We start from the raw sequence: 46,354 nt of genomic DNA, 5'->3' as shown, positions 1-46,354 counted from the left end.
GCCTTGTGTCGCGATAGGGCCGCAAAGCGGCCCCAGATTCTTCAGGCCAACTCTTCGGCCTGATCCTCACGCACAACCTTCCTCACCTCATCCAGCCGGCTGATGAACTTCCAGTCCGCCTCGTCGATGTAGATGCCGTTCGGCCCGCTGCCACCTTCCAGGTCGATCGCCACGTGCGCCGATACCTGTGGCTTCACACTCGCCAGAATCGGTACGAAGCCCAGCTGCAAGCTGGTCTCCAGCAGTGCCGCCTGGTTGCGCTCGTCGATATCCGCTGCTTCGTCCAGGTAGTACGGCAGGCGAATGCGCCCGGCCAGGTCACGGTCCATCAGGTGCAGCAACAAGTACATGTTGGTCAGCGCCTTGATGGTCATGGTGGTGCCGTTGGACGCGGCGCCGTCGATGTCGGCGTGGATCACCGGCTGGCCATTGACCTTGGTGATCTCGAAGGCCAGTTCGAACAGGTCCTTGAGGCCCAGCTGGTTGTGGTTGGCCGCCACCAGCCGTGCCAGGTACTCCTTGGCCTCTTCGTTCTTGTGGTCCTGGTCGGAGTTCTGCGTCAGGTCGAACACCGACAGTGTTTCGCCTTCCTCGTACTGGCCGGCGCTGTGGATGATCTGGTCGATGTGCTTGAGCGCTTCCTTGTTCGGTGCCAGCACCACGCGGAAGCTCTGCAGGTTGGACACCTGGCGTTTGTTGATCTCGCGGTTGAACAGCGCCAGTTGGTGCTCGAGGCTGTCGTAGTCGCTACGGATGTTGCGCAGGGTCCGGGCGATGTCGGTGACTGCGGCGCGGCGCGCCTTGGCCAAGGTCAGGGCCTCATCGGTGCGGTGCGCGTAGGCGTTGACCAGCAGTTGCAGGCGGCGCTCCATGTCGTCTTCGCTGTCGAACTTGGCCACGCCCTTGAGGCGCACCTGGGCGTACAGCGCCTCGATCTGGTTGTCCACCCGCTGCAAGCCCTGCCAGCTGTCCTGGTAGTCGTTGAGCATCGGCAGCAGGTTGTCCATCGAGTCGTCGACCGCTTCCATGAACGGCGTGCCGTAAGGCAGGTCGGCTGGCAGCAGCTGGCGGCGGCGCAGGGCGTCTTCAAGGGTGCGCTGCTTGGACTCCAGGTCGCCGAGCTGGCGGCCGACCAGTTGCAGCTTGGCCGACAGTTGCTGGACGCGCTCGGTGAAGGCATCGCTGGAGCGTTTGAGCTCGTCCTGGGCCGCTTCCAGTTGTGACAAGTGCTCCAGTTTCTCGGGTTCTTCGGCCGCCAGCGTTTCGCTGCGACGGAAGTCTTCCAGCGCCTTCTGCGCATCCAGTACGGCCTGGTACAAGGTTTCCGTCTGCGCCTTGGAGGCGGAGCGGTCGGCGGCCACGGCCTGCTGGGTCTTGAGCTGCTTGAGCTCGCGCTCCAGGCGGTCCTTCTGGTCGCGCAGGGCGGCGCGGTCGGCCAGCGCCTGCAGGGCCGGTGGGTCGATGTGCGAGATATCGATGGAAAGGCCCGGAGCCTCGAAGCGCTCGCCTTTGAAGCCATCGAGCACCGCTTCCAGCGACTTCACCCACAGGTCGCTGTCGTCCAGTTCGATGCCGCGCTCGCCCAGCGGCAGGCTGAACAGCGCGCCGTTGAACAGGCGCATCAGGCGGTCGACGTCCTGCTGCGAGAACTCCTCGCGCAGGCGGGCATAGCTGTTGTTGTCGGCGTGGTCGAGCTGCTGCTTGACCTGCTTGACGCGTTTTTCCAGGTCGCGTACGCGCTCGTCCAGGTCTTCGGCAGAGAACTGCCGCGACTGGGCCAGGGCGCCCGCCAGTTCGTCGTGGGCATCTTTGGCGGCCAGCAACTGCTGCTCCAGGACCTTGACGTCATCGACCAGGGCGAAGCGGCGCTTGAGTACCGACAGCTCGCCGAGCCAGCGCTGGATGCCGGTGATCTCGCGCTCCAGCCGCATCAGTTCTTGGGTGCCTCCGCGTTGGTCGTTCTGCAGCCGGTCCTGTTCGCCACGGTAGTGCTCGGACTGGATGACCAGCTCTTCCTTGCGCGCCATGGCGTATTCCTGCCAGGTGCCCAGCAGGTTGTCGAGCAGGGGCGAGAGGCGGTGCAGCTTGCCGCGCAGAATGTCGCGCTGGGCAACGCCACCGGCGAGGGCTTCGACCAGCGGGCCGGCGGCGACCAGGGCGTTGTAGTCCTGCTCCATGCGGCGCACGTCGCGGAAGGCTTCTTCGCAGGCCGCGATGTAGTCGACGCTGCCCGAGCGCAGGCTGTGCTCGAAGGCGTCGAGGAACAGCTGCTTGAGCTTGGCTGCGGTGATCTCGCGCATGTGCAGCAGGTTGATGAACAACGCGCGGAAGGTTTTCAGGCTTTGCTCGCTGGTCGAGCGCAGCGGGATCATGGTCAGGTCCAGCGGCACCGAGGTGTGGCCGCCGACCAGCAGCCGACGCAGCTCGTCGGGCTTGAGCTCGTAGGCCTTCAGGCCCAGGCGCTCGAGGTTGGTGAACAGCTCTTTCTGACGCAGGCAGGTGTCGTTCTTCTGGTAATGGGCCAGGTCCAGTTCGCCCTTGTAGGCGAAGAACTGGTGGCCGAAACCGCCGCCCGGGCCGCGGCCGACCACGCCGATCACGTGCGGGCCGTGGGGCAGGTTCAGTTCGCAGAGGATGTACGAGGTGTCGCTGGCGAAGTAGAAGCGACGCGACTGCTCCAGGCTGTACTTGCCGAAGCTCATGTCGGACATGCGCGCCAGGATCGGGAACTGCAGGGCGTTGATCGAGGCCGATTTACCCAGGTTGTTGGCGCCGTATACCGACAGCGGGTGCTCCAGCGGGAACAGGCCAAGGCTGTAGCCGGCGGTGTTGAGCAAAGCGAAGCGGCGGATGCCGTAGCGTTCCTGGCTCATGCGTCAATCTCCTGTTGCTCTTCGCGGATGGCCCGGGCCAGGGCGTCCTCTTCGCTCTCGTCGCCTTCGAATGGCGACAGGTCGAGCGGGTCGTCGGTGCGGTTGAGTTGCTCCGGGCTTTCTTCCTCGGCCAGTACCGGGGTCGGCAAAGGCAGGTCGCTGTGCAGGGTGGCGGCCAGGTCGCGGTCCTGCTGCACCGACAGGCAGACGTCGAGGAAGCGGTGCATCGGCGGCAGGAAGCGGTAGATACCACCTTCCTCGAAGGCGAAGCCGAGCTGGGTCATGCGCCGCAGGATTTTTTCTTCCAGCTCTTCGACGGTTTGCACTTCGGCCTGCAGGAACAGGTCGCGGTACTTTTCCAGCAGCGATGGCAGTTCGTCGCGGCCAATGCTGCCGCCGTCGAGCACGGCCATGGGGTCGCGGCCCTGGTCGGCCAGGTGCTCGACCAGGATGAAGGTGAACAGCGACAGGCGCTGGGCGGTCTTGTTGACCTGCGCGGCGGCAAGCTCGGGCACGAAGTAATAGAAACCACGGGTGTCGCACACCAATTCGAAGCCCAGGGCCTTGAACAGGGTGCGGTACTGGTCCTGGAAGTTCGACAGTTGAGCGTACAGCTCGGGGTCACGGCGGCTGACGTGGAAACCTTTGAACAGCTCGCGGAAGATCGGTGCGAGCTGGGACAGTTCGGAAAGATCAAGATGCATTGGCTGGGCTCGCGTTGGATTCGGCAGTCGTTCTGGCGACGTCTTCACGGCTGGACGTCAGGGCGAACGAGCGCAGGCTGACCAGGTGTTCGTGGGTGGTGTAGTCGCGGCGTTCGAGGCGCTCGCGCTGGAAGCGCTTCTCGCGCGACAGGCGCGAGAACCAGTACAGCAGTTCGTCGGTGGCGCCGTCGGGCTCCTGCTCCAGCAGCCAGACCATCAGGTCGGGCAGCGGCAGGGCCTGCTCGCAGCGTTCGAGCATTTCCTTGACCGTGCGTGGCGCGCGCGGCAACGGGTCTTTGTCGGTCTTGTGCGCCTTGGGGAAGCGCGCAGGCTTGGGCTCGAAACGGGCCAAAGCGTAGACATAGGCCTCGACCTGGCTGGCGCTGCCGAGGAAGGTGCTCTGCGGCCGGGTGAACATCGGCATGGCCGCTTGCGGCACGGCATCGATGCCCTTGCGGCGGATCACCGACAGCGCCAGGGCGGCGCCACGGGTCACGGCGTTGTGCCGGCGCGCTTCTTCGCGCAGTGGCAGCAGCAGTTCCCGGGCGTGGCGCAGGGTCAGCTGGGCGCTGGTCTGCATTTCCAGGATGCGCGCGTGGGTACGCAGCAGCATGTCGTCGTCGACCAGGTGGCCCAGGCGCGCCTGCTCGCCCAGCAGGCGCAGGAGCACGGTTTCGACCTTGCGCACGCCCTGTTCGAAGGCGCCGTCGGCGTTGACCAGCTGGATCATCGGCTCGACGTACTCGTCCCAGGTTGCGAGGACTTCAGCGTAGCGCTGGCGCAGCGGGATCTGGCGGTTGCTGGTCTTGGCCCGCTCGGCCACGGCCACCAGGGCCTGCTCGTCGTTGTCGAGCTTCTTCAGCACATCGCGCACGCGCATGTCGAGCAGGCGCAACTGGCGCGCCAGGTCGTCGCTGTCGCGGTTGTCGAAAGCATCCTGGATGTGCCCGGCAAGGCGTTCCAGGTGGCGCAGGTAGGCTTCGATCTCCAGGCACAGGCCCAAGCGGTGTTCGCGGCGTAGGTAGGCGAGGAAGTCGTGGATCTGGGCGTTGAGCTCGAAGCGGTTCGGGCTCTTGGCCACCGGCACCAGGATATCCAGGCGGATCCACACGTCGAGCAGCTGGGTGATGTCCTGCGGGGTACTCTCGACCTGCTGGCGGGCCACATGCTGACGCAGTTCGACCAGGCTCAGGGTGCCCTGGTCGAAACGTTCGCACAGCGGCTCGATCAGGGCCCAGTGTTCGGCTAGGGCGCGCAGGACGCGCTTGGGTTCGATCATGGCTTCGACTCGTTGCCAAGAAAAAGGGGGCGATTGTACTGCATACGGGGGGGAGGATTTCACCCCTTGGTCTGTAATGAGAAATGGCCTTTGTTTATTTGTGTGTATGGCGGGAGGGCTTTGGCGCCTGGGAGACCGAGCGCCGCCCGGGCGGCGCTTGGTCTCCCAGGCGCTGCAAAAACCCCGCCGTACGCGTTACAATGCCCGATTGATATAACCCCCCCGGATACCCGCCTCGTGCTGACCGAACCCCGTCGCCGCGCCTACCTTTCCGCCATGCAAGTGGTGCACTGGCTGCCGCGCGCCGAACTGCCGTTCGCCGCACCGTCGCGCCCGGAACTGTTGTTGCCGGTGGCGCCGGTCGAAGACCTCGACTTCGACGTCAAGCCAGCGCCCGCCGCCAACGAAGCCCCTGCCGCCCCCCAGGCGCGCAGCGGCGAACGCCCGAAAATCGAGATTCCGCGCCCAGGCAGCAGCCCCAAGCCTGCCGCCAAGCCCGTCGAAGCCGAAGAGCCAGCCCCCGCACCGCGCCCGGTGCCGGTGCCGCCACCGCGCTTCTCGTTGCAACTGCTGCGCGCCGGCAGCTGCCTGCTGCTGGTGGAACTGGCCACCGGCCAGCCGTTCCAGAGCCGCGACCCGTCCTACTTGTTGCTCAAGGACATGCTGCGCGCCGCCGGCCTGCCCGATGCCCCACAGATCATCGGTGAGCCGGTGCGCTGGCCGCTGCTGGTGCGCGGCAACATGGACCAAGGCCCGGACGCTGCACGCGATTTCGTCCAGGGGTTCATCCAGGCCCGCCTGGAAGAGGCACCCTGCACCTGCTTGTGGTTGATCGGCCTGCCCGCGCTGCGCTTTGCCGGCAATACCGACGCGCACACCTACTACCAAACACTGAAGCTTGAGGGCCTGGGCGATGCCTGGGCCTTGCCGGGCCTTGAACTGTTGATGGACGAGCCGCAGCGCAAGGCGGACGTCTGGCAAGCCATGCGCCAGCTGATGGCGCGCTGGAAGAGCGTTGAATGAGTGACTCGATCAGTTTCCGCCCGATGACCGAGGCGGATCTGGATGCCGTGCTTAAGATCGAATATGCCGCGTTCAGCCATCCCTGGACCCGCGGAATCTTTCAGGATGCGCTCAAGTCCTACGAAGTGTGGCTGATGTTCGACGGCCAGCAGCAGGTCGGCCATGGCGTGATCAATGTGATCATCGACGAGGCGCACCTGCTCAACATTACCGTCAAACCCGAGAACCAAGGTTTCGGCCTGGGCCTGCGTCTGCTTGAGCACCTGATGGCGCGGGCCTACCAGCTCAATGGCCGCGAATGCTTCCTGGAAGTGCGCGCCAGCAACCAGTCGGCCTATCGGTTGTACGAGCGCTACGGGTTCAACGAAATCGGCCGCCGCCGTGACTACTACCCGATGGCCGGCGGCCGTGAAGATGCCCTGGTGATGGCCTGCACCCTGTTCGAGGAGTGACCCCTCGAGTGCAGGCCTTGTCACACAGGTACAACCTGATGAGGCAAGACCATGCACGACCTGCAGGAACTGATCGACAACAATGCACGCTGGGCCGATGCCATCACCCAGCGTGACCCCGATTTCTTCGCCAAACTGGCCCGTCAGCAAACCCCCGAGTTCCTCTGGATCGGTTGCTCCGACGCCCGCGTGCCGGCCAATGAAATCGTCGGCATGCTGCCTGGCGACCTGTTCGTCCACCGCAATGTCGCCAACGTGGTGCTGCACACCGACCTGAACTGCCTGTCGGTGATCCAGTACGCCGTCGAAGTGCTCAAGGTCAAACACATCCTGGTCACCGGCCACTACGGTTGCGGCGGCGTGCGCGCTGCCATGCAGGACCGCCAGCTCGGCCTGATCGACGGCTGGCTGCGTTCGATCCGCGACCTGTACTACGAAAAGCGCGGCGAACTGGCCAAGCTGGAAACCGAAGAGGCGCAGGTCGATCGCCTGTGCGAGCTGAACGTCATCCAGCAGGTCGCCAACGTGGCCCACACCAGCATCGTGCAGAACGCCTGGCATCGCGGGCAGGAGCTGTCGGTGCATGGTTGCATCTATGGCATCAAGGACGGGCGTTGGAAGAGCCTGGACACCACCATCAGCGGCTTTGCCCAACTGCCACCGCAGTATCGGTTGCGGGCGTTGGAGTAGGCGGTGTGTTGCCCTGCGTTTCTGCTTACATAACTTGAAACAGGGTGTTCGATCTCGTTGAGCAGGGGAGTGGGGATGACAGGCGCGAAGTGGCTGCTGATGGCGATGGGCATGTGGGTGGTTAGTGTCGCGCACGCCGATGACCGTGACCTGTGGATGTTCGCCCAATGGGCCGGCGATCATCAAACACGCCCCTTCCGCGAAATGCTGGTGGATGCCCGGCTGTATGGGGTGGTGCCGATCCATCAACTGCTTCGCTCGGCCTCTGACTGGAAGCTGTGCCGGGCATCCCCCTTCGCCGTGCCACCTGCCAGCCAATGGCCTGCGGTGCGCTCGACGCTGGCATTGCTCAACACCCTCGACGACCAGGGCATCCTACGCCAGTTCGAAGTGGTCTCGGCCTACCGCGACCCCAGCCTCAACCGATGTGCGGGCGGTGCCGTGGGTAGCGCCCATACCCGCGCATTCGCCGTCGATATCCTGTTGCCGGCCTGGGCCGACCCCAACCCACTGTGCAGTTTCTGGCAACAACACGGCCATGCCTGGAACATGGGCCTGGGCCGTTATCCGTCAGGTCGCATCCACATCGACACCGCCGGCTATCGCACCTGGGGTGGCGATGGCAGTGCGGGCTCGTCGTTTTGCACCAGGCCCAGGTGAACCAGGCACGCCTCGCATTCATCGATCACCCACTCGGCAAAACGCTGGCGCTTGCCGCCATCGTCCAGCGGCTGCGGGCTGAGCAGGTGATAGGCAGAGCCGTCGCGCAAGAAGCCGAAGGGGGCCTGCAGTTGGTCACTGTCGAGCTCGTCGCGCACCATCAGCGCTGAGCCCATGGCCAGGCCCAGGCCTGCACTGGCGGCCTGGATCGACAGGTAGAAATGCTCATAGTCGCTGCGCTCGGTGTGCCTGGCCCGTTGCGTGCTCAGGCGCAGCCAGGTGGGCCAGGCGCTGGGCCGCGTGCGGCTGTGCAGCAGGCGTTGACCATCCAGGCTGGTGACGGCGCCGGGGCGGCACACTGGGCCGATCCATTCGTCGCAGATCTTGCGGTGATGGAGTTGGCGGTCCCAAAGGAAGTCATCGCGGCGCAGCGCCAGGTCGACGCCGCTGCGCGTAAAGTCCACTGGCCCACCGGCGGCTACCAGATGCAGCTGCAGGTCGGGGTGGGCGGCGTTGAAGCGGGGCAGGCGCGGGATCAGCCAGCGCATGGCGATGGTGGGCTCGCAGGAGAGTACCAGCACATTGTCGCTGGCCTGCTGTTGCAGGCGCTGCACGGCGCCTTCGAGCTGTTCGAACATGGCCTGGGTGGTGCCCTGCAGGGCGCGGCCGGCGGCAGTGAGGAAAATGGCCCGGTTGCGGCGCTCGAACAATTCGACGCCAAGGCTTGCTTCGAGCAGGCGTACCTGACGGCTGACCGCGCCATGGGTGACGTGCAGGCGCTCGGCGGCGCGCACGAAGCTTTCGGTTTCGGCGGCGATGTCGAAGTAGCGCAAAGCGTTGAGGGGCGGCAGTTTCATGCTGTGCTGTCTGTGAGAAAAACTAGCGGATAACCGCCACTATAAATCGATTTTTCCCAGTTAATAAGCCCAGGATAATCGGCGCGTCTGTGCATTTCCATCGCCTATCGAGACCCGCCAATGACCGAACTCATCGCCGTAGCCCTGTTCACCGTCCTCGCCGTCATCAGCCCTGGCGCTGACTTCGCCATGGTCACCCGCAGCAGTTATGCACAGGGCCGCAAGGCCGGGCTGGCGGCTGCGGTGGGGATTGCATTGGGCGTACAGGTGCATGTGCTGTACACCGTACTGGGCATTGCGGTGATCATCAGCCAGAGCCCGACGCTGTTCCTGTGCATGAAGGTGGTGGGCGCGGGTTACCTGGTCTACCTGGGCTACAAATCGCTGACCAACACCGCGCGCATCAGCCTGGACGGTATCGACCGGCACACTGGCGCCAGCCTTGCGGCCGCGCTGCGCACCGGCTTCCTCACCAATGCCTTGAACCCCAAGACCATGCTCTTCGTCATCAGCGCCTATACACAAGTGGTGCAGCCGGGCAGCCCGTTGGCACTGGACTTCGCCTACGGCGCGTTCATGTCTTTTGCCCACTGGCTGTGGTTCAGTCTGGTGGCCGTGTTTTTCTCCAGCACGGCGTTGCGCAAGGCGATGATCGAGCGACAGCGGCTGGTGGACCGGGTGATCGGGCTGGCATTGATCGGCCTGGGCTTGGCGGTGGCAGTCACAGGTGTGCGTTGATGTGACGATTGCAAGTTGGGGTGCTGGCCATATAGGCCGCGCCCAAACAGCTCAGGCTGTGCTTTTTCGCAGGCAAAGAAAAAGGGCTTACCTTTCGGTAAGCCCTTTATCATGTTTGGTGGCTACACAGGGACTTGAACCCCGGACCCCAGCATTATGAATGCTATGCTCTAACCAACTGAGCTATGTAGCCAATGGCGCGCATTATTCCCTTGTGATGCCCCTCTGTCAACACTCATTTCAAAAAAATTTGCACGCTTTCAAAAACTTAGCCGCCAGGGCAGGCCTCAGCGCACGATCAGCCAGTGGCCGAGCACGCCCTGCAGCTGCAATTGCTGGGTGCTGGCCAGTGCGGCAAGGCTTTCGGCAGGGCGGTCGAGGCTGAAGTCGCCGCTCACGCGTCGATGGGCGGCCTGCTCGTCGAGCATCCACAGGCGTTGCCCCTGGTACCCCGCCAGGCGCTCCAACACCTGCCCCAGCGGCATGTCGGTGGCTCGCAGGCGGCCGTTGCGCCAACTGTCGGCGGTCTTCATGTCGGCTTTTTGTACAGGGTCGATCCGTGTGGCATCGAATGTCACCCGTTCGCCGGCAGAGACCAGGCGCTGTTCGCCACCCTGGACCACCATCGCCTTGCCACTGAGCACCACCAGTTCGTTGTGGTCGGCAAAGCGGGCAATTTGCAGGCGGGTACCGAATACCTGGATGCGCGCATCGCCCACGTCCACTTCCATGGCGCGGCCATCGAGCAGTACTTCGAGGTAGACCTGGCCTTGTACCAGGTGCAACTGGCGGGTACGCCCGCGCAGGTCGACGTTCATCGCGCTGGCGCTGTCCAGGTGCACGGTCGAGCCGTCGGCCAGGCGCAGGCTGCGGCGTTCGCCAACGTCGGTGTGCATTTCGCTGCCCAGGCGTTGCATCAGCGGCCAGTACAGGTAGGCCAAGGCGCCCAGCACCAGTAGAAACACCAGCGCCAGCCATTTGCCCAGGTGGCTGCGGCGCGCCGTTAGCTGCCGGGGTTGCGGGCGAGCCGGTGCGGGTTGCAGCTGTTGCCAGAAGGTTTCCAGCTCAGCGTAAGCCTGGGCGTTTTGCGGCTCCTGGCACCAGGCGGCGAACACCTGGCGTTCGCCTTCGTCACACCCGGGCTGACGCAAACGGGAGAACCACTCCAGGGCTTCCTGCTGCGGGTCGGGCTGGGATTGTTTGGCGGGCATCGGGCTCATGGGATCGGTCTGCTCACGATAGGGGCCGTTTCGCCCAACGATGACAGGGGAATGAGTCGAGGATGCTAAATATATTGAGAACCATTTACAAGTACGTCTCGACGGAGGGATAAAAAAGGTAGCTATGTATCTATTTGTTTCCTGATAATCGGATCCCAAATCTGCGGACGGAGATTCAGGCACATGGCCACCAGTAGCACCTCCACGGCTTCCACCAGCGCAGCGGCGAACCCTGCCAACCCCCTGGTGATGCGCATCATCGGTTTCTGCGCCCTGGCGCACCTGATCAATGACCTGATCCAGTCGGTGCTGCCAGCCATCTACCCGATGCTCAAAGCCAACTACGACCTGAGCTTCGCCCAGATCGGCATGATCACCCTGACCTTCCAGATCACTGCCTCGCTGCTGCAGCCTTGGGTGGGCTTCTTTACCGACCGTCGGCCTGCGCCGAACCTGCTGCCGCTGGGCACCTTGTGCACACTGGTGGGCATCGTCATGCTGGCCTTTGTCGGCAGTTTCCCGATGATCCTGCTGGCCTCGGCGCTGGTCGGCATCGGCTCGTCCACCTTCCACCCAGAGACTTCGCGCATTGCACGGTTGGCCTCGGGTGGGCGCTTTGGCCTGGCCCAGTCGACCTTCCAGGTGGGCGGTAACACCGGCTCGGCGCTGGGGCCGCTGTTGGCGGCGGCCATCGTCATCCCGTTCGGGCAGACGCACGTCGCCTGGTTCGGCCTGGCGGGGCTGTTCTTCTTCGCCGTGACCCTGATGCTGCGGGGCTGGTACAAGGAGCACCTGAACCAGGCCAAGGCGCGCAAGGCCGTGCAGGCCACCCATGGCATCTCGCGCAAGCGGGTGATCGCGGCGCTGATCGTGCTGGGCCTGCTGGTATTCTCGAAGTACTTCTACATGGCCAGCTTCACCAGCTACTTCACCTTCTACCTGATCGAGAAGTTCGACGTTTCGGTGGCCAGCTCGCAATTGCACCTGTTCCTGTTCCTGGGCGCGGTGGCGGCGGGTACGTTCTTTGGCGGGCCGATCGGTGACCGTATCGGGCGCAAGGCGGTGATCTGGTTCTCCATCCTGGGGGTCACCCCCTTCACCCTCGCGCTGCCGTATGCCGACCTGTTCTGGACCACGGTGCTGAGCGTGGTGATCGGCTTCATCCTGGCATCGGCGTTTTCCGCCATCGTGGTGTATGCACAGGAACTGGTGCCGGGCAGCGTGGGCATGATTGCCGGGATCTTCTTCGGTTTGATGTTCGGCTTCGGTGGGATTGGCGCCGCGCTGCTTGGCTATGTCGCGGACCTGCGCGGTATCGAGTATGTGTATGGGGTGTGCTCGTTCCTGCCGTTGTTCGGGTTGTTGGCGGTGTTTTTGCCTAGTACGCGTAAGCGCTGAGGCGTTTGGGGCTGCTGCGCAGCCCATCGCGACGCAAGGCCGCTCCTACAGGGATTGCGAGCGGCCCTTGGATTGACGGTTCCACCTGGCTTGGCCTAGAGTGCCGCCTCTTTTCTCCAACCTGCGTAGTCAAAGCAATGCGCCGTAACCCGTCCCTGCCAAATGCTCGCCAGCCTGCACTGCAGGCACTGCGTCGTGCGTGGCCGAGTGACACGGTGCTCAAGCGTCGGCGCAGCGTGCTGTTTGCCTTCACCTTCTCGCCACACCTTGCCCTGAACTGATCTGCGCTTTTGCGTCGTCCGCCGCCCTGGCGTGCGCGCTCGTGTTTGCTCGTCTTTTCGGTTTGCAAGGAGTGGTAAATGAACATGCGTTTGCTGGCGGGCCTGTTGTTCGCCGTGTCGGTGGTGGGCTTCAGCCTGGGGGCCAGCCTGCCGTTGGTGTCGTTGCGCCTGCATGAGGCCGGCGCAGGCACCCTGGAAATCGGCATCATCTCAGCCATCCCCGCAGCGGGGATGATGCTCTCGGCGTTCATGGTCGACGCCTGCTGCCGCTTGCTGACCCGGCGGACGATCTACCTGCTGTGCTTCAGCCTGTGCACCGTCAGCATCGCCTTGCTGGAGTCGGCCTTCGACTCGATCTGGCTGCTGGCGCTGCTGCGTCTGGGCCTGGGCATCGGCATGGGGGTTGCCATCATTCTGGGCGAGTCCTGGGTCAACGAGCTGTGCCCCGAGCACAATCGCGGCAAGATCATGGCCCTGTACGCCACCAGCTTTACCGGTTTCCAGGTACTCGGCCCGGCGATGCTGGCCGTGCTGGGGGCCAACAGCCCATGGATCACCGGCGTGGTCACCGCCTGCTATGGCCTGGCCCTGCTGTGCATCGTGCTGACGGTGCCCAACGACTATGTGGAGCATGAAGAAGGCGAAAAGAGCTTTGGCCTGGCCGGCTTCTTCCGCGTGGCGCCAGCCTTGTGCGTGGCGGTGCTGTTCTTCTCCTTCTTCGATGCCGTGGTGCTGTCGCTGCTGCCGGTATATGCCACCAGCCATGGCTTTGCCGTAGGCGTGGCGGCGCTGATGGTGACGGTGGTGTTTGCCGGCGACATGCTGTTCCAGCTGCCATTGGGCTGGTTGGCCGACCGGGTCGAGCGCACCGGCCTGCACCTGGTGTGCGGCCTGGTGGCGATGCTGATCGGCATCGGCCTGCCGTGGTTGCTGCAGATGACCTGGTTGCTGTGGCCACTGCTGGTGGTGCTGGGCGCTGTGGCGGGGGGCATCTACACTTTGGCACTGGTGCTGATCGGGCAGCGCTTCAAAGGGCAGGACCTGGTCACGGCCAATGCCAGTGTCGGCCTGCTATGGGGAGTGGGTAGCCTGGTCGGGCCGCTGGTCAGCGGCGCGGCGATGGATGTGGCGCCGCACGGGTTGCCGATGGCGCTGGCGCTGATGGCGGGGCTGTTTGTCTGCTTTGCCCGGCAGTCGTACCGGCGGGCAGGGCGGTTGCGCGCAGTGGCGGACTGATCACAGGTTTTTTCAGGCGGCGCCGATGCTCACCCAGTAACGCGTGCGGTAGTCGACCCGCACCGGCAGGCTGCGGGCTAGCAGTTGCAGAATCTGCTCGGTGTCGGCCAGTTGGTAAGTGCCGGAGACCTTGAGGTTTGCCACGTCGTCAGCACAGCGCAGCAGGCCCGGGCGGTAGCGCGAGAGTTCGGCGGTAAATTCCCCCAGCGGCATCTGTTGCACGCTGAGCACGCCGTCGGTCCAGCCCCAAGGGTCGCTGTGCAGGCTGACGGCCTGCAAGTTGCCGTTGGCCTGCACTTGCAGCGTTTCGCCGGCATGCACCAAGCGTGCGTGGGCAGAGGCGGGGAACAACGTCACCTCGCCACCGCGTACTGCCAGCAGCAAGCCCTTGTCGTTTTCGCGTAGCAGCAGTTGCCCGTCGCGGGTGCCCAGGGTGCCAACGCGGGTATCGATGCGGAAAGGGCGGTTGTCGTTGGCGTTGCTGTCCAGGCTCACCTCGCCCCGTAGCAGCTCAAGCTGACGTTGTTCGGCGCTGTAGCGCAGTCCGATGGCGCTGTCGGTGTTGAGCTGGATGCGGCTGCCATCGCTGCCGTGCAATTGCCGGCGTTCGCCCGTGGCGGTGCTGCTGTCGGCCAGTAGCTGCGGCAGGCCCAACGGTTCGCGCGCGGCCCAGCCCAGGCTGCCGCCGGCGGCCAGCAGCGCCAGCAGTTTGAGGTGGTCACGGCGGCTGCTGCGCTGGCGTTGGCTGGCGTCGAGGGTGCTGCGGCTCAGGGCCTTGGGCAGCCCGGCCAATTCGTCGCTGAGGTTGCTGACGCGCTGCCAGGCCTTGGGATTGTGCGGATGGCTGGCCAGCCATTGCTGGAATTGCCGCTCGGTGCGCGGGCTGGGGTTGTCGAAGCGCAGCTTCACCAGCCAGTCGATGGCCTGGTCGACCTGGGCCTGTGCGGGCGCGCCGTCAGAGGTCGACATAACGCAACCGGTAGCAGACACCCAGGGCCTTGGCCAGGTCGCGCTCGATCGTCGCGCGGGACACGTCGAGTTGCACGGCGATCTGCGTGATGCTCAGCCCGTCGATCTGGGCCAGCAGAAAGGCCTGACGTGTACGCGGCTTCAGCGTGTGCAGGGCGCGGTCGAGGCGCTCCAGGGTATCGAGAATGACCAGCCGGTGTTCTTCGCTGGGCACCTCGGCTTCGGGCAGCAGGGCCAGGCTTTCGTGGTAGGCCCGCTCCAGGGCGCGGCGGCGGAATTGGTCGATCATCAGGCCGCGGGCGATGGCGCTCAGGTAGGCGCGGGGTTCCTTTAGCGGCGAAGCCTGGCGGGCGCGCAACAGCCGCACGAAGGTATCCTGGGCGAGGTCGGCGGCATGCTCGTGGCAGCCGACCCGGCTGCGCAGCCAGCCGCTGAGCCAGGCGTGGTGGGACTGATAGAGCAGAGCAACCTCGGTCGGCTTGAGCGTGTCGGTGGTCTGCATCGTAGCGAAGGCCTGATCCGGTGAGCGTGCGTGATTGTGAATAGTTCTCAATTCTATGCGCGGATCGCGGCGCGGATCAATGGTATGCCAGGAATTAGCCGCGCAAGATCCGGCGTTTCACCGATGAACGGTTGGGCTAAGCTGGGCCTGTCATCGACCTGTTGGAGGCGCAATGATTCTGGCTGACCTTTCGCCCGAAGCTTACCGCGAGGCCAGCCGACACCTGGCCGCATCGGACCCGGACTGGGCACGGCACATTGCCGCGATCGGGCCGTGCCTGCACCAGGCAACGCCCGGGCGCGAGCCTTATGAGGCGCTGGTACGGGCAATTGCCTACCAGCAGTTGCATGCCCGCGCCGCCGAGTCGATTCTGGGAAGGCTGTTGGCGCTGTTCCCCGAGGGCAGTTTTCCTGCCCCGGAGCAATTGCTGGCTGTGACACCTGAAGCGATGCGCGCATGCGGCTTCTCGGCGAGCAAGACGGCCACCGTGCAGGGTATTGCCCAAGCTCGGCTCGAGGGTTTGGTGCCCAGCCGCCAGGAGGCGCTGGCCATGGCTGACGAGGTGTTGATCGAACGCCTTGTGGCCCTGCGTGGGGTAGGGCGCTGGACGGTGGAGATGTTGCTGATTTACAGCCTTGAGCGCTCGGACATTCTGCCGGTCGACGACTTCGCGGTACGCGAGGGGTATCGTCGACTGAAGGGGCTGGAGAAAGCACCGACGCCGGCGCAGATGCGCTCGCTGGGCGGTGGCTGGTGCCCGTACCGGACCGTGGCAGCCTGGTACCTGTGGCGGGCCTGATGTTTTTGCATTGGCGGTACAGGCGAGACAGACAAGAGGTAACCCGCGATGAAACCCTACACCACCCCCGAGCAGCGCTGGCAAGCCGTGCAGGCCCGTGACAGCGCCGCCGCCGGCCACTTCGTCTATGCCGTACGCACCACGGGTATCTACTGCCGACCAGGGTGCAAGTCGCGCATGGCCAAGCGCGAGAACATCGCGTTCTACAACGATACCGCCGCCGCCGAAACCGCCGGCTACCGCGCCTGCAAGCGTTGCGCGGGTGACAGCGGTGCCAGTGCAACCCGGCGCAGCGAGCTGGTGACGCGTGCCTGCCGCCTGATCGAGGGCGCTGCCAGCGGGCCAAACCTGGACCAGCTCAGCGCGCAGCTCGCGGTCAGTCCCTTTCACCTGCACCGCCTGTTCAAGGCCGAAACCGGCCTCACTCCCAAGGCCTATGCCTCGGCGTTTCGCGCCCGACGCTTGCGTGAGCACCTGGAACAGGATCAGCGCTCGGTGACCGATGCCATCTACGACGCTGGCTACAACTCCAACAGCCGGTTCTACGAAAGTGCCGGGCAGCGCCTGGGCATGCGGCCCAAGGCCTACCGTGCCGGCGGGGCAGGGGCGACCATTCGTTTTGCGCTGGGCCAGTGTTCGCTGGGGGCGATCCTGGTGGCCCAGAGCGAGAAGGGTATCTGCGCGATTCTGCTGGGCGATGACCCCGAGCTACTGTTGCAGGCCTTGCAGGACCAGTTCCCCAACGCTCGGCTGATCGGCGGTGATAGCCAATACGAGCGGGTGGTCGCCGAGGTGGTGGGCTTTGTGGAAGCCCCCGCGCTGGGCCTTGCGCTGCCGTTGGATATCCAAGGCACGGCATTTCAGGAGCGGGTCTGGCAGGCCTTGCGTGAGGTACCTGCCGGCTGTCGGGTCAGCTACACCGACATCGCCGAGCGTATCGGCGCACCCAGGGCGGTCCGCGCCGTGGCCATGGCCTGCGCGGCCAACCGCATTGCCGTGGCCATTCCTTGCCATCGGGTGGTACGTCGCGACGGCGACATCAGCGGCTATCGCTGGGGGGTGGAGCGCAAGCAGCAACTGCTCAAGCGAGAAACGGCACTCTCCTGATCGCGTGAAGCCGCGTAGAATCCCCCGCCAAATCGAAATGCATAGAGGATTGTTCGATGAGGCGTGTCAGCCTTGCCCGTTATTGCCTAGGCGTATTGGCCCTGATGCTGGCGTTGGCCACTCCGGCCTGGTCCGCTCCGACCCCGCCAGCCTCCAGCCTGGCGGCTGCCGAGTTGCCGGTGCTCGACGAGAACGCGAGCCTTGAACAGTTGAGTGATCGACTCGACCTGATCCGCCAGGGCGTGACCAGCAGCGCCAATGACGATGTGCTTTCGCAACTGCGCCAGGCTGCCATACAGGTTCAGCGGCAGGCCGATGCCCTTGGTGCGCTGCGTACTGCCGATGTGCAAGGCCTGGACGACAAGCTCAAGGTGCTGGGCCCGAAGCAGCCGGATGAGCCTGCCAGCATCACCCTTCAGCGCAAGGACCTCGAAGCGCAGAAAAAGACCGTGCTGGCCGAGCAGGAGCAGGCCACCAAGCTGACCCAGTCGGCCCGGGACCTGTCCACGCAGATCGTCAACCTGCGCCGCAGCCAGTTCAACTCGCAGGTCACCAGCCGCGCCACCAGCCCGCTGACCCCCGCGTTCTGGCAGTCGCTGATCCGCCCCACCGATGAAGACGTGGCACGCCTGCGCGACCTGCGTGGCGAGGCGGCCGATGCCGTGGCCAGTGCGTTCAGTGCCGAACATCGCTGGTTTTTCCTCAGCAGCCTGGTGGCGGCCATCCTGGTGTGGACGCTGGTTCGTCGGCTGCTTGAGCGCTTGCTGGCAGATGCGATGATCCGTTGGCTGCCCGAAGGCCGCCTGCGCCGCAGCGCCTTGGCCTTGAGCGTCAGCCTGGCGACGCTGGGCACCATCGCCGGTTCCGTGTCGCTGCTGCGCTGGGGCCTGGAAAGCAGCGCCGAGCTGGGCACGGATATCGCCAGCCTGGCTAACCACATCCTTACTCTGGTGGTGTTCAGCGCCTTCATTTCAGGCCTGGGCCGCGCCATGTTGATGCTGCAGCGCCCGTCCTGGCGCCTGCCACCGATCCACGATGAGGTGGCCAGCGCCCTGGGCTGGTTCCCTAAACTGCTGGCCCTGGCGTTGATGGTGCTGCTGACCCAGGAGCGCATCAACAGCGTGATCGGTACCAGCCTGGCGCTGACCGTGGCGACCAACGGCCTGACTGCGCTGGTGGTGGCGGTGATTTTCTCGGTGGCCTTGCTGCGCTACCGCCGCACCTTGCGCAAGCATGAGCTGGAACGCCCGACTGGCCTGGCGGGGCTGATCCCCTTCGTCATCGTGGTATGGGTGGGGCTGATCGTACTGGCCCTGTTGGCCGGTTTCCTGACCCTGGCGTACTTCCTTACGGCAAAGTTGCTGTGGATCAGCGTGGTGGCGACCTGTGCCTACCTGCTGACCACCTTCCTCGGTGACCTGTGCGAAACCCTGCTGTCGCCCCGCCAACCGGGCGGCCTGGCCCTGGCATCGACATTGGGCCTGGCTCCGCGCCATCAGGCCCAGGCCAGCACCATTTTGGCTGGCATCGGCCGTACCGTGCTGCTGTTCCTGGCGGTACTGCTGGCCTTCACGCCTTCGGGCACCAGCCCCGGTGAGTTGCTGCTCAGCCTGGGGGATTGGGATGGCACCGGTGGCAAGATGCTCGGCAACTTGAACATCGTGCCGCAAGATATCCTGCTGGCCGTGGCGATGTTCTTCGGCGGCATGTTCGGCATCCGTGTGCTCAAGCGCTGGTTGAGCGAGCGCCTGCTGCCGGAAACCGACATGGACGCCGGCATGCGTGCCTCGCTGGTGACCCTGGTGGGGTACCTGGGCTTCCTGTTCCTGGCCATGCTGGTGATGTCGACCCTGCGTATCAACCTGACCAGCCTGACCTGGGTGGTGAGTGCGTTGTCGGTGGGTATCGGTTTTGGTCTGCAGCAGATCGTGCAGAACTTCATCTCGGGTCTGATCCTGCTTACCGAGCGCCCGGTAAAGGTGGGTGACTGGGTCAGCCTGGCCGGTGTCGAGGGTGACATCCGCCGCATCAACGTGCGCGCCACCGAGATACAGATGTCTGACCGCTCGACGGTGATCGTGCCCAACTCGCAGTTCATTTCGCAGAACGTGCGCAACGTGACCATGGGCAATGCCCTTGGGGTGGTCAGCGTGACCCTGACCTTGCCGCTGGAAACCGATGCCAACCGCGTGCGCGACCTGCTGCTGGCGGCGTATCACGAGCACGAAGCGATACTGGATGCACCCGCGAGTTCGGTGTCGTTCAAGGACCTGACGAGCAGTGGCATGGTGATTGCGGTCAGTGGTTACGTGGCCGGGCCGCGGCAGGTGTCCGGCACCCGCAGTGACCTGCTGTTCACCATTCTTGGGCGGTTGCGTGATGAGGGGATCCCCTTGTCTTCGCCGCAGAGCATGGTGTTGCTGCAGGAAGGTTCGCGCCCGGCCGACGAGCCGACGTGAGTATGGGGGGCGCTCAGCGCCCCCCGCTTCAATGCTCCTGAGGAGGCTTCAGCGCCAGTGCTTCTGCCTTGCCAGCAGCTTCCTCACTCGGTCGTTATTCCTGATGGCATTGTCTTCCAGCGCTTTCATCCCGGCACAGGACCATTTCATTCAGCGCCTTGGCCATTTGCAGGTTATGCACGGTGTTCACCAACATCCCGATGCCAGGCTCGCCAGCATTGCCGCAGATGTATTCGTCCAGCGTGTCAGGAGCTGATGCCCATTCCCTCTCACAGGTTTGGGTGGCAGCTGTACGCGGGGTGAGAGACCGGTGATCCAGGAAACCGGCCAGGACGAATCCTGCCCGCGCACAGCTACCGCTGAGGTTGCAGCTAGATCAACACGGGCTCTCACACCCGGTCGCCGAATTTGACGACTCAGGAAAATTAGCCCTGATGCTGATCATCAACAACAGAGAAACGGCAGCGCAGCGCGTAGGATAATTCCCAAACGAGTTGAAGCTGAAGCAATTGGTTTCAGATTGAGAAAAGTCTTACGTCTGATGTGCCATGGCGAGGGCTTTGCCGTCGAAAGGGCCGCAATGCGGCCCCAGCGATATCAGCCCAGGCACCGTGTCACATGCTTCACCGACAGATACCCCGACAACCCCCAAGGCCCGAGCTCTCGCCCAATGCCGCTGCCCTTGGTGCCGCCCCACGACGTTTCGACGAACACCGCCTGCACCGAGTTGATCCACACATGGCCAACTTCCAGGGCATCGGCCACCCGCTCTGCGCGTTCCAGGTCCGCTGAACAAACGGTGGCGACCAGGCCGAAGCGGCTGTCGTTGGCTTCGGCAATTGCCTGCGCTTCGGTGGCGAAGCGGCGTGCGCACAGCACCGGGCCAAAAATTTCTTCAGTCCACAGGCGGCTGTCTGCCGGCACGTCCACATACAACGTCGGGCTGACAAACCAGCCGTCACGGTCCAGCGCCTTGCCACCGGCCAGGCACTGCAGACCCTCTTCGCGTGCAGTGGCAAAGTAGCTGGCAACCTTCAGCCACTGCGCTTGGCTGGTCAGTGGCCCCATGTCCACTTCTTCGCTCAACGGGTTGCCCACCCGCAGGTTCTCCAGTGCAGCCTGCAAACGCGGCAGCAGTGCCTCGGCAATGCCGTCCTGCACCAGCAAGCGCGAGGTGGCCGAGCACATTTGCCCGGCGTTCCAGCTGATGCCGGCGACAATCCATTCCACCGCCTGCTCGACATCGCAATCATCGAACACCACGATCGCCGACTTGCCGCCCAGCTCCAGGGTCACCGGCCGGCACTGCGCCGAAGCGCTGCGCATCACCTGGCTACCGACGCTGTTGCTGCCGGTGAACGACAACTTGTCCAGGCCATTGTGGCCACTCAGCGCGGCGCCGGTTTCGGCCTTGCCGTTGACGATGTTCAGCACACCTGCGGGCAGGCCCAGGGTATCGGCGATCTGGCCGTAAGTCTGCTCGATCAGCGGGGTAACCTCCGAGGGCTTGAGCACCACGGTGCAGCCTGCGGCCAAGGCCGGGGCAAGCTTCCAGGCGCTGGTCACCAGCGGGAAGTTCCACGGCACGATCAGGCCGACCACGCCAACCGGCTCCAGACGGGTGCGGGCAGTAAAGCCAGGCGCGGCCAGAGGTACGTCGCAGTTTTTCTGCGGCAACTGCTCAGCCAGCTCGGCGTAGTAATTGAACGTGGCAATCGCGTCGTCCAGGTCGATTTCGGCCTCGTGGCGCGGCTTGCCGTTGTTGCGCATCTGCAGGGTGATCAACGCTTCACGGCGCTGCCCGAGCTGCTCGGCAAAGCCGCGCAGGTACGCAGCACGCTGGCCGGTGCTGGTCTGCTTCCAGGCGTGCAGGGCCTCGCGGGCGGCAGCCACGGCTTGGTCGACCTGGGCGACGCTGGCGGCCATCAATTCGGCGAAGGGCAGGCCCAGGGCAGGGTCATTGACGCTGATGCAGTCGCTGCCTTGGCCTTCGACCCAGCGGCCGGCGATGTAGTGAGAAGTGGTCATGGGCAGACTCCAGTCAGGCTATTTCGGCAGTGATTAGCGGCGCATGCGGGGTGCGTTTGCAGCGCACCCAGCGCGGGCCATCAGGCCCATACACGCCAGCAGGTTCAGGGAACAGGTTGAGCAGCACGAGGTAAAGTACCCCGGCCAGCCCCAGGGTTACCGGCAGGCTCAGGTCGATGCCGCCGGCCAGGTCGCCCAGCGGGCCGACGAACTGCCCCGGCAGGTTGACGAAGCACAGGCCGACCGCCGCGCTGGGGATCCACGCCCCCATGCCGCGCCAGTTCCAGCCGTGCGTGAACCAGTAATGGCCGCCGCGCTGGCCACGGGTGAATACCTGCAGGTCATCGGCATGGTAGAAGCCGCGGCGGGTGATCAGGCCGAGGATCATGATCACCATCCAGGGGCTGGTGCAGGTGATGATCAGCACGGCGAAGGTCGACACGCTCTGCACCAGGTTGAAGGTGAAGCGGCCAATGAAGATGAAACCGATCGCCAGCACGCCGATCAGCAAGGTGGCGCCGGCACGGCTGAGCAGGCGCGGGAACACGCTGGACATGTCCAGGCCGGTGCCATACAGCGCGGTGGTGCCGGTGGACATGCCGCCGATCACCGCGATCAGGCACACCGGCAGGAAGAACCAGCTAGGCGAGACCGCCAGCAGGCCGCCGACGTAGTTGTTGGCCGCGATGTAGTCCGGTGCCTGGCTGGCGACCAGGGTGGCGGTGCACAGGCCGAACAGGAAGGGGATCAGCGTCGCGGCCTGGGCGGCGATCACGGCCAGCATGATGCGCGGCTTGGGGGTTGCCCGCGGGATGTAGCGCGACCAGTCGCCGAGGAAGGCACCGAACGAGACCGGGTTGCTCATGGCCAGGATCGCCGCGCCGACGAAGGCGGCCCAGAAACCCGCCTGGCCGAGGTTGACGCTGCCGGCGTAGCCCGCATCGAAGGGACCGGCGAAGGCGACGATGCCTAGCAGAAACAGCAGGCTCGACGCCCACACGGCAATCTTGTTGACCCACAGCATGAAGCGGAAGCCGAAGATGCACACCACCAGTACCAGCACCGCGAACAGGCCATAGGCCAGGCCCAGGGTCAAGTCGGTTTCCGGCAAGCCGGCCAAGCGCTTGGCACCGCCGACCAGGGCATCGCCCGAGCTCCACACCGACAGCGAGAAGAACGCCACGGCGGTGAGCAACGACAGGAACGAGCCGACGATACGCCCGTGCACGCCGAAGTGCGCGCCCGAAGACACCGCGTTGTTGGTGCCGTTGAGCGCACCGAACAGGCCCATGGGGGCGAGGATGATGGCGCCGATGCCGACCCCGAGCAAAATTGCCCAGACCCCGGCCTGGAACGACAGCCCGAACAGCACCGGGAAACTGCCCAGCACGGCAGTGGCAAAGGTATTGGCACCGCCGAAGATCAGGCGGAACAGGTCTAGCGGGGCGGCGTGGCGTTGATCGTCGGGGATCTGTTCGACACCGTTGGTCTCGATACCGGTCGATTGGCTCATGGTGATGCTCCAGCGCGGTTGTTGTTGGCCGGCGCGGTGCGCGGGCCTTATTGTGGGTGCGATGGCAGAGCGGCAAGGCCGCAAAAGAAGGTTCAGGCGGTGGTGACGACCGACAGGTGCTCATGGCAGGCCAGCCAGCGTTCGCCGTGGCGGCGGAACACGATGGTCTCGCGTTCGGCCAGCTGGTGTTCGTCACCGGCGATACGGATATGCGTGGCCACATCGTGCATGAAGATCGCCACGTCGCCTTGCAGGCTCACCTGGGCATTGCCCGATTCACACGCCAGCACGGCGAAGCCTTCGGCCTGCCACTGGGCCCAGAGGCCTTCATAGGCGCGGCGCGACAACAGCGGCTGGGCCAAGGTGTGGAAGAGGAAGGTGGCGTCTTCGCTGAAGCAGGCGAAGTAGCGAGCGGTGTCGTTGCTGGCAAAGGCATCGACGAGGTCGGCGGCGGCCTGCCGTACCTGGAGTGTCTGGTCCACGGGAGTGGCCTCACGGTTTTTGTGATTGTGGTGAGCGATTCTGGTGGCGGTGGGCGAGGGGAAAAATCGCTGGGGGCAAATAATCAGTTCAGGAAATTGTGAAGTGAGCGGTGGGGGCTCGCCTTGGCTGTTTTGGCGCCTATGAGATCGAGCGCCGCGTGGGCGGCGCTCGATCTCAAGAACGGACCCGACTGACGGTTACCGCAGTCGCTCATCCTTGCCTACGCTGATACTCCCAATCCGCTGATGCAAGGAGCTCCACCATGGCCTTCCAATACACGCGTCTGGACAAGAACAACGTCGCAGTCCTGCTGGTCGATCACCAGACCGGCCTGCTTTCGCTGGTACGGGATATCGACCCGGACCGTTTCAAGAACAACGTTCTGGCCCTGTCGGACCTGGCCAAGTACTTCAAGCTGCCGACCATCCTCACCACCAGCTTCGAAACCGGCCCCAATGGCCCGCTGGTCCCCGAGCTCAAAGAGCAGTTCCCCGACGCCCCCTACATTGCCCGCCCCGGCAACATCAACGCCTGGGACAACGAAGACTTCGTCAAGGCCGTCAAGGCCACGGGCAAGAAGCAACTGCTGATCGCTGGTGTGGTGACCGAAGTGTGCGTGGCGTTCCCGGCACTGTCGGCCCTTGAGGAGGGCTTCGAGGTCTTCGTCGTCACCGACGCCTCTGGCACCTTCAACGAGTTGACCCGCGATTCGGCATGGCGCCGCATGGAGGCCGCCGGGGCGCAACTGATGACCTGGTTCGGTGTCGCCTGCGAGCTGCACCGCGACTGGCGCAACGACGTTGAAGGGCTGGGGACGTTGTTCGCCAACCACATTCCCGACTACCGTAACCTGATGACTAGTTACAACAAGCTGGCCAAATAACCCGGCCATTGTCCGCCCTCTCCAAAGGGGGGCGGTGCTGTGGTAGCAAGCGAAGCGGCAAACCCCCGTGGATCGACCATACTGAACCTTCATTCGCCGCCGGGAGCTACCCATGTCGAAGTCAGCCAGGAAGAAGACCCCACAGGCACAGCCGGAAAAGTTGGGCGGCAAGGCCTACGAGAAGGCACTCAAGCAACTTCACGTCGAGTTGGTGAAGCTGCAGGAATGGGTCGTGGCCAAGGGCCTGAAGGTGTGCATCGTCTTTGAAGGCCGGGACGGCGCGGGCAAGGGTGGGACCATCAAGGCCCTCACCGAGCGTGTCAGCCCGCGAGTGTTCCGTGTGGTGGCGCTGCCGGCACCTACCGAGCGGGAAAAGTCGCAGATGTACGTGCAACGCTACCTGGGCCATCTGCCCGCTGCGGGCGAAGTGGTGATCTTCGACCGCAGTTGGTACAACCGCGCCGGCGTCGAGCGGGTGATGGGCTTTTGCAGCGATGAGCAAGCCGACAAGTTCCTCATGGTGGTGCCGCTGTTCGAGAAGATGATGGTCGAGTCGGGGATCATCCTGATCAAGTACTGGCTGGAAGTGAGCGCCGAAGAGCAGACCCGCCGCCTGCAGGACCGCATCAGCGATGGGCGCAAGCTGTGGAAGCTGTCACCCATGGACCTGAAGTCGTATAGCCGCTGGGATGATTACACCAAGGCGCGCGACGCGATGTTCGCCGCCTCGGATTCCTCCTGGGCACCCTGGTTCATGGCCCATTCCAACGACAAGCGGCGGGCGCGGCTGAACATCATCAGCCACCTGCTCACTCGCATTCCCTACAAGGACATCACCCGCGACCAGGTCGTGAAGTTGCCCAAGCGCGGCAAGGTCGGCAAGTACAAGGCGGTGGCCTACCCGTTCAAGGTGGTCGAAGAACGCTTCTGACCCCCTCCTTGCGGGGAGCCTAAAGGATGAAATCCTATGCCACATGACGGCAGCCTGCTGCAGGCGACGGTGGTGTTCCTGCTGGCCGTGGTGCTTCTGGTGCCACTGGCGCAACGTTTGAAACTGGGGGCAGTGCCTGGCTATCTGCTGGCCGGCATCCTGATCGGCCCCTCGGTGCTCGGCTTGCTGGGCAACCCGGACAACGTCGCCCGCCTGTCGGAGATGGGCGTGGTGATGCTGCTGTTCGTGATCGGCCTTGAGCTCTCGCCCCGCCGCCTGTGGACCATGCGCCGCGCCCTGTTCGGCATCGGCTCGCTGCAGGTCGGGCTGACCGCCGCCGCACTTGGCCTGCTCGCCTATGGGGTATTTGGCCAGTCGAAGCCGGCGGCCATTGTGCTGGGGCTGGGGCTTGCGCTGTCATCAACGGCGTTCGGCTTGCAGGTGCTCGCCGAGCGCAAGGACCTGGGCAAGCCCCACGGCCGCCTGGCTGTGGCGATTCTGCTGTTCCAGGACATCGCCGCCATCCCCCTGATTGCCGTGGTGCCCTTGCTTGGCGGTGATGTCAGCCATGCAGATGAAGGCAACTGGCCGCTGCTGGCTGTGGCGCTCGGCATCGGTGTGATCATTATCGGCGGCCGCTACTTGATGACCCCGATTTTCAAATGGACAGTCGGCTCCGGGTTGCCGGAGCTGTCCACGGCTACTGCTTTGCTGGTGGTGTTGGGCACCGCCTGGGTGATGGAGCATGTAGGCATATCGATGGCCCTTGGCGCATTCCTGGCCGGCGTATTGATGGCCGAGTCGCCGTTTCGCCACGAACTGGAAACCCAGATCGAGCCGCTCAAAGGGTTGCTGCTCGGGCTGTTCTTTGTCGGCGTGGGCATGAGCGCAGACTTGCGCCTGTTGTTCGGCATGCCCTTGGCCGTGCTTGGGCTCACGCTGCTGCTGGTGGGCATCAAGCTGCCACTGTTGGTTGCCCTGGGTCGCACGGCCGGCGGGTTGAACCGTGCTCAGGCGCTGTGCCTGGGCGTGGTGCTGGCGTCGGGCGGCGAGTTTGCTTTCGTGGTGTTCAAACTGGCGCGTGAGCACCAGGTATTGGAGCAGCAGGTTCACGACCTGCTGGTGCTGGCCATCACCTTGTCGATGGCCGTGGTACCGCTGGTGATGATGGGCCTGACACGGCAGTTGAGCAACGCTGAGGCGTCCCCGCCTGAGCGTCAAACCGACCACTGAACTGCACCCGTTGGCAAAATGAATGTGCGGAGGTGAAGCATGCAGCCGAGTTTCAAGCTGGACAGTGCCCTGTCGCGGGGCCTGCTCGATGTATTGATCAAGGCAGGCCTGGTGGCTGCCCTGGTGATCTTCGCCTTCCAGGTGTTTCAGCCCTTTCTGGAATTGATGCTGTGGGCGGTGATCCTGGCGGTGACCCTGTACCCGCTGCACCAGCGCATCAAACGCGGCACGGGGCTCAAGGACGGCTATGCGGCAACGCTGGTGGTGCTTTTGGTGCTGGTGGTGTTGCTGGTGCCAATCTACCTGGTGGTGGTGTCGATCAGCGAGTCGGTGGAAGGCTTGGTGACACTGCTCAAAAGCGGTGCCTGGAGCGTGCCGACGCCTTCGGAGTCGGTGGCCACCTGGCCGCTGATCGGGCCGCGCGTGTATGCCTTGTGGCTGGCGGCTTCCGAGAGCCTGAGCGGGGTGCTCAACAGTGTGATGCCGCAGCTCAAGGATGCCGGGCGTGTGTTGTTGGGCGCCGCTGCCAGTGCCGGGGGGGCATTCTTGATGTTCATCGCGGCGATCATCATCTCGGGGGTGATCATGGCCTTCGGCGAGCGCGGCGAAGTGGCGGCGCAGCGCATTGCCATTCGGGTTTCCGGTGAGTCGCGCGGCAAGCCCATTGCAAGGCTGTGCACCGCCACCATTCGCGCCGTCGCCCAGGGTGTGATCGGCATCGCCTTCATCCAGATGCTGCTGATAGGCGTAGGTTTTGTGGTCAAGGGTGTGCCGGGCGCGGGGATCCTGGCAATCGCCATCCTTATGCTGGGCATCGCCCAGGCGCCGGCTACGCTGATCACGCTACCGGTCATCGCCTATGTATTCCATGCCGAAGGCTTCACCGTCGCGACCATCGTGTTTGCCATCTACACGTTCGTCGCCGGCCTTGCCGACAACGTGCTCAAGCCGCTGTTGCTGGGGCGCGGCGTGGATGTGCCGATGCCGGTGGTGCTGATCGGTGCGCTGGGCGGCATGGTGGTCAAAGGCATCATTGGCCTGTTCATCGGCCCGGTGATTCTGGGCGTGACCTATGTGCTGTTCTGGCAGTGGGTGGCGTTGCAGGTGCCGGAAGACCCTGTCGAACCGTCGGCTTGAGCCGGGGCCTGGCATGCCCGGACCTCGCTGGCGCCGCGCACTGGGCCTGGTGGCTTTGCTGGCAGGCTGTACGCAGGTCGGTCCGGACTACCCGCCGGCGCAATCGCCCTGGCTGGACACCTGGAGCACCCCGCTGCTGGAGCAGGCCAGCCGTAGCGCTGCGGCGCCGGATTTTCGCCAGTGGTGGGCGGTGTTCGCCGACCCGACACTGGATGCCCTGATCGCCCAAGCTGATGCGCACAACACCAACCTGCGCGTGGCTGGGCTGCGCGTCGCTGAGGCACGTGCGCAACTGGCCATCGTGCAGACCGGGCGTTATCCACAACTGCAGCAGTTGCGCGCGCAAAGCCTCTACCTCAAGCAGGACCAGTCCGGTACCGCCAACGCCCGTGATTCGGTGTTCTGGCAGTCCAGCGTGGGCTTCGACATTGGTTGGGAGATCGACTTCTGGGGGCGCTTCAGCCGTGCCATCGAGGCGGCCGATGCCCTGTACTTTGCCTCCGAGGCCAACTACGCCGATGCCATGCTGTTGTTGCGTGCACAGGTGGCCGACACCTATTTTGCCTTGCGTACCGCCGAGGCGCGCCTGGCCATTGCCGAGGAAAACGCCAAGCGCCAGGCGCGCAGCCTGGAGATCACCGAGCGGTTGTTCCGCCATGGCGAGCATGATGAGCTCGACTGGCAGCAGGCACGCACCCAGTACCTGGCGACGCAGGCGACCATCCCCGAGTTCGAAAACCAGCTCAATGCCTTGCGCAACGTGTTGTGTTCGCTGCTTGGGCGGCCACCGGGGCCGCTGCCGGAGTTGCAACCTCGTTACGGGCAGTTACCACTGCCAGACCGGGCACTGTTGCAAGACGTTCCCGCCCGTTTGTTGCTGCGACGCCCGGACATCCGTGCCGCCGAGCAGGCCGTCGCGGCGCAGTCGGCGCTGGTGGGCGTGGCCGAAGCGGACCTTTATCCACAGCTGAGCCTGCTGGGCAGCATCGGCTGGAGCTTCGTGACGGCCAGCCACCTGCCCGACAGTTTCGACCTCGCCGCCGGCCCAGGCCTGATCTGGAACCCGTTCGACTATGGCCGGCGCAAGAACGCTGTGCGTGTGGAGGATGCCCGCTTGCAGCAACTGATCGAGCTTTATCAGCAGGGCGTGCGCGAAGCCGCCCGCGAGGCCGACGATGCAGCCAGCGGCCTGGTGCGCTCGTTGCAGAGCGCGGGTATTCGCGACCAGGCCTCGCAAGCCGCGCAGCGCTCGCTGAGCCTGGCCACCTCGCAATACCGCGAAGGCTTTGCCGACTTCCAGCGGGTGCTCGATGCCCAGCAACTGCTGCTGCAGCAACAAGACGGTTACCTGGTCAGCCGCGGCAATGCCGTCAGCAGCGTGGTGACCTTGTACAAGGCCCTGGGCGGCGGTTGGCAGCCAGGCCGTGCAGCGGTCGACCCGGCTACGCGTCGACAGATGCAGCAACGCACCGATTGGGGAGACCTGCTGGACGCGCCACCCCCTACCGCACAGCAACCCGGTGAACCGAAATGAGCGACGCCCCGCAAACACCGCCCCCGCAAGCGCCTGATCGTGGCATGCGCTGGGTATTGCTGCTGATTGCCATAAGCCTGCTCTGGTACCTGCTGGCAGACCGTTTCACGCCTTACACCCAGCAGGCCCGCCTGCAAGCCTACGTGGTGCCGGTGAGCGCCGAGGTAGCCGGCCCGGTGAAGCGCGTGGCCGTGGGCAACAACCAGGAGGTACGCCAAGGCGCGGTGCTGTTCGAGCTGGACCCGGCGCAATACCGCATTGCCCTGGCTCGCGCCGAGGCCGACCTGGATACCGTGCGCAGGCAGATCGGCGCCAACACCGCCGGCATCGATTCGGCCAAGGCGGCGTTGCTGGCGGCCCAGGCCAACGAGCGCAAGGCGCGCCAGGATGCCGAGCGGCTCAAGCGACTGATCGAGGAAGACCCAGGCACGGTGTCGGTGCGCCGCCTGGAAGGGGCCCAGGCCACGCTCGACCAAGCCATCAGCCAGGTGGCGGCGGCCCGTGCCGAAGTCGAGCGGGCACGTGAACAGCAGGGCGGTTCACAGGCAGACAACGCCCAGTTGCGCAGCGCTGCGGCGAATGTTGAAAAGGCCCGCCTGGATCTGGCCCGCACCGTGGTGCGCGCCGATGCCAACGGTTTGATCACTGACCTGCGCACAGACGTTGGCCATTATGTGGCGGCCGGCAGCCCGATGATGACCCTGATCGCGATCCATGACGTGTGGATCAGCGCCGACATGACCGAAAACAACCTCGGCCGCCTGCGCTCCGGCACAGCGGTGCTGGTGGTGCTCGATGCGCTGCCGGGGGTGGTGCTGAAGGGGCGCATACGCAGCATTGGGTATGGCGTCAGCGTGGGGCAGGGCAGCCCGCCGGGTACCCTGCCGAGCGTGCAGAACAGCCGCGAGTGGCTGCGCTCGGCGCAGCGTTTTCCGGTGATCGTCGAGCTGGACCGTGACCAGCTGGAGGACAAGACCGGGTTGCGGGTCGGCGGCCAGGCCGAAGTCATGGCGCTGCCCAGCGAAGGCAACCCGCTGAACGTGCTGGGCCGCGTGTTCATGTGGCTGATGAGCTGGCTGTCGTATGCCTATTGAGTGGCGGCGCCTGCGGGCGCTACGCCTGGCCTGGGGCGTGGCGCTGTGCCTGGCGGTCAGCTTCGGCATCGGCCTGCCCGTGCCGATCCTGGCCCCGGTGTTTGCGGTGCTGCTGTTAGCCACCCGCAGCCAGCCGCTGCCGTTGCGCGCGGCACCGGCGTTGGCGGTGCTGGTGCTGCTCAGTTGTGGCAGCGGCTTGTTGCTGATTCCACTGCTGCGCCATGCCCCGGTGAGTGGGGTGCTGTTGGTCGGCGTTGGGGTGTTTCTGGTGCTGCGTTACGCGCTCAAGGGCGGCAATGGCCTGGTGGCGAATTTGCTGGTGATCGGCCTGACCATGATCGCCGCAGCCGGCACCCATGATTTCACCTTGGCGCTGTCGGTGGTCGAGGCGTTAGCCAAAGGCATGCTGTTGGCGGCGCTGGGCACGGCGCTGGCGCATGTACTGTTTCCCGAACCTGTCGATGCCCCCGCGCAACCGTCCCCGCCACCGCTCCCCAGCGCGCGTGCCAGTTGGGTTGCGCTGCGTGCCACGCTGATCGTCATGCCGGCGTTCTTGCTGGCGCTGATTGCCCCGGATGCATTCATGCCGCTGATCATGAAGTCGGTGAGCCTGGGCCAGCAGGCCGGCGAAACCCATGCCCGCAATGCCAGCCGAGAGCTGATTGGTTCGACCCTGCTAGCCGGGCTGCTGGCGATCCTGCTGTGGAGTGCCTTGAGCCTGTTCGTGCACCTGTGGATGTTTTTTCTGTGGGTGTTGCTGTTCACCCTCTGGCAGGCCCGGCGGCTCTACCGGGCGGTGGCGACGCGGCACGGCCCTGCTTACTGGGTCAGTTGCCTGACCACGATGCTGATTCTGCTGGGGCAGTCGGTGCAGGACAGCGCGGCAGGGCAGGACGTGTACCGGGCCTTTGCGGTGCGCATGGCGCTGTTCTTGGCTGTCTCGGTGTATGCCAGCGTCTTGCTGATCTGGATCGACAGGCGCAGGGCGCGGCAGTGGGCGCACTGAGGGGGATAGGGGCGAACGGGACAACAGAAACACAAAAGCCCCCATACGGAGGCTTTTGTTGACAGGCAAACGCTGAGCGTCAGACGTTGAAGCGGAAGTGCATCACATCGCCGTCTTTGACGATGTAGTCCTTACCTTCCAAACGCCACTTGCCGGCTTCCTTGGCGCCACTTTCACCCTTGAACTGGATGAAGTCGTCATACGCCACTACTTCAGCGCGGATGAAGCCTTTTTCGAAGTCGGTGTGGATCACGCCAGCAGCCTGTGGCGCGGTGGCGCCAATGCGGACGGTCCAGGCGCGTACTTCCTGCACGCCGGCAGTGAAATAGGTCTGCAGGTTAAGCAGCTCGTAACCGGCGCGGATCACGCGGTTCAGGCCAGGCTCTTCCAGGCCCAGGGCCTCGAGGAACATGTCCTTCTCTTCACCGTCGTCCAGCTCGGCGATTTCGGCTTCGATCTTGTTGCACACCGGTACCACGACCGCGCCTTCTTCCTCGGCGATGGCCTTGACCACGTCCAGGTGCGGGTTGTTGTCGAAGCCGTCTTCAGCGACGTTGGCGATGTACATCACCGGCTTGCTGGTCAGCAGGTGGAAGCCACGGATGACGGCCTTTTCGTCGTCAGCCATGTGCTTCATCAGGCTGCGTGCAGGCTTGCCTTCAGTGAAGTGCGGGATCAGCTTTTCCAGGATGGCCTTTTGCGCCAGGGCTTCCTTGTCGCCACCCTTGGCATTGCGGGCAACCTTCTGCAGTTGCTTCTCGCAGCTGTCGAGGTCGGCGAAGATCAGTTCGAGGTCGATGATCTCGATGTCACGCTTGGGGTCGACGCTGTTGGAAACGTGGATCACGTTCTCGTCTTCGAAGCAGCGCACCACGTGGGCGATGGCGTCGGTCTCGCGGATGTTGGCGAGGAACTTGTTGCCCAGGCCTTCACCTTTCGACGCGCCTGCCACCAGGCCGGCGATGTCGACGAATTCCATGGTGGTCGGCAGGATGCGGTTAGGCTTGACGATCTCTGCCAGGGCAGCCAGACGCGCGTCGGGCATCGGCACGATGCCGCTGTTCGGCTCGATGGTGCAGAAAGGGAAGTTCTCCGCCGCGATGCCGGACTTGGTCAAGGCGTTGAACAGGGTGGACTTGCCGACGTTGGGCAGGCCGACGATGCCGCAATTGAAACCCATGGGTATTCCCTCTCTAGGAAATCAGGCCTTCTGGCTGTGCAGCTCGCGCATCGCCTTGGCGAAATCGCCAGCGAGGACATCTGGCAGCACGCCGAGGGCAAAATCGATGCTGGCGTCGAGCTTCTCCTGCTCGGCGCGCGGCGCGCGGCCCAGGACGAAGTTGGAGACCAGTTTGGCGTCACCCGGGTGGCCGATGCCAAGCCGCAGGCGGTGGAAGTCGTTCTGGTTGCCGAGCTGCGCGATGATGTCGCGCAGGCCGTTGTGCCCGCCATGGCCGCCGCCGCGTTTAAGCTTGGCGACGCCCGGAGGCAGGTCGAGTTCGTCATGCGCCACCAGAATCGCTTCCGGCTTGATGCGGAAGAAATTGGCCAAGGCCGCCACGGACTGGCCGCTACGGTTCATGTAGGTGGTGGGGATGAGCAGACGAACGTCGTTGCCCTGATGGCTGAATTTAGCCGTCAGGCCGAAATACTTGCGGTCAGCGGTCAGCGAGACGCGCTGGGCGCTGGCAATGCGTTCAACGAAAAGAGCCCCTGCGTTATGCCGGGTCTGTTCGTATTCGGGGCCGGGGTTACCCAGGCCAACGATCAACTGGATGGCGGTCACGTCAGGGGCTCTTCCTTGGAGTTGGTGGGTTACAGCGCGCGCGGCACTGTAACCCGATCAACACCGGCGTGCGAGTGGATTACTCGGCAGCGCCTTCTGCTTCTGGAGCAACGCGTGGCGCGTGAACGTTGGCAACAGCCTTGTCATCACCGTGGGCCAGAGCGACGAACTCTACGCCTTTCGGAGCTTTCAGGTCCGACAGGTGGATGATGGTGCCGACTTCAGCGTTAGCCAGGTCAACTTCGATGAACTCAGGCAGGTCTTTGGCTTCGCAGGAAACTTCGATCTCGGAAACAACGTGGGAGATCTCGCCGCCTTTCTTGATCGGCGCTTCTTCGCCGATGAAGTGAACCGGAACCTTGGCAGTCAGCTTCTGGCCAGCAACGACGCGAACGAAGTCAGCGTGCATGATGAATTGCTTGGCTGGGTGACGCTGCATGGCCTTGACGATGACGTTTTGCTTGGCGCCGTCAACGTTCAGCTCGATCACGTGGCTGTAGGCAGCTTCGTTTTCGAACAGCTTGGCGATTTCCTTCGACACGATGGTCAGGGATTGCGCTTCTTTATCGCCACCGTAGACAACGGCAGGGATGCTCAGCGAGTGACGCAGGCGGCGGCTCGCACCTTTCCCCAGGTCAGTACGCACTTTGGCGTTCAGCGTGAAATCAGTCATTTTGTTTCTCCAAAATAGCCTCCCGAGGGCGTTTGCGACCAGCGCCAACGGGAATGGCAAAAAAGCCCCGCCCCAACAAATGCTGGGGCGGGGCGCTTCACATCAACACGTGTTCCGCTTAGCGGAACATCGCGCTGATCGATTCTTCGTTGCTGATGCGGCGTACCGCTTCAGCGACAACCGGTGCGATATCCAGCTGGCGGATACGGTCACAGGCTTGAGCAGCGGCGGACAGCGGAACGGTGTTGGTCACCACCAGCTCGTCCAGTACCGACTTCTCGATGTTCTCGATCGCGCGGCCCGACAGGACAGGGTGCGTGCAATAGGCGTAAACCTTGGCAGCGCCGTGTTCTTTCAGGGCTTTGGCCGCGTGGCACAGGGTGCCGGCGGTGTCGACCATGTCGTCTACCAGGATGCAAGTGCGCCCTTCGACGTCGCCGATGATGTGCATCACCTCGGAGTGGTTAGCCTTCTCGCGGCGTTTGTCGATGATACCCAGATCGACACCCAGGGACTTGGCGACGGCACGTGCGCGCACGACACCACCGATGTCCGGGGAGACGATCATCAGGTTCTCGAAACGCTGGTCTTCGATATCGTCGACCAATACGGGCGAGCCGTAGATGTTGTCGACTGGGATATCGAAGAAACCCTGGATCTGGTCAGCGTGCAGGTCGACGGTGAGTACACGGTCGATACCCACGACAGTGAGCATGTCAGCGACAACTTTGGCGCTGATGGCTACACGTGCCGAACGCGGACGGCGGTCCTGGCGGGCGTATCCGAAGTAAGGAATCACGGCGGTGATTCGGGATGCTGAGGAGCGGCGGAAGGCGTCGGCCATCACTACCAGTTCCATCAGGTTATCGTTGGTCGGGGCACAGGTCGGCTGAATAATGAAGACGTCTTTACCGCGGACATTTTCATTGATCTCAGTGCTGATCTCGCCGTCGGAGAATTTACCGACAGAGACGTCACCGAGAGGGATATGCAGCTGACGTACGACACGCCGAGCCAGATCGGGGTTAGCGTTCCCCGTAAAGACCATCATCTTGGACACGCGCAGTACCTGAAGGCTGAGGGTATACCTGGATGAGTATAGGAAAATGGCAGGGGCGGCTGGATTCGAACCAACGCATGGCAGGATCAAAACCTGCTGCCTTACCGCTTGGCGACGCCCCTGTATCTGTTGCTGCGAGCGCTAGGCACTCGACTTCTTGACCAGACTTTGCAGCTTGCGATGCAACATCGAAACATTGCTTCCTTTCGCCACAAACCCTGTTTGGGTCGCTGAAAGAAGGGCCAGAACTTTATCAGCTTCGGCTTTGCTTGGGAAGGCCCCAAACACACAACTTCCAGTGCCGGTTAATCGAGCTTCAGTGAATTTGCCCAGTGAATTCAACGCATTGCGAACTTCTGGGTAACTCTGCTCTACCACCGGTTGGCAGTCATTTCGACTGTTTCCCTCGGGAACGGGGCGCATCTTAAGGGGGAGGGAATCACGTGTCAACTGCGGATGTGAAAAAATTTCTACAGTACTGACAGACACTTGCGGCACCAGCACGACATACCAGGGCTCGATCGGGTCGACCGGGGTCAGTTGCTCGCCCACACCCTGGGCGAACGCCGCGTGGCCGCGCACGAACACCGGCACGTCGGCACCGAGGGTCAGGCCCAGGCCGGCCAGGCGATCTTCATCCCAGTCCAGCTGCCACAAGTGCGCCAGCGCCAGCAGCGTGGTCGCGGCGTCCGAGCTGCCGCCGCCGATGCCACCGCCCATGGGCAAGACCTTGGTCAGCCAGATGTCGGCGCCAAGGCGGGTGCCGGATTGTTCCTGCAATTTGCGCGCGGCACGCACGATCAGGTTGCTGTCGTGGGGCACCGCCTCGATTTCGGTGTGCAGGCGGATCACGCCGTCTTCACGCAGGGCGAAGCTCAGCTCGTCGCCATGGTCGAGAAACTGGAAGACGGTTTCCAGCTCGTGGTAACCGTCCGGGCGGCGGCCGATGATGTGCAGCCACAGGTTGAGCTTGGCCGGGGCGGGCAGGGTAAGGGTGGTCATCGATCAGTGCCCCAGCTGGCGCGGCTGCCAGTCCTTGACCACCAACGTCACGTCGAGGTCCTTGCCGTGCAGTTTCAGGCGCTCGGGCAACCAGTAGCCGTTCTGCTCGGTATAGCTCAGGTACTGCACCTGCCAGCCATCCTGTTGCAGGCTGGCCAGGCGGCTGTCGCCGTCCAGGGTCAGCTGGCTCTTGCTGTCGGGCGCGGGCAGGCCGCGTACCCACCAGACCAGGTGCGAAACCGGCAGTTGCCAGCCCAGTTGTTCTTCCAGCAGTGCTTCCGGGCTGGTGGCTTCGTAGCGGCCCTGGTTGGCCACTTCTAGCACCACGCCGCCGGGGCGGCCGGTCAGGCGGGCAGCGCCACGGCCCAATGGCCCGGCCAGGCGGATGTCGTAGTAGTCCTGGCGCTGCAACCAGAACAGCGTGCCGCTGCCGGAATCGCGCGGGGCGCGGATGCCGACCTTGCCGCTGATCTGCCAGCCGTCGAGGGTGCTGAGTTGCGCTTTGTGCTGGCGCCACTGCTGCGGGTCGCCATGGCCCTGCAGGGCTTCACGGCTACCGAAGCCGGCACAGCCCGCGAGCAGGGCAATCAGGGTGAAGGTGATGCAATGGCGCAGGAACATGGCGTTAAAGGGTCTCTGATCCGGTCAGGCGCAGTACGGTCTTGCGCAGGATGGGGCTGTCGGGCTGGGCTTCGAAGGCCTTGGCCCAGACCTGGCGGGCTTCGCGGCGCTTGCCGTTGGCCCACAGGACTTCGCCCAGGTGCGCAGCCACTTCGTGGTCGGGGAAGCGCTCCAGGGCCTGGCGCAGGTAGCCTTCGGCTTCGTCCAGGTTGCCCTGGCGGTAGGCGACCCAGCCTAGGCTGTCGAGCACCGCCGGGTCATCCGGGGTGAGCTGGTGGGCCTTGTCGATCAGCGCCTTGGCCTCGGCGTAGCGGGTGGTGCGGTCGGCCAGGGTGTAGCCCAGGGCGTTCAGGGCCATGGCGTTTTCCGGCTCGCGGTCGATGATGGCGCGCAGGTCTTTCTCCATCTGCGGCAGGTCATCACGCTTTTCGGCCAGCATGGCGCGGGTATACAGCAGGTTGAGGTCGTCCGGGTAACGCTGGATGCCTTGTTGCAGCACCTGGTTGGCCTGGGCGTCCTTGTTGTTGTTGCTGTAGCTTTCCGATTCGATCAGGTACAGCTGGATGGCGTAGTCCGGCTGGGCCTCGCGGGCTTCGGCGAGCAGGCGCGAAGCCTCGGTGCCGCGGCCGTTGGCAATCAGGATGTCGGCCTGGCGCAGCTGCGCCGGCAGGTAGTCGGGGCCGGTGCCGACCAGGGCGTATTCGCGCAAGGCGCCTTCGGGGTCGTGGCGCTCCTCGCGGATACGGCCCAGGTTCAGGTGGGCGGCGTCGACGTTGCTGTCGCGTTCGACCAGCTCCTGCAGGTAGCCCTCGGCTTCATCCCAGTCTTTGTTTTCCAGGCATACCAGTGCCAGCGAGTAGCGCAGCTCGTCATCCTCGGGGTACTGCTGGACCAGGCTGATGAACTCCCCCTTGGCATCGGCGATGCGGTCCTGCTCGACCAGGGTACGGGCGTAGGTCAGGCGCAGGCGTTTGTCATCCGGGTTGTCGCGGATCGCGCCACGCAGCAGGGGCAGCGCCTCTTTGCCGCGGTCGAGCGCTTGCAGCAGGCGGGCACGCAGCAGAATCGGGGCGATCTCGCCATTTTGCGGCGGGTGCTCCTCGAGCAGTTCGAGCGCTTCTTCGGCCTTGCCGTCCTGGTTCAGCAGGAGCGCTTTGCCGAACACCAGTTGGCTGTTTTCCGGGTACTTGACCAGCAGGCGTTCGAAGCTCTGCAGCAAGCCGTCGCGGGTGCTCTGGTCGGTCTCGGCGGCCGACAGGGCGAGGAAGTCGAAATGGGTATCGCCCTGGCCTTGCAGGACTTTTTCCATGTAGACCATAGCATCGTCGTAGCGACCGGCGCGGGCCAGCTGGATGGCGGCGGCGCGCTGGGCGTCGAGGTTGTCCGGGTCGTTGCGGGCCCAGATCAAGGCGTTTTCCAGGGCCGGCTCGTCGGCGCCGAGGTACTCGGCGATGCGGTAGGCGCGTTCGGAAACGCCAGGGTCCTGGGTTTTTTCGGCCTGGTCGGCGTAGTTGGCCAGGGCGATGTCGAAGCGGTTGCGCTGGCCGGCCAGCTCCGCCACCAACAGGCTATATAGGGTGTCTTGCTTGAACGAACCGTACACCACGGGTTTTTCGGCCTCGCCCTTGCCGGCCTCGGCAACGGGTGGCTCGGCTTTTTGCGGGGCCAGGCTCTGGCAACCCTGGAGCAGGGCGAAGGCAAGCAGCAGTGCGTAGTGTCTGTTCATAGAAAGGCTTAAAAGGACTCACCGGCGGTCGGAGCATGATGACACAAGCGCGGGGGCAAACCCACCTGCGAAGCATTTGCTTAACTGCGACCATGGCAGGGGCGCCCAGGTTCCGCCACCTGTGTGGGGGGGCCTGTTGGGGGCGGCCTTGGGTTGCGAAAGGGGCGCGTAGCGGCCCCAGGTTTTCAGGTTTGTCAGAGATATTGCCGGGGCCGCTGCGCAGCCCTTTCGCGACGCAAGGCCGCTCCTACACGACAATAGCGAACGGTGGTTGTTCTAAAACCTGCGAAAGAGGACAATTATCGGCTTCTCGTCACAACCAGCGACCTTGCATGGCCTTTCTTGCACTTGGTATCAACCATAAGACTGCCTCGGTAGACGTACGCGAGCGCGTGGCGTTTACCCCAGAGCAGCTGGTGGACGCCCTGCAACAGCTCTGCCGACTGACCGCCAGCCGTGAAGCGGCGATCCTGTCGACCTGCAACCGTAGCGAGCTTTATATAGAGCAGGACCACCTGTCTGCCGAGGCCGTACTGCTGTGGCTGGCCGATTACCACCGGCTGAGCCTGGATGAACTGCGCGCCAGCGCCTACATCCATGAAGAGCACGATGCGGTGCGGCACATGATGCGCGTGGCCTCTGGCCTCGATTCGCTGGTGCTCGGCGAGCCGCAGATCCTCGGCCAGATGAAGTCCGCCTACGCCGTGGCGCGTGAGGCCGGTACCGTTGGCCCACTGCTCGGGCGCCTGTTCCAGGCCACCTTCAGTGCCGCCAAACAGGTGCGCACCGACACCGCGATCGGCGAAAACCCGGTTTCGGTGGCGTTCGCCGCGGTGAGCCTGGCGCGGCAGATCTTCAGTGACCTGGGCCGCAGCCAGGCCCTGCTGATCGGGGCCGGCGAGACCATCACCCTGGTCGCCCGCCACCTGCATGAGCAAGGTGTGCGCCGGATCGTGGTGGCCAACCGTACCCTGGAGCGTGCCAGCACGCTGGCCGAGCAGTTCGGCGCACATGCCGTGCTGCTGGCCGACATCCCCCAGGAACTGGCCAACAGTGACATCGTCATCAGCTCCACCGCCAGCCAGTTGCCGATCCTTGGCAAGGGCGCGGTCGAGAGCGCGCTGAAACAACGCCGGCACAAGCCGATTTTCATGGTCGACATCGCCGTGCCGCGTGATATCGAACCCGAAGTGGGCGAGCTCGACGACGTCTACCTGTATACCGTCGATGACCTGCACGACGTAGTCGCAGAAAACCTCAAGAGCCGCCAGGGTGCGGCCCAGGCTGCCGAAGAGCTGGTGTCGGTGGGCGCCGAAGACTTCATGGTGCGCCTGCGCGAACTGGCTGCGGTGGACGTGCTCAAGGCCTACCGCCAGCAAAGCGAGCGCCTGCGCGATGAAGAGCTGCAAAAAGCCCAGCGCCTGCTGGCCAACGGCGGCAACCCCGAGGACGTGCTGGCCCAACTGGCCCGGGGCCTGACCAACAAACTTCTGCATGCGCCCAGCGTGCAGTTGAAAAAGCTCTCGGCCGAGGGCCGCCTCGATGCGCTGGCCATGGCCCAGGAACTCTTTGCCCTCAACGAGGGCTCGACGGACAAATCCCTGCAATGAAAGCGTCGCTGCTGAACAAACTGGATATTCTCCAGGACCGCTTCGAAGAACTGACCGCACTGCTCGGTGACGCTGAGGTCATCAGCGACCAGACGCGTTTCCGTGCTTATTCCCGCGAATACGCCGAGGTCGAGCCGGTTCACACGGCCTATCAGGCATGGCGCAAAGTCCAGGACGACCTTGAAGGTGCCCAGGCGCTGCTCAAGGACAGCGATCCGGATATGCGCGAAATGGCCGTGGAGGAAGTGCGCGAAGCCAAGGAGCAACTGCTGGCGATGGAGGCGCAGCTGCAACGCATGCTGCTGCCCAAGGACCCCAACGACGGGCGTAACGTGTTTCTCGAAATCCGCGCTGGCACCGGTGGTGACGAGGCGGCGATCTTCTCGGGTGACCTGTTCCGCATGTATTCGCGCTACGCCGAAAAGCGTGGCTGGCGTCTGGAGATTTTGTCCGAGAACGAAGGCGAACACGGCGGCTACAAGGAAATCATCGCCCGCGTCGAAGGCGAAAACGTTTACGGCAAGCTCAAGTTCGAGTCTGGTGCGCACCGTGTGCAACGGGTGCCCGAGACCGAGTCGCAGGGGCGCATCCACACCTCCGCTTGTACCGTGGCCGTGCTGCCCGAGCCCGATGAGCAGGCGGTGATCGAGATCAACCCGGCCGACTTGCGCGTGGACACCTACCGCGCTTCCGGGGCCGGTGGCCAGCACATCAACAAGACCGACTCGGCGGTTCGCATTACTCACTTGCCCACCGGTATCGTGGTCGAGTGCCAGGAAGAACGCTCGCAGCACAAGAACCGTGCCCGTGCCATGTCCTGGCTGTCGGCCAAGCTCAACGACATGCAGACCAGCGCCGCGCAGAATGCCATCGCCAGTGAGCGCAAGCTGCTGGTGGGCTCCGGTGACCGCTCCGAGCGTATCCGCACCTACAATTATCCACAGGGCCGGGTAACCGATCACCGCATCAACCTGACCTTGTATTCGCTGGACGACATCCTTGCCGGTGGCGTCGACGCCGTGATCGAACCGCTGTTGGCCGAGTACCAGGCCGATCAACTGGCCGCCCTGGGGGACTGATGACCATCATCGCCAGCTTGCTGCGCAATGCGCAGTTGCCCGAATCGCCCACCGAGCGGCTGGACGCCGAACTGTTGTTGGCTGCGGCCATCGGCAAGTCGCGCAGCTACCTGCATACCTGGCCCGAGCGCATCGTCAGCAGCGAAGCGGCCGACACTTATGCCGGTTACCTGCAGCGCCGCCGCAGCGGTGAGCCGGTGGCGTATATCCTTGGGCAGCAGGGGTTTTGGAAGATCGACCTGGAAGTGGCACCGCATACGCTGATCCCGCGCCCGGACACCGAGCTGCTGGTCGAGACCGCCCTGGAGCTTCAGCCTGCGACACCTGCCAAGGTGCTCGACCTGGGCACCGGCACCGGGGCCATTGCCTTGGCCCTGGCCGGCGACCGCCCGGCCTGGCAGGTGATGGCGGTGGACCGTGTCGAGGAGGCCGCCGCGCTGGCCGAGCGCAACCGCCAGCGCCTGGGGCTGGGCAATGTGCAGGTGCACGTCAGCCACTGGTTTGACCAGCTCGGCGATGAGCGTTTCGACCTGATTGTCAGCAACCCCCCCTACATTGCCAGCGAAGACCCCCACCTGGCCGCTGGCGATGTGCGTTTCGAACCCAGCAGCGCACTGGTGGCAGGTGCCGATGGCCTGGACGACCTGCGCGTGATCATTGCCCAGGCGCCGCAGCATTTGCTGCCAGGCGGCTGGTTGCTGTTGGAGCATGGTTATGATCAAGCAGCGGCGGTGCGCGCCTTGCTGACTGAACAAGGCTTTGCCGAGGTTGCCAGCCGCATCGACCTGGGCAGCCATGAACGCATTACCCTGGGGCGCCTGCCATGCTGAGTGATCAGGAACTGTTGCGCTACAGCCGGCAAGTGCTGCTGGCGCAGATCGATATCGACGGCCAGTTGCGCCTCAAGCAGAGCAAGGCGCTGATCGTCGGCCTCGGTGGGCTGGGCTCACCTGTGGCGCTGTACCTGGCTGCGGCGGGGGTGGGCGAGTTGCACCTGGCAGATTTCGACACCGTCGACCTGACCAATCTGCAACGCCAGGTGATGCACGACAGCGACAGCGTCGGCATGAGCAAGGTGGACTCGGCGCTGCAGCGCCTGGGGGCGATCAACCCGGAGATCAGCCTGGTCGCTCACCGCCAGGCGCTGGACGAAGATTCGCTGGCCGCAGCGGTGGCTGCGGTCGACCTGGTGCTGGACTGCTCCGACAACTTTTCCACGCGCGAGGCGGTCAATGCCGCCTGCGTCGCTGCTGGCAAGCCGTTGGTCAGTGGGGCGGCGATCCGCCTCGAGGGCCAGCTTTCGGTGTTCGACCCACGGCGTGACTACAGCCCGTGTTACCACTGCCTGTATGGCCATGGCAGCGAGGATGAACTGACCTGCAGCGAAGCCGGCGTGATCGGCCCGCTGGTGGGGCTGGTAGGTAGCCTGCAGGCGCTGGAAGCCATGAAGCTGCTGGCTGGGTTCGGCGAGCCACTGGTGGGCCGCCTGCTGCTGATTGATGCCCTCGGCACGCGCATACGTGAACTGCGGGTCAAGCGCGACCCGGCCTGCGCTGTCTGCGGCAAGCGCGATGGCTGAGCGTTCGGCGCCGATTGGCGTGATGGATTCGGGGGTCGGCGGTTTGTCGGTGCTTGCCGAGATCCAGCGCCTGCTGCCCAACGAAACCCTGCTGTATGTGGCCGATTGCGGTCACGTGCCCTACGGTGAGAAGTCGGCGGACTACATCCGCCAGCGCTGCCGACGCATTGCCGAGTTCTTCCAGCAGCAAGGCGCCAAGGCCATGGTCCTGGCCTGCAATACCGCCACGGTGGCGGCGGTTGCCGACCTGCGTGAGCTGTACCCGGTCTGGCCGCTGGTGGGTATGGAGCCTGCGGTAAAGCCTGCAGCCGCCGCCACCCGCTCCGGTGTGGTCGGGGTGCTGGCCACTACCGGGACTTTGCAGAGCGCCAAGTTCGCGGCATTGCTCGACCGCTTCGCCAGCGATGTACGGGTGGTCACCCAGCCTTGCCCAGGGCTGGTAGAGCTGATTGAAACCGGCGACCTGGGCAGCCCCGCGTTGCGCCAGTTGCTGCTCGGGTTTGTGCAGCCACTGCTGGATGCCGGCTGCGATACGCTGATTCTTGGCTGCACCCATTACCCATTCCTGCGCCCCTTGCTGGCCGACATGGTCCCGGCAGACGTGGCCATCATTGATACCGGCGCCGCCGTGGCACGCCAGCTGCAACGGCTGTTGCACGCCAACGACCTGCTGGCCGAGGGCCCGGCGCTGGATACCCGCTTCTGGACCAGTGCCGACCCGCAAACTCTGAGAAAAATCCTACCGTTGCTGTGGCATAAGTCCGACAGTGTGCAAAGCTTTGCGTTGTGAAAAAAACGTCAAAAGCAGCTGAACTATCGTACCACTGCCGATTTCTACCGATTTGCCTGGCAAGAGGCGAACACTAACAACAGCATCAGGAAGAAGGATGTTTCTTATGAGGAAACTGCTCGGCTTGGCGGCGGTTGCCGCCTTAACTTTGGGGCAAGTGGTGTCGGCGCAGGCTGCCGATGTTTCATTTTCGGTGGGGCAGACCGGTGACTCGACCATGGTCTATCGGCTGGGGTTGCAGTCGAACTGGGAGGCGAGCTGGTGGCAGACCAGCGTTGGTCGTCTCACCGGTTATTGGGATGGGGCTTACACCTATTGGCAGGGTGACGAGACGGCGAGCAACCACAGCTTGTCGTTTGCGCCAGTGTTCGTCTATGAGTTTGCTGGGGAATCGGTGAAGCCTTACATCGAGGCGGGCATCGGTGTCGCGGCCTTCTCCAGTACCGAGCTTGAAAGCAACGAGCTAGGCTCGGCGTTCCAGTTCGAGGACCGGATCGGTTTCGGCTTGCGCTTTGCCGGTGGGCATGAAATTGGCGTGCGCGCCATCCACTATTCCAACGCCGGTATAAAGCAGCCCAACGATGGTGTGGAAAGCTACAGCCTGCATTACCGTATGGCGTTGTAACCCACCTGCTTGGGCAGTGGGAGCGGGTGAGCCGCTCCCACTGCGGTAGCACCTTGCCAACCCTTGGGTCAGCGCGGCAGCGGCCACAAACTGCTAGGGTCCAGCGTCTCCAGCACCAGTTCAGGTTCTCGAAGCGGCAGTCGCCGCAGCAGTTCTTCGGCAGCGCTCTGCGCTGTCCACATCTCCGGCATAGCCTGCGCCGGTGTCACGGGGGTCTTCAATGATTGCGGCGCCACCACCGTCAGGCTGATCTGCAGCTGGCCCAGTACCTGGCGTTGCTCGCGAAACCACTGCGCGGTGCTGTTGAAACCGCTGGAAACCTGTGTGGGCGCAAACAGCTGCGAGGCTGAATAGCGATTGAGGATCGCCATTACCTGAGGCGCTTCACCCTTGGTCAGCAGCGGCAAGGCACTGGCCAGGCATTGTTCGCTGGCCAGCAGGTTGCTGGCGGCGATGGCCTCGAACAGCTCGGCATCAGGTATGGCGTCGGCCACATACTCACCGGTGCCGGCATTGATGATCAGGCAGTCCAGCGACCCCCAGTTGCCCAATAGCAGCTTGCTGGCTGCCTCGACCTGATCCAGCGCCTGCAACTGGCCCGGCAGGCGCAGCAATTGCGTGCCGTAGCGTTCGCCCAGCGTGTCCAGTGCTTCACACTCCCTGCCGCTTGCGGCTACCCGGTGCCCCTGTTCGAGCAACTGTTGTACCAATGCCAGCCCTAATCCATTAGTGGCCCCTGTCACCCAGACACTGCGAGCTCTATTCACGATACTGCCCCTTAATGCTGCCGACGCGGAAGGCCTTTGAAGGCTTCTAATGCGCGCTGGCGACTGCTGCCGAGATCGACTATTGGATTGTGATACGAATGGGTAGCAAAAAGATCCACAGCCTTAACTGGCTGATGAATGGCTTTATCATCCAGCGCCTGCAGTTCCGGTACCCAGTGACGAATGAAGCGCCCCTGCGGATCGAAGCGCTGAGACTGCGAAACCGGGTTGAAGATGCGGAAATAGGGCACGGCGTCGGTGCCGGTAGATGCGCTCCACTGCCAGCCGCCGTTGTTGGCTGCCAGGTCGCCGTCTATCAGGTGACGCATGAAATGCCGCTCGCCTTTGCGCCAGTCGATCAGCAGGTTCTTGCTGAGGAACATGGCGACGATCATGCGCAGGCGGTTGTGCATCCAGCCGGTGTGCAGCAACTGGCGCATGGCGGCATCGATGATCGGAAAACCGGTGCGCCCCTGTTCCCAGGCCGCGAGGTCTTCAGGTGCATCACGCCAGGGCAGGGCTTCGGTCTGGGCACGGAAAGCGCGGTGACGGGATACCTGTGGATAACCCACCAGGATGTGCTTGTAGAACTCCCGCCAAAGCAACTCGTTGACCCAGGTCTGGATGCCGGTGCTGCCGCTGTCGAACTCGCCACGGTTGCAGGCCAAGGCCCCGTGCAGGCATTGCCGGGGCGAAATCACCCCGGCGGCCAGGTAGGCGGAGAGCTCGCTGGTGCCAGGCTTGGCCGGGAGGTCGCGCTGGTGTTGGTAGTCTTCCACCCGCTCATCGAGAAAACGCGACAGCCGTGCTTGCGCTTCGGCTTCGCCCGCTGGCCAGCCATCGCGCAAGGTACGCGGTACTGGGTCGAAGCCCAGCACATGCTCAGGTAGCGGGTCGCTGGCGATCGCCAGAGGCGCCTGGGGCTTTAGCCGTGGGGCCAGCGCGGGGAGGCTGCGGTGCAGATGCTCCAGGCAGCTTTTCTTGAATTGGCTGAAGACCTGGAAGTAGTCACCACTGCGGGTAAGGAGGGTGCCAGGGCGGAAGAACAGCTGGTCGAGGTAGCTGTGCGCCTGCACGCCTGATTGCTCCAGCCGCGCCCGCACAGCTTGGTCGCGGCGCTGTTCGTTGATGCCGTACTCGTCGTTCCAGTGCACGCTATCTATCCGATGCTGATGGCATACTGACATTATTGCATCGGATGCCTGATCCCACCTGTCAATTGAGCGGATCAGCAGCGGGATGTTGAGTGTGCCCAGTGCCTGGCGCAGCGCGCGCAGGTTGCGCAGCCAGAAGTCTACTTTGCAGGCGGCGTCGTCGTGAGCCTGCCATTGGCCGGGGCTGAGCAGCCACAGGGCGACGGTCGGGCCGCGCTCACAGGCGGCGCTCAAGGCGGTGTTGTCGTCAATGCGCAGGTCGCTGCGCAGCCAGATCAATTGCATGGTGCATTCATCTCTACAGGCCGGCGGTCATTGCCTTGAAGCAAACGCAATGCCGCTTGCGGGGTATCGAACAGGAGCAGGTCGGGGAGGTCGAGGGCGTTCAGTTGGGCTTCATGCAGGGCGAGCGTGGCGCCGCCCAGCAGTTTTGCCCCCGGCGTACCCTGCAGCGTGCGCTGCAAGGCCTTGATGTCGATGCGTGGCCCCAGGTGCAGCAACAGGGCGCGCGGTTGCAGCGCGGCGATGGCCCGTTGCAGTTGCGGGCCACCCACCGGCTGTTCAAACACCTCGACAGGGATGCCGTTGCTGCTGAGCAACCAGGCGCACAGCCACAGCTCAGGGTCGAAGGCGCGTTCGCTGTCTTCGGCCAGCAGCACTGGCGCACCCTGTAGCAGCTGGTTGTCGTGATACACCCGGGCGCCGAGTTTGCTGCGCAGCCAGCTGTGGAAGAACACTTGCTCAAGCCGTGCATTGAAATAGTTGCGCCAGCGCAGGTCCAGGCTGTCGAGCA

The 46,354-nt window shown here is 64.1% G+C and carries 44 protein-coding genes and 2 tRNA genes (1 of these 46 only partly in view); 24 read left to right on the top strand and 22 right to left on the bottom strand.

Going from position 1 to position 46,354, the window contains the following annotated elements; translation table 11 throughout:
- Window positions 1-41: 41 nt before the first annotated feature.
- The 3 genes from mksF to mksB are packed head-to-tail and all read right to left on the bottom strand — an operon-like array spanning window position 42 to window position 4,856.
- Complete coding sequence (gene mksF, locus HU766_RS21135; RefSeq protein ID WP_186660311.1) at window positions 42-2,873, bottom strand: Mks condensin complex protein MksF; 2,832 nt, start codon at window positions 2,871-2,873, stop codon at window positions 42-44.
- Window positions 2,870-3,577: an Mks condensin complex protein MksE gene (gene mksE / locus HU766_RS21130; RefSeq protein WP_033701368.1), complete on the bottom strand. Its 708-nt coding sequence runs from the start codon at window positions 3,575-3,577 to the stop codon at window positions 2,870-2,872. Before mksE ends, mksF begins: the two co-directional genes overlap by 4 nt.
- Window positions 3,567-4,856: an Mks condensin complex protein MksB gene (mksB, locus tag HU766_RS21125; protein ID WP_033701367.1), complete on the bottom strand. Its 1,290-nt coding sequence runs from the start codon at window positions 4,854-4,856 to the stop codon at window positions 3,567-3,569. The genes mksE and mksB overlap by 11 nt, the downstream gene beginning before the upstream one ends.
- A gap of 237 nt (window positions 4,857-5,093) precedes the next feature.
- On the opposite strand from mksB, the gene HU766_RS21120 reads away from it, so the two are divergent.
- From HU766_RS21120 to HU766_RS21105, 4 genes are all read left to right on the top strand, one after another.
- The gene (locus HU766_RS21120) at window positions 5,094-5,879 is read left to right on the top strand and encodes an energy transducer TonB (protein ID WP_186660309.1); all 786 of its coding nucleotides are present in this window, start codon (window positions 5,094-5,096) and stop codon (window positions 5,877-5,879) included.
- Complete coding sequence (rimI, locus tag HU766_RS21115; protein WP_186660307.1) at window positions 5,876-6,331, top strand: ribosomal protein S18-alanine N-acetyltransferase; 456 nt, start codon at window positions 5,876-5,878, stop codon at window positions 6,329-6,331. The genes HU766_RS21120 and rimI overlap by 4 nt, the downstream gene beginning before the upstream one ends.
- Before the next feature lie 51 nt (window positions 6,332-6,382).
- Window positions 6,383-7,021, top strand: coding sequence for a carbonate dehydratase (gene can / locus HU766_RS21110; protein WP_033701363.1), 639 nt, complete (start codon window positions 6,383-6,385; stop codon window positions 7,019-7,021).
- A 75-nt stretch (window positions 7,022-7,096) separates the two neighbouring features.
- Window positions 7,097-7,681 (top strand): D-Ala-D-Ala carboxypeptidase family metallohydrolase, encoded by a 585-nt coding sequence (locus tag HU766_RS21105; RefSeq protein WP_186660305.1) that lies wholly within the window; start codon window positions 7,097-7,099, stop codon window positions 7,679-7,681.
- On the opposite strand, the gene HU766_RS21100 is transcribed toward HU766_RS21105, so the two are convergent.
- Complete coding sequence (locus HU766_RS21100; protein WP_186660303.1) at window positions 7,621-8,538, bottom strand: LysR substrate-binding domain-containing protein; 918 nt, start codon at window positions 8,536-8,538, stop codon at window positions 7,621-7,623. The two genes, HU766_RS21105 and HU766_RS21100, sit on opposite strands and share 61 nt — an antisense overlap.
- A gap of 120 nt (window positions 8,539-8,658) precedes the next feature.
- Here HU766_RS21100 and HU766_RS21095 point away from each other — a divergent pair, with 120 nt between their 5' ends.
- Window positions 8,659-9,276 carry a LysE family translocator gene (locus HU766_RS21095; protein ID WP_033701361.1) on the top strand — a complete coding sequence of 206 codons (618 nt, stop codon included), beginning with the start codon at window positions 8,659-8,661 and terminating at the stop codon, window positions 9,274-9,276.
- Between the two features lie 116 nt (window positions 9,277-9,392).
- Here HU766_RS21095 and HU766_RS21090 read toward each other — a convergent pair.
- A tRNA-Met gene (locus HU766_RS21090) sits at window positions 9,393-9,469 on the bottom strand.
- Window positions 9,470-9,563: 94 nt separating this feature from the next.
- Complete coding sequence (locus HU766_RS21085; RefSeq protein ID WP_186660301.1) at window positions 9,564-10,487, bottom strand: FecR domain-containing protein; 924 nt, start codon at window positions 10,485-10,487, stop codon at window positions 9,564-9,566.
- Between the two features lie 192 nt (window positions 10,488-10,679).
- Here HU766_RS21085 and HU766_RS21080 point away from each other — a divergent pair, with 192 nt between their 5' ends.
- From HU766_RS21080 to HU766_RS21070, 3 genes are all read left to right on the top strand, one after another.
- Window positions 10,680-11,894, top strand: coding sequence for an MFS transporter (locus tag HU766_RS21080; protein ID WP_033701358.1), 1,215 nt, complete (start codon window positions 10,680-10,682; stop codon window positions 11,892-11,894).
- Window positions 11,895-12,031: 137 nt separating this feature from the next.
- On the top strand, window positions 12,032-12,175 hold the full coding sequence (locus tag HU766_RS21075; protein ID WP_167334465.1) for a hypothetical protein: 144 nt from the start codon (window positions 12,032-12,034) through the stop codon (window positions 12,173-12,175).
- Window positions 12,176-12,253: 78 nt separating this feature from the next.
- A complete protein-coding gene (locus HU766_RS21070; RefSeq protein WP_033701357.1) occupies window positions 12,254-13,411 on the top strand; it encodes an MFS transporter in 1,158 nt (385 codons plus the stop codon).
- 12 nt (window positions 13,412-13,423) lie between these two features.
- Here HU766_RS21070 and HU766_RS21065 read toward each other — a convergent pair whose 3' ends face one another.
- A complete protein-coding gene (locus HU766_RS21065; protein WP_186660299.1) occupies window positions 13,424-14,380 on the bottom strand; it encodes a FecR domain-containing protein in 957 nt (318 codons plus the stop codon).
- A complete protein-coding gene (locus HU766_RS21060) occupies window positions 14,367-14,882 on the bottom strand; it encodes a sigma-70 family RNA polymerase sigma factor (RefSeq protein ID WP_186660297.1) in 516 nt (171 codons plus the stop codon). Before HU766_RS21060 ends, HU766_RS21065 begins: the two co-directional genes overlap by 14 nt.
- Before the next feature lie 172 nt (window positions 14,883-15,054).
- Between HU766_RS21060 and HU766_RS21055 the strand changes: the two genes are divergently transcribed.
- The 3 genes from HU766_RS21055 to HU766_RS21045 are packed head-to-tail and all read left to right on the top strand — an operon-like array spanning window position 15,055 to window position 19,247.
- Entirely contained in the window at window positions 15,055-15,681 is a 627-nt protein-coding gene (locus tag HU766_RS21055) for a DNA-3-methyladenine glycosylase (RefSeq protein WP_156310551.1), read from the top strand.
- A 48-nt stretch (window positions 15,682-15,729) separates the two neighbouring features.
- Complete coding sequence (gene ada, locus HU766_RS21050; RefSeq protein ID WP_186660295.1) at window positions 15,730-16,788, top strand: bifunctional DNA-binding transcriptional regulator/O6-methylguanine-DNA methyltransferase Ada; 1,059 nt, start codon at window positions 15,730-15,732, stop codon at window positions 16,786-16,788.
- Window positions 16,789-16,844: 56 nt separating this feature from the next.
- Window positions 16,845-19,247 (top strand): DUF3772 domain-containing protein, encoded by a 2,403-nt coding sequence (locus HU766_RS21045; RefSeq protein WP_186660293.1) that lies wholly within the window; start codon window positions 16,845-16,847, stop codon window positions 19,245-19,247.
- Window positions 19,248-19,844: 597 nt separating this feature from the next.
- Here HU766_RS21045 and HU766_RS21040 read toward each other — a convergent pair.
- The 3 genes from HU766_RS21040 to HU766_RS21030 form a co-directional block, all read right to left on the bottom strand.
- On the bottom strand, window positions 19,845-21,275 hold the full coding sequence (locus tag HU766_RS21040) for an aldehyde dehydrogenase family protein (RefSeq protein ID WP_186660290.1): 1,431 nt from the start codon (window positions 21,273-21,275) through the stop codon (window positions 19,845-19,847).
- A 13-nt stretch (window positions 21,276-21,288) separates the two neighbouring features.
- A complete protein-coding gene (locus HU766_RS21035; RefSeq protein WP_186660288.1) occupies window positions 21,289-22,788 on the bottom strand; it encodes a cytosine permease in 1,500 nt (499 codons plus the stop codon).
- Between the two features lie 92 nt (window positions 22,789-22,880).
- Entirely contained in the window at window positions 22,881-23,270 is a 390-nt protein-coding gene (locus tag HU766_RS21030; RefSeq protein WP_186660286.1) for a nuclear transport factor 2 family protein, read from the bottom strand.
- Between the two features lie 263 nt (window positions 23,271-23,533).
- Here HU766_RS21030 and ycaC point away from each other — a divergent pair, with 263 nt between their 5' ends.
- The 7 genes from ycaC to HU766_RS20995 all read left to right on the top strand — a co-directional run bounded on the left by ycaC (window position 23,534) and on the right by HU766_RS20995 (window position 31,089).
- Complete coding sequence (gene ycaC / locus HU766_RS21025; RefSeq protein WP_033701343.1) at window positions 23,534-24,154, top strand: isochorismate family cysteine hydrolase YcaC; 621 nt, start codon at window positions 23,534-23,536, stop codon at window positions 24,152-24,154.
- A gap of 112 nt (window positions 24,155-24,266) precedes the next feature.
- Window positions 24,267-25,085 (top strand): polyphosphate kinase 2, encoded by an 819-nt coding sequence (gene ppk2, locus HU766_RS21020; protein ID WP_033701341.1) that lies wholly within the window; start codon window positions 24,267-24,269, stop codon window positions 25,083-25,085.
- Between the two features lie 36 nt (window positions 25,086-25,121).
- A complete protein-coding gene (locus tag HU766_RS21015; protein WP_186660283.1) occupies window positions 25,122-26,318 on the top strand; it encodes a monovalent cation:proton antiporter-2 (CPA2) family protein in 1,197 nt (398 codons plus the stop codon).
- A 39-nt stretch (window positions 26,319-26,357) separates the two neighbouring features.
- Window positions 26,358-27,455, top strand: a complete 1,098-nt coding sequence (locus HU766_RS21010; RefSeq protein ID WP_186660281.1) for an AI-2E family transporter — start codon at window positions 26,358-26,360, stop codon at window positions 27,453-27,455.
- A gap of 13 nt (window positions 27,456-27,468) precedes the next feature.
- On the top strand, window positions 27,469-28,989 hold the full coding sequence (locus HU766_RS21005; RefSeq protein ID WP_186660279.1) for a TolC family protein: 1,521 nt from the start codon (window positions 27,469-27,471) through the stop codon (window positions 28,987-28,989).
- Window positions 28,986-30,083 carry an HlyD family secretion protein gene (locus tag HU766_RS21000; protein ID WP_186660277.1) on the top strand — a complete coding sequence of 366 codons (1,098 nt, stop codon included), beginning with the start codon at window positions 28,986-28,988 and terminating at the stop codon, window positions 30,081-30,083. The genes HU766_RS21005 and HU766_RS21000 overlap by 4 nt, the downstream gene beginning before the upstream one ends.
- Window positions 30,073-31,089: a DUF2955 domain-containing protein gene (locus HU766_RS20995; RefSeq protein WP_047582777.1), complete on the top strand. Its 1,017-nt coding sequence runs from the start codon at window positions 30,073-30,075 to the stop codon at window positions 31,087-31,089. The genes HU766_RS21000 and HU766_RS20995 overlap by 11 nt, the downstream gene beginning before the upstream one ends.
- A gap of 79 nt (window positions 31,090-31,168) precedes the next feature.
- On the opposite strand, the gene ychF is transcribed toward HU766_RS20995, so the two are convergent.
- The 8 genes from ychF to HU766_RS20955 form a co-directional block, all read right to left on the bottom strand.
- Window positions 31,169-32,269, bottom strand: coding sequence for a redox-regulated ATPase YchF (gene ychF, locus HU766_RS20990; RefSeq protein WP_033701333.1), 1,101 nt, complete (start codon window positions 32,267-32,269; stop codon window positions 31,169-31,171).
- 21 nt (window positions 32,270-32,290) lie between these two features.
- On the bottom strand, window positions 32,291-32,875 hold the full coding sequence (gene pth / locus HU766_RS20985; protein WP_008099045.1) for an aminoacyl-tRNA hydrolase: 585 nt from the start codon (window positions 32,873-32,875) through the stop codon (window positions 32,291-32,293).
- A gap of 79 nt (window positions 32,876-32,954) precedes the next feature.
- Window positions 32,955-33,548 carry a 50S ribosomal protein L25/general stress protein Ctc gene (locus HU766_RS20980; RefSeq protein ID WP_033701332.1) on the bottom strand — a complete coding sequence of 198 codons (594 nt, stop codon included), beginning with the start codon at window positions 33,546-33,548 and terminating at the stop codon, window positions 32,955-32,957.
- 118 nt (window positions 33,549-33,666) lie between these two features.
- Window positions 33,667-34,608 carry a ribose-phosphate pyrophosphokinase gene (locus HU766_RS20975; RefSeq protein WP_003247410.1) on the bottom strand — a complete coding sequence of 314 codons (942 nt, stop codon included), beginning with the start codon at window positions 34,606-34,608 and terminating at the stop codon, window positions 33,667-33,669.
- Between the two features lie 47 nt (window positions 34,609-34,655).
- Window positions 34,656-34,730 (bottom strand) — tRNA-Gln (locus HU766_RS20970).
- 19 nt (window positions 34,731-34,749) lie between these two features.
- Complete coding sequence (gene ispE / locus HU766_RS20965) at window positions 34,750-35,610, bottom strand: 4-(cytidine 5'-diphospho)-2-C-methyl-D-erythritol kinase (RefSeq protein ID WP_033701331.1); 861 nt, start codon at window positions 35,608-35,610, stop codon at window positions 34,750-34,752.
- A 3-nt stretch (window positions 35,611-35,613) separates the two neighbouring features.
- On the bottom strand, window positions 35,614-36,231 hold the full coding sequence (gene lolB, locus HU766_RS20960; protein ID WP_033701330.1) for a lipoprotein insertase outer membrane protein LolB: 618 nt from the start codon (window positions 36,229-36,231) through the stop codon (window positions 35,614-35,616).
- A gap of 4 nt (window positions 36,232-36,235) precedes the next feature.
- Window positions 36,236-37,957 (bottom strand): tetratricopeptide repeat protein, encoded by a 1,722-nt coding sequence (locus tag HU766_RS20955; RefSeq protein ID WP_156310538.1) that lies wholly within the window; start codon window positions 37,955-37,957, stop codon window positions 36,236-36,238.
- Between the two features lie 332 nt (window positions 37,958-38,289).
- Between HU766_RS20955 and hemA the strand changes: the two genes are divergently transcribed.
- The 6 genes from hemA to HU766_RS20925 all read left to right on the top strand — a co-directional run bounded on the left by hemA (window position 38,290) and on the right by HU766_RS20925 (window position 43,640).
- A complete protein-coding gene (gene hemA, locus HU766_RS20950) occupies window positions 38,290-39,567 on the top strand; it encodes a glutamyl-tRNA reductase (RefSeq protein WP_033701328.1) in 1,278 nt (425 codons plus the stop codon).
- Complete coding sequence (gene prfA, locus HU766_RS20945; protein WP_186660275.1) at window positions 39,564-40,646, top strand: peptide chain release factor 1; 1,083 nt, start codon at window positions 39,564-39,566, stop codon at window positions 40,644-40,646. Before hemA ends, prfA begins: the two co-directional genes overlap by 4 nt.
- Window positions 40,646-41,476 carry a peptide chain release factor N(5)-glutamine methyltransferase gene (gene prmC, locus HU766_RS20940; protein WP_186660273.1) on the top strand — a complete coding sequence of 277 codons (831 nt, stop codon included), beginning with the start codon at window positions 40,646-40,648 and terminating at the stop codon, window positions 41,474-41,476. Before prfA ends, prmC begins: the two co-directional genes overlap by 1 nt.
- The gene (locus tag HU766_RS20935; RefSeq protein WP_033701323.1) at window positions 41,470-42,225 is read left to right on the top strand and encodes a molybdopterin-synthase adenylyltransferase MoeB; all 756 of its coding nucleotides are present in this window, start codon (window positions 41,470-41,472) and stop codon (window positions 42,223-42,225) included. Before prmC ends, HU766_RS20935 begins: the two co-directional genes overlap by 7 nt.
- Window positions 42,218-43,015, top strand: coding sequence for a glutamate racemase (gene murI, locus HU766_RS20930; protein ID WP_186660271.1), 798 nt, complete (start codon window positions 42,218-42,220; stop codon window positions 43,013-43,015). The genes HU766_RS20935 and murI overlap by 8 nt, the downstream gene beginning before the upstream one ends.
- A 106-nt stretch (window positions 43,016-43,121) precedes the next feature.
- Entirely contained in the window at window positions 43,122-43,640 is a 519-nt protein-coding gene (locus HU766_RS20925; RefSeq protein ID WP_033701321.1) for an acyloxyacyl hydrolase, read from the top strand.
- A gap of 68 nt (window positions 43,641-43,708) precedes the next feature.
- Here HU766_RS20925 and HU766_RS20920 read toward each other — a convergent pair whose 3' ends face one another.
- The 3 genes in view from HU766_RS20920 to HU766_RS20910 are tightly spaced (at most 11 nt apart) and all read right to left on the bottom strand, a layout consistent with a single transcriptional unit that may run on beyond the window.
- A complete protein-coding gene (locus tag HU766_RS20920) occupies window positions 43,709-44,407 on the bottom strand; it encodes an SDR family NAD(P)-dependent oxidoreductase (protein WP_186660269.1) in 699 nt (232 codons plus the stop codon).
- Window positions 44,408-44,418: 11 nt separating this feature from the next.
- Window positions 44,419-45,846, bottom strand: coding sequence for a deoxyribodipyrimidine photo-lyase (phrB, locus tag HU766_RS20915; protein ID WP_186660267.1), 1,428 nt, complete (start codon window positions 45,844-45,846; stop codon window positions 44,419-44,421).
- Window positions 45,837-46,354: the 3' portion of a MerR family transcriptional regulator gene (locus HU766_RS20910; RefSeq protein WP_186660265.1), read on the bottom strand. It continues 382 nt past the right edge of the window; the window shows 518 of its 900 coding nt (coding positions 383-900); the start codon falls outside the window, past its right edge — the gene reads right to left on this strand; its stop codon occupies window positions 45,837-45,839. Before HU766_RS20910 ends, phrB begins: the two co-directional genes overlap by 10 nt.

This window comes from Pseudomonas sp. SWRI77 (assembly GCF_014269105.1).
In the GTDB taxonomy this organism is placed as follows: Bacteria; Pseudomonadota; Gammaproteobacteria; order Pseudomonadales; family Pseudomonadaceae; genus Aquipseudomonas; species Aquipseudomonas capeferrum.
Note: the sequence above shows the minus strand (reverse complement) of the source record. Positions and strands in the feature narration are given on the sequence as shown.

Excerpts from the sequence above, each read along its gene's own strand:
- HU766_RS20925 (WP_033701321.1), top strand. The coding sequence starts at position 43,122 with ATGAGGAAACTGCTCGGCTTGGCGGCGGTTGCCGCCTTAACTTTGGGG.
- HU766_RS21105 (WP_186660305.1), top strand. The coding sequence starts at position 7,097 with ATGACAGGCGCGAAGTGGCTGCTGATGGCGATGGGCATGTGGGTGGTT.
- HU766_RS20935 (WP_033701323.1), top strand. The coding sequence starts at position 41,470 with ATGCTGAGTGATCAGGAACTGTTGCGCTACAGCCGGCAAGTGCTGCTG.
- ycaC (WP_033701343.1), top strand. The coding sequence starts at position 23,534 with ATGGCCTTCCAATACACGCGTCTGGACAAGAACAACGTCGCAGTCCTG.
- HU766_RS21035 (WP_186660288.1), bottom strand. The coding sequence starts at position 22,788 with ATGAGCCAATCGACCGGTATCGAGACCAACGGTGTCGAACAGATCCCC.
- HU766_RS21095 (WP_033701361.1), top strand. The coding sequence starts at position 8,659 with ATGACCGAACTCATCGCCGTAGCCCTGTTCACCGTCCTCGCCGTCATC.
- mksF (WP_186660311.1), bottom strand. The coding sequence starts at position 2,873 with ATGAGCCAGGAACGCTACGGCATCCGCCGCTTCGCTTTGCTCAACACC.
- HU766_RS21075 (WP_167334465.1), top strand. The coding sequence starts at position 12,032 with ATGCGCCGTAACCCGTCCCTGCCAAATGCTCGCCAGCCTGCACTGCAG.
- ychF (WP_033701333.1), bottom strand. The coding sequence starts at position 32,269 with ATGGGTTTCAATTGCGGCATCGTCGGCCTGCCCAACGTCGGCAAGTCC.
- HU766_RS21080 (WP_033701358.1), top strand. The coding sequence starts at position 10,680 with ATGGCCACCAGTAGCACCTCCACGGCTTCCACCAGCGCAGCGGCGAAC.
- mksE (WP_033701368.1), bottom strand. The coding sequence starts at position 3,577 with ATGCATCTTGATCTTTCCGAACTGTCCCAGCTCGCACCGATCTTCCGC.
- HU766_RS21015 (WP_186660283.1), top strand. The coding sequence starts at position 25,122 with ATGCCACATGACGGCAGCCTGCTGCAGGCGACGGTGGTGTTCCTGCTG.
- HU766_RS20995 (WP_047582777.1), top strand. The coding sequence starts at position 30,073 with ATGCCTATTGAGTGGCGGCGCCTGCGGGCGCTACGCCTGGCCTGGGGC.
- HU766_RS20980 (WP_033701332.1), bottom strand. The coding sequence starts at position 33,548 with ATGACTGATTTCACGCTGAACGCCAAAGTGCGTACTGACCTGGGGAAA.
- HU766_RS21055 (WP_156310551.1), top strand. The coding sequence starts at position 15,055 with ATGATTCTGGCTGACCTTTCGCCCGAAGCTTACCGCGAGGCCAGCCGA.
- ppk2 (WP_033701341.1), top strand. The coding sequence starts at position 24,267 with ATGTCGAAGTCAGCCAGGAAGAAGACCCCACAGGCACAGCCGGAAAAG.
- hemA (WP_033701328.1), top strand. The coding sequence starts at position 38,290 with ATGGCCTTTCTTGCACTTGGTATCAACCATAAGACTGCCTCGGTAGAC.
- prmC (WP_186660273.1), top strand. The coding sequence starts at position 40,646 with ATGACCATCATCGCCAGCTTGCTGCGCAATGCGCAGTTGCCCGAATCG.
- HU766_RS21065 (WP_186660299.1), bottom strand. The coding sequence starts at position 14,380 with ATGTCGACCTCTGACGGCGCGCCCGCACAGGCCCAGGTCGACCAGGCC.
- HU766_RS21010 (WP_186660281.1), top strand. The coding sequence starts at position 26,358 with ATGCAGCCGAGTTTCAAGCTGGACAGTGCCCTGTCGCGGGGCCTGCTC.
- HU766_RS21060 (WP_186660297.1), bottom strand. The coding sequence starts at position 14,882 with ATGCAGACCACCGACACGCTCAAGCCGACCGAGGTTGCTCTGCTCTAT.
- prfA (WP_186660275.1), top strand. The coding sequence starts at position 39,564 with ATGAAAGCGTCGCTGCTGAACAAACTGGATATTCTCCAGGACCGCTTC.
- HU766_RS21005 (WP_186660279.1), top strand. The coding sequence starts at position 27,469 with ATGCCCGGACCTCGCTGGCGCCGCGCACTGGGCCTGGTGGCTTTGCTG.
- lolB (WP_033701330.1), bottom strand. The coding sequence starts at position 36,231 with ATGTTCCTGCGCCATTGCATCACCTTCACCCTGATTGCCCTGCTCGCG.
- HU766_RS21000 (WP_186660277.1), top strand. The coding sequence starts at position 28,986 with ATGAGCGACGCCCCGCAAACACCGCCCCCGCAAGCGCCTGATCGTGGC.
- HU766_RS21085 (WP_186660301.1), bottom strand. The coding sequence starts at position 10,487 with ATGCCCGCCAAACAATCCCAGCCCGACCCGCAGCAGGAAGCCCTGGAG.
- rimI (WP_186660307.1), top strand. The coding sequence starts at position 5,876 with ATGAGTGACTCGATCAGTTTCCGCCCGATGACCGAGGCGGATCTGGAT.
- ispE (WP_033701331.1), bottom strand. The coding sequence starts at position 35,610 with ATGACCACCCTTACCCTGCCCGCCCCGGCCAAGCTCAACCTGTGGCTG.
- phrB (WP_186660267.1), bottom strand. The coding sequence starts at position 45,846 with ATGCAATTGATCTGGCTGCGCAGCGACCTGCGCATTGACGACAACACC.
- HU766_RS20955 (WP_156310538.1), bottom strand. The coding sequence starts at position 37,957 with ATGAACAGACACTACGCACTGCTGCTTGCCTTCGCCCTGCTCCAGGGT.
- HU766_RS21045 (WP_186660293.1), top strand. The coding sequence starts at position 16,845 with ATGAGGCGTGTCAGCCTTGCCCGTTATTGCCTAGGCGTATTGGCCCTG.
- HU766_RS21100 (WP_186660303.1), bottom strand. The coding sequence starts at position 8,538 with ATGAAACTGCCGCCCCTCAACGCTTTGCGCTACTTCGACATCGCCGCC.
- murI (WP_186660271.1), top strand. The coding sequence starts at position 42,218 with ATGGCTGAGCGTTCGGCGCCGATTGGCGTGATGGATTCGGGGGTCGGC.
- HU766_RS21040 (WP_186660290.1), bottom strand. The coding sequence starts at position 21,275 with ATGACCACTTCTCACTACATCGCCGGCCGCTGGGTCGAAGGCCAAGGC.
- mksB (WP_033701367.1), bottom strand. The coding sequence starts at position 4,856 with ATGATCGAACCCAAGCGCGTCCTGCGCGCCCTAGCCGAACACTGGGCC.
- HU766_RS21070 (WP_033701357.1), top strand. The coding sequence starts at position 12,254 with ATGAACATGCGTTTGCTGGCGGGCCTGTTGTTCGCCGTGTCGGTGGTG.
- can (WP_033701363.1), top strand. The coding sequence starts at position 6,383 with ATGCACGACCTGCAGGAACTGATCGACAACAATGCACGCTGGGCCGAT.
- ada (WP_186660295.1), top strand. The coding sequence starts at position 15,730 with ATGAAACCCTACACCACCCCCGAGCAGCGCTGGCAAGCCGTGCAGGCC.